Below are 55,297 nucleotides of genomic sequence, written 5' to 3' on the forward strand. Positions count from 1 at the left end.
CCTTCCCATCGCCTTGGGACTTTAATTCGCGATCGGAGCGTTCGTCGAGGCAAAGTGCAAGCAACCGAAAAAACACCGCAGGCGGAACGTCGGGCACTCGCTCGGCGCCTCCGAAAGTCCTGATGCACACTACTCTGCGGAAGACCGCATCGCATCAGGCCCAAGGGTGCAACGGGCACCCGGCGTTCCGCACGCCCTCTCACAAGAGGGTGGGAATGCAAAGGACGACGGCGCCCCCGCGCCGCAAACAATGGGGGTGATGACGCATGTCTGAAGAGCCGTGGCTGTTTGACAGTTGAATGCGATGACGTGGCGCGCGAACGCTCAAAACAAACTCCGTCATGCCCGGCGTCTGCCGGGTATCCACGCCTTGGCGGACAAAGGAAGACGTGGATGGCCGGAACAAGTCCGGCCATGACGGTGGAGAGTGATGAGTATCGTAGGATGGGTAGAGCGCAGACGCGCTTGCGCCGGAGCGAAACCCATCAATTGCAAGCCAGGAAAGCGATGGGTTTCGCGGAGTTTATCATCGGGCGCGCTTTGCGCGACCCGTTGGCGCTACCCATCCTACGAGTTGCGCGGGGTGTTATCCGCGATAGTCCCGCACCCGCTTCACCATCTGCTCCACATGGGCGATCGGCGTTTCCGGCTGGATGCCGTGGCCGAGATTGAAGATGAAGCGTCCGCTGGCATAATTCGCCAGCACGTCATCGACAGCGCGATCGAGCGCGGCGCCACCGGCGATCAGTACCAGCGGATCGAGATTGCCCTGCACGGCGACGTGGCTCTGCACCCGCTCGCGCACGAATGACGGCTCGGCGGCCCAGTCGATGCTCACGGCATCGACACCGGTGGCGCCGACATAACTCGGCAGCAGCGCGCCGGCGCCGCGCGGGAAGCCGATGATCTTCGCATTCGGCACCTTTGCACGCACACCTGCGATGATGCGCTTGGTCGGCTCCACCGACCAGCGTTGGAATTCCGCCGCGGGCAGTATGCCGGCCCAGGTATCGAAGATCTGCAGCACGTCGGCGCCGGCCTTGAGCTGACTGAGCAAGTAAGTGATCGAGTTCTCGACGATGGTGTCGATGATTTTTGCGAAGGCCTCCGGATGCCGATAGGCCATCATCCGCGCCGGTGCCTGATCCGGCGTGCCCTTGCCGGCAACCATATAAGTCGCAACGGTCCAGGGCGCGCCGCAGAATCCGATCAGCGTAATCTTCGGATCGAGCTGCGCGCGCACGCGGCGCAGTGCTTCGAACACCGGTTCGAGCTTGGTGAAGTCGGCCTCGGGTGAGAGCGTCGCGACCTTTTCCGGCGTGTCCAGCGGATCGAGCCGCGGGCCCTCACCGACCTCGAAACGCACCGAGCGGCCGAGCGCATAGGGGATCACCAGGATATCCGAGAAGATGATCGCGGCATCGAAGCCGAAACGCCGGATCGGCTGCAGCGTCACTTCGGTGGCGAAATCCGGATTGAAACACAGATCGAGGAAACCGCCGGCCTGCGCGCGGACCTCGCGATATTCGGGCAGATAGCGTCCGGCCTGTCGCATCATCCAGAGCGGCGGCACCGCCTGACGCTGGCCGGCGAGGACATCGAGGAACGGCTTGCGGGGCGCGGACTGGGTCAAATGCTTGGGTTCCGGAAACTGGTGCCGAAAGGCATGATTTTGCCGCCTCTGATACACCGCCGCTGCGCTCTTGGCGAGGCGCGGCAATTTCGCAAAAGCGGGCGATTCGCCTCACGCTTTTGACGCATCTCAAGGTGTCATCGCGCCGCAAGCGGCATATAGACTGTACGAACATCATGAGCGAAAAGACCATGAACATCATGACCCCGATCGTCAGTCCAGAAATCGAACAGAACCGCACCCGTGCCAAGGTCTGGTTCGAATCCCTCCGCGACCGCATCTGCGCCGAGATCGAGGCGCTGGAGCGCGAGGCGCCGCAGGCGCTGTTCCCGGGCGCGCCGGCCACCTTCACCTACAAGCCGTGGACCCGCGCGACGGGCATCGGCGGCGGCGTCGGCGGCTTCCTCTCGGGCGGCCGGCTGTTCGAGAAAATCGGCATCCATACGTCATCCGCGAACGGCAAGCTGTCGCCGGAAATGGCGCGGCAAATGCCGGGCGGCGGATCGCAGCTCGATTACGTCTCCAGCAGCATCAGCCTGATCATGCATCCGCGCAGCCCGCGCGTGCCGACCGTGCACATGAACACGCGCTTCCTGTCGACGGCCGTGGGCTGGTTCGGTGGCGGCGCGGATCTGACGCCAATGCTGCCCGAGCAGCGCAAGGTCGATGCGCCGGATACGATCACGTTTCACGACGCGATGCGCGGCGCCTGCGATGCGCATGACCCCGCTTACTACAAGAAGTTCAAGGCCTGGGCCGACGACTACTTCTTCCTGCCACATCGCAGCGTGGCGCGCGGCGTCGGCGGCATCTTCTACGATCAGCTCAACACCGGTGATTTCGAGAAGGACTTCGCATTCACGCGTGATGTCGGCTCCGCCTTCCTCGATGTCTATCCCCGCATCGTGCGTGCACGGATGCAGGAAGCCTGGACCGAGGAAGAGCGCGCGCAGCAGCTTGAAACGCGCGGCCTCTATGTCGAGTTCAATCTGCTCTACGACAAAGGCACGATGTTCGGCCTGCAGACCGGCGGCAACGTCGAGAACATTCTGAGCTCGATGCCGCCGCTGGTCAGCTGGAAGTAAGGTCGATCAGGCTACGCTCGGCGCCTGTTCGATCGCACCCTGCACGGCCCAGGACAGATCCGTGTTGAGTTGGAACGCGACCGAGCCTTCATCGATGATCGCCTGCGGATTCTTGGCAAGCTTGCCGGCTTCATCGAGCGCGGTGCGATAGTCCGACTTCAGCGCTGCCAAATCGGCATAGGCCGGGAAGTCGTAGAACGACAATTCCTCCGGCGCGAGGCCGGGCTTCTTGGCGAGCAGGCGCTTGAGAATCTGGCCGCCGGAGAGATCGCCGAGATAGCGCGTATAGGCATGGGCAATCAGCAATTCGCCGTCGCCCTTGGCGGCATCCGCGATGCGCTTGGCATAGGCTTCGCCGGCAGGCAGCATCGGCACAGCGGAGAAATCGCCATCGCACAGCACATTGAGATCGGCTTGCATCGCCGATGCGCGATCGAGCCGATACTGGGCGAGTGCGGCGAGCACAGGCGTGTCGCGATGGCTCTCAAGTCCGGCTTCCAGCGCCTGATAGGCCGCCAGCAGGTTTCGTTGCAGCAGGACATAGCCCTTGCGGCTGACGTCACCGCGCAACATGTCCTTGATGATGCCGGAGCGCTCGGCTTCGGTGTGAAGCACCTTGGTGCCGAGATAAAGGGCGGTCACGACGCTGACGGGCGCAGTGCTATCTGCCGAGGCAGCAGGCATTGAATTCTCCGATGACTGATAAAGGGATGTGTTGGCGCTCGGGCTGGTGACACCATATCACCCTCGCCGGATGCCACAAGGTGAGGCCAGGCCTGTTGCTACAGCGCGCGGCTGCGGGACTTGCGGCGTACCGGCGCAGATTTGCCGGTTTCCGTCGCAGGCAGGAACTGCGCGCCCTGTGCGGCAAGGAAGGCGCGCATCGCCTGCGCCGGCGGCAGCAGCACCTTGTCCTTGCGATTGAGCACGAACCATTGCCGGATGATCGGCAGCCCGATCACATCCAACATCACCAGTCGCCGCTGCTCCAGTTCGGTGGCCACCGTATGCGCGGAGATGAAGGCGATGCCGAGCCCGGCCATCACGGCCTGTTTGATGGTTTCGTTGCTGTCCATCTCCATGCCGATCGTGGCGCGCAAGCCTGCGCTCTCGAACAGTTGCTCCATCAACCCGCGCGTGCCCGAGCCGGGCTCGCGCGTCAGGAAAGTCTCGCCTGCGAGATCGCTCATGGAGAGGCGCGCCTTGCCCGCGAGGCGATGGTCGCTTCGCGCGATGATCGCATGCGGATGATCGCCGATCAGGTTCACATCCATGTCGATCCCGGCCGGCGGCCGGCCCATGATCGCGATATCGAGATCGTAGTTGCGCAGGCCTGCGATGGTCTCCTCGCGATTGCCGACCGTCAGCAAGATCTCGATCTTGGGATGGAGCTTCGCGAAGGCCGAGATTGCGAAGGGCACGAAGTATTTCGCGGTGCTGACGGCGCCGATGGAGATGCGCCCACCGGTCTTGCCGGCCATCATGTCCAGCGATGTTGCGCAGGCGGCCATCGCCGCCTCGATCCGTTCCGACAGCGCCAGCACCTCGCGGCCGGCATCGGTCAGAACCATCCCGTCGCCGGTGCGCTGGATCAGCGGCAGGCCAGCGAGGCCTTGCAAGTTGCGCAGTTGCAAGGTGACTGCCGGCTGTGTCAGGCGCAGCTTCAAAGCTGCCGCCGTAATGCTGCCGCTGGCGGCGACGGCGGCCAGTGCACGCAGCTGGCGGATCGAAATGTCGCGGAAGCGCTTCGTCATATAAGGAAAACTTTCGCCGCCTAATTTTTACGAAAGTTCCTTTATTTGGCCCAGCCGGTCAATATCTGTGGGCAAAATGGCCCATTTCTGCCATTCCCGGGCACTCCGGACGCGGCCATGTGCCAGAAGGAGCCCAGTATTTTGCGGAGATTGCGATGACCGACCACATGCCCCTGTCCCGATATACGGCTGACTACGCCGGACAGGACCCGCTGCGGCTGGCGGTGGCTGCTGCGGTCGATGCCTTCGCCAAGGCCTCCATTGAAATCTCCGACCTGATCGGCTGCGGTGCGCTGGCCGGGATCACCGGCGAGGCGCAGGGCGCGCAGAATGCCGACGGCGACGTGCAGAAGGATCTCGATGTCCGCGCCGACGAGATCGTTCGCGCGGCACTGAAGCCGGTGTCCTGGGCCGCGCTGGCCTCTGAGGAAGCCGAGACGGCGGATATAAGTGACAGCGGCGGGTTGCTCGACATTGCCTATGACCCGCTCGATGGTTCGTCGAATATCGAAACCAATATGACGGTCGGAACGATCTTCTCGATCATGCCGACCTCGAAGGGCGCTGTGCCGTTCACGCAAAAAGGCAGCGCGCAGATCGCTGCCGGTTTCGTTGTCTATGGCCCGCAGACCTCGCTGGTCCTCACGCTCGGCGACGGCGTCGATATCTTCACGCTCGATCGCGCCGCTGGGAGCTACAAGCGCATTCGGGTGCGTGTGCAGATCCCGGCCGAGTGTTCGGAATATGCGATCAACGCGTCCAACCATCGTCATTGGGAAGCACCGGTGCGCGATTTCGTCGAAGAGTGTCTCGCCGGCGTCGAAGGCCCGCGCGGTAAGAATTTCAACATGCGCTGGATCGCAGCCCTGGTCGCCGAGGCCTATCGCATCCTGATCCGCGGCGGCGTATTTCTCTATCCGTCCGATGCGCGCAAGGGCTATGCCGATGGCCGACTGCGTCTCGTCTACGAAGCGCATCCGATGGCTTTCATCGTCGAACAGGCCGGCGGCGGTGCGACCACGGGTCGTGTGCGTATTCTCGATCTCGCGCCGACGGCGATTCATCAGCGCGTGCCGCTGATCATGGGTTCGATCAGCAAGGTGAGACGTATCGAGGCCATGCATCTCGATGCCAGCGCGGGACAAGCGCAGGCTGCAGCTGAATAGCGGTGTGCGCACGATACATCCTGTTTTGAGCCATTCAAAACATGACAGGCTTGAGGGCTTCTAAGTCCAACCAGCCCGAAACAAGTTGAGCATGATGTGGCCGCGGCCTAGACAAACGCAGGGGTCGCAAAGGATACGCGCATGCTTCCGCAGCAGGTCAAGGTCTCTGATATCACCGACGAGAATTCGGCACAGACCTATCTCAACCAGGCCATCATGACGACATTCTGCCGCGTGCTCGACAGTTCGCGTCTGGCGCCCGATGTGGTCATGCGTCTTCTGGCAACCGCGGTCGGCGCGACCTATCGCGAAGTTGCGGCGGCCCATCAGGACGGCCAGTGCCCTTGCGGATGGCGCCCGGTCCCGGATGCCGATATCGAGGCCCTGCGATCGTCGCTTGAAGGCGCTGCTGCGCCGAAGATGGCTGACGATTTGCACAGCATGGTGATCGCCGGACGGGCGTAGCCGCCAGTCGATCTGCCCTTAAATAAGGCTGCATTTACGCGGAATTGGCCACTGCGGATCACCGCAGATGGCAATTCTGCGTCTGTTCCGCTCTCCCGATCACGTGATTGGGCCAGCGCGATCGACATATGGCAATTCCTTTAGACCTAAACTACTTTGGCCCGATCCTTGAATGTCGAGGAGATCGCGATCGGTGCAAAGTGACCTCATGACATCCTCATCCGCTGCAGTTCTCGACCACACCACTGCCAGCTCGACCGTCTGGCGCGAAGTCGCACGCGCGATCGCCGACATCGGCGCCAAGCGCTGTTTCGGCCTCGTCGGGGGCGCAAACTTCAAGGTGACGCTCGGCCTCACCGAATTCGGCGTCGAATTCGTTGCTGCACGCCATGAGGGCGGCGCGGTGAGCATGGCCGATGTGGCTGCGCGTCTGACGCGCGATCTCACGATCGTCAGTGTGACGGCGGGGCCCGGTCTCACCAATGCGATCACCGGCATCGGCGAAGCTGCCAAGAGCGACACGCCATTGCTCGTTCTCGCAGGTGACGTGGTGCTCGGCGACAAGCAGTCGGCATTTGCCTTCAATCAGTCGGAACTTGTTCACGCGGTCGGCGGCGAGTGGCGGCAGATCGCCGATGCGCAGAGCGCGTATGCCGACACCTGGAAGGCCGCGTCGTTGGCGCTGCGCGAGCGCAAGCCGGTCGTGCTCAGCCTGCCGATCAATGTGCAGGAAATGCCGGTGACGGCGACGATGGGCAAGAAGCATTTGCCGATCATGCCGCGGGTCACGATCAATCCGGCGAAGCTGGATGAACTTGTTGCGACGATCCGGACATCGAAGCGACCGCTGATTCTGGCGGGTCATGGCGCTGTCGTGGCCGATGCGCAGCCGTTACTGGTTCAACTGGCAGACAGAATCGGCGCGTTGCTGGCGACGTCGTTGCAGGCGCATGGGATGTTTTCCGGTCATCCGTGGAATCTCGGCGTTGCCGGAGGCTTCTCCTCGAAAGCAACGGCTGAGCTAATCGCGCAGAGCGACATGATCCTCGCCTTCGGCATGTCGCTGAACATGTGGACCACGAAGAAGGGCAAGCTGATTTCGGACTATGCCCAGCTCGTGCAGATCGATGTCGAGAAGGGCCGCATCGGCGTGCATCGCCCGGTCGATCTCGAACTCGAAGGCGATGCATCGGCTGTGGCCACTGCCGTGTTGCAGGCGTTTGATAAGACGCCGCCCAGCGAGGCTGGCTGGCGCACGCCCGAGGTTGCCGCGGTGATGACTGCCAGAGGCAATCATAATCTGGCCTATGACGACACCAGCACTGCCGAGCACATCGATCCGCGCACGCTGAGCAAGGCGATGGACGATATCCTGCCGAAGGATCGCACGGTCGTTGTCGACGGTGGACATTTCGTCGGCTGGGTGACGCGTTATATTTCCGCGCCCGATCATAAAGGCTGGTGCATTCCGATCGCGTTCCAGTCCATCGGCCTCGGCCTTGCCGGCGCGATCGGTGCGGCAGTGACGCAGCCGGAGCGGCTGACAGTGCTCGCGGTCGGTGACGGCGGCTTCCTGATGTCGATCGCGGAGCTTGAAACTGCCGTCCGGCTGAAGAAGCGCATCTGCATCTTCATCTATAACGACAGCGCCTATAGCGCCGAAGTGCATCACTTCGGGCCGGAAGGCTACAACGCCGGCATGGCGCAATTCCCGGTGACCGATTTTGCGGCCATCGCGCGCGGATATGGCGCCGATGGCGTTGTTGTGCGGACGCTCGCCGATCTCGATGCCGTGAAGACCTGGGTCGCCGATGGTGCGCAGGGCGTGTTCATCGTCGACGGCCGGATCAATCCAAAGCTGATCGCGGATTGGTACAGCGAGATGTTCAGCGGCGCGAACTTGTAATTGGCCTTCTTACCTCTCCCCGCTTGGCGGGGAGAGGTCGGCTGAAGCGCGCGGAGCGCGTGAAAGCCGGGTGAGGGGGAGCGCATGATACACTTAAGCGCAAACCACTAACTCCCCCTCACCCGAAGGCTCCGCTGCGCTCGCCTTCGACCTCTCCCCGCCTAGCGAAGCTTCGCTTCGCCGGGCGGGGAGAGGTTATGCCGCGGCTTGGTTCGTTGCTTCAACATTCCCCAACCATTCCTTCGCAATGGTCAGATCTGCCTGCGAGAGCTGATGGCCAACCGGCAGCGTGCGGTGCTGTACATCGGCGCCCGCCTTCGTCAGCATCACGGCAAGTCGCTGCGAATTGCTTGGCGGGATGATCGGGTCGGATTGGCCCGACACGATCAGTGCCGGCTTGCCAGCGAGATCCGTCACCGGCGCGTTACGTAGCGGCACCATCGCCCGCAACAATATGCCGCCGGCCAGCGCCTCCGGTCGCAACAACATCATCGCGGCGGCGATGTTGGCGCCGTTGGAATAGCCGAGCGCGATCGGTGCTGTGAGCCCGTAGCGCTTGCGGGCTTCGACTACGAAGTCTGCAAGGTCATTGGCGCGACGCTGAACGTCGTCCTCATCGAACACGCCTTCGGCGAGCCGGCGGAAGAAGCGCGGCATGCCGTGCTCCAGCACCTGACCGCGGGGCGACAGCAATGCTGCGCCGGGCGCAATCGCCTCGCCGAGCGGCAGCAGATCGCTTTCGTCACCGCCGGTGCCATGCAGCAGCAGGAGCGGCGTTGCCTCGCGCCGGTTGCCCGGCGCGAAGCGATGAATGTGGGACAGGTCGTTACTCATGACGTCACCTTTTCCGTGTCGAGCACCGGCAATACGCGCTCGATCTCGCCGCGATGCTTTTCGAGAAACGCGGGCAGTTTCAGATGCTCGCCGAGGGATTCGACGGGCTCGTCCACGGCGAAGCCGGGGATGTCGGTGGCGATCTCGAACAGCACGCCGCCGGGTTCGCGGAAATAGACCGAGCGGAAGTAGTTACGGTCCTTCTGCTCCGTCGGCTGCTGGCCGTGGGTCTTCACCAGCTTGTTGGCCATCACCTGTTGATCGGCGTCATCGACGGCGCGGAAAGCGATGTGATGCACCGAGCCGCGGCCCTGACGACCCGGCAGGAAACCGCCGGCCTCATAGATGTCGACAATGCCGCCTTCGACGCTGTCGGTGCTCAGGCGAATGATCGAGCCTTCACGCGCGGTTTCCTTGAAGCCGAACACGTCGGTGAGGATCGCGCTGGTCTTCTCGGCCTTCTCTAGCAGAAGCGTCACGCCATGGAAGCCGCGGATCGCGTGCTCCGCCGGAACGTCGCCATTGCTCCAGCCGGGCTCGTTCTCCGCGCCGGCAACGCCGACCAGAGCGAGGCTCATGCCGTCCGGATCGGTGAAGGGCAGCACGGCTTGGCCGAAGCGTTTTTCGAGCGCCTCATGGGCAATGCCCTTCTCGATGAAGCGATGCGTCCAGTAGCCGAGCGAGCGGGCAGGGACCCGGAACGAAGTCTGCTGGGTCTGGCCCACGCCGCCACGGCCGGGGGCCGCATGCTCCCACGGGAAGAAGGTCAGGATGGTGCCCGGCTTGCCGGTCTCATCGCCGTAGTAGAAGTGGTAGGTGCCCGGATCGTCGAAATTGACGGTCTTCTTGACGAAGCGCATGCCCAGCGCGCGGGTGTAAAAATCGAAATTCCGCAAGGCGTTACCGGCGATTGCGGTGACATGGTGGATGCCTGACATGGTCTGTCTCCTGGTTAGGAAGGCGTCTCGTCTTCCGTTGCCGGGATAATTGGGTCATCCCCGTTCAAAGACAATCTGGCCATTTGTGACATGACTGTCTATGAATTGGGGACAGTCGGGAATGCTCCATGGATAAGCTCAACAGCCTGCGCGCCTTCGTCAAAGTCGTCGAACTCGGCAGCTTCTCCGAAGCAGGGCGGCAGCTGCGGCTGTCGCGCTCGGCGATCTCGAAATATGTCGGCGAGCTCGAACAGGACCTCGGCGTGCAATTGCTCAACCGCACCACGCGCCATGCCAGCGCGACCGAGAACGGTCAGGCCTATTTCGAGCGCGCGCTGACCATCCTCGCCGATCTCGAAGCCGCCGATCAGGCGGTGGCGCAGGCGCAGTCGACGCCGCGCGGATTGCTGCGCGTCAATGCGCCGATGTCATTCGGCACGCTGCAGCTCGGGCCTGCCATTGCCGACTTCATGGCGCAGTGCCCAGAGTTGCAGATTCAACTCGTACTGTCGGACGATCAGGTCGACCCGATGCAGGGCGGTTTCGACGTGACGCTTCGCATCGCCGACCTGGAGTCTTCAAGTCTCATCGCGCGAAAAATCGTCGCCATCGATCGCGTCGTCTGCGGATCTCCTGATTACTTCAAGCAGCACGGCACGCCGAAGCTGCCGGAGGATCTGCGCAGCCACGCGCTGCTCACCTATGGCTTCCTACTCACGGGCAATCAGTGGAAGCTGACCGGCAGGGATGGCAACGATCACTGGATCCAGCCGAGCTGGACGCTCTGCGTCAACAATGCTGAAGTACTGCGCGATGCCGCGATCAAGGGCAGGGGCGTCGCGCTGCTGCCGACCTTCATTGCCGGCGATGCATTGCGCGCGGGCGCTCTGCGCAGCGTGCTCAATACCTACGAAGCACCGCCGCTGACGCTCTATGCGATCTATCCGCCCACGCGGCATCTCGCCGTAAAAGTGCGGCTGTTCATCGATTTCCTGGCGGCGCGCTTCAGCGGCGTGCCGGAGTGGGATGAGAAGCTCTAGCGCCAGATCGCGCGCATCCGCGAATTGATGTCCATGCGCACACCCTGCGCCGCCGCGCGCGCGGGATCAGCGGCGGCCACTTGCGGCCAGGTTGTGCGCTCGAACAGGCCGAGCAGCGCTTCCGGAATGAAGCGGGTGCGCGACGCATAGACGTGGCGGTCACCTTGTGCGTGCTGGCCGTGGGTGAAGAAACGCTGCGGCACCATCAGATGCAGATCGTCCTTGGCGCGCGTCATCGCCACATAAAGCAGCCGGCGCTCTTCCTCGATCTCCGCTGATGTCCCGGTGCCCAAATCCGACGGCATGCAGCCATCGACCACATTCAGCACATAGACAGACTTCCATTCCTGCCCCTTGGCGGAATGGATGGTCGAGAGGATCAGATAGTCCTCGTCGAGCAGCGGCACGCCGGACTGATCGCTGGTCGCGTCAGGCGGATCGAGCGTGAGTTCGGTGAGAAAGCGTTCGCGCGACGGATAGCCTGACGCGATCGCTTCGAGCTGGATCAGATCGGCGCGGCGCGTCAGCGAATCCTCGTGAATGCGATCGAGATGCGGCTCATACCAGCGTCGCGCCAGTTCCAGTTCGGCGGGCCAGCCCGCACGGCGTGACTTGATCTCGCTGATGACCTCGACAAAGCCGCGCCAGTCGGCTGCTGCGCGCGGCGGCGCCGGCGCGTGAGCGAGGGCGTCGATCGGATCGGGTGCCGCGATCATGTGATCCAGCGCGCGCTGTGCGGAAGCTGGCCCCACACCGGGTAGCAATTGCATCAGCCGGAAACCGGCGACCCGGTCACGTGGGTTCTCCACGAAACGCAGCAGCGCCAGTATGTCCTTCACATGCGCGGCGTCGAGAAACTTCAGGCCGCCGAATTTGACGAATGGAATGTTCCGCCGCGTCAGCTCCACTTCGAGTGATCCGCTGTGCGACGACGTCCGGAACAGCACGGCCTGTTCCTTCAGCTTCATGCCGCCTTCGCGATTGTCGAGCACGCGCGCGACGATGGCGCGGGCCTGATCGGTCTCGTCCCGGATGGTGACGAGTTGCGGCTTGGCGGAGGAGACGCGGTCGGTCCAGAGATTTTTGGTGAAGCGCTCGCGCGCAAGATCGATCACGCCATTGGCCGCTGCCAGGATCGGTTGCGTGGATCGATAGTTGCGGTCGAGCGTGATGATTTGCGCGGGTGGGCTGAACTGCCTGGGAAAATCGAGAATGTTGCGCACTGTGGCGGCGCGAAACGAATAGATCGACTGCGCGTCGTCGCCGACGACGGTGAGGCCGTGACCATGCGGCTTCAGCGCCAGCAGGATCGCCGATTGCAGGCGATTGGTGTCCTGATATTCGTCCACGAGCACGTGATCGAAGCGACCGCCGATATCGCTAGCCAGTAGCGGTTCGCTCGCCATCTGCGCCCAGTATAGAAGCAGGTCGTCGTAATCGAGCACGTTCTGCTTCTGCTTGGCTTCGACATAGCTGGCGAACAGCTCGCGCAGCTCGGCTGACCACGCCGCGCACCACGGATAGGATGCGCCGAGCACCTGATCGAGTTCGGTCTCGGAATTCACGCAGCGGGAATAGATCGCGAGGCATGTGCCTTTTGTCGGGAAGCGCGTCTCGGTTTTGGAGAAGCCGAGTTCGTGCCGGACCAGATTCATCAGGTCGGCGGAATCCTCGCGGTCGTGAATGGTGAAACCGGGATCGAGTCCGATTTGTTCGGCATAGTCCCGCAGGAGCCGCGCGCCGATGCCGTGGAATGTGCCAGCCCAGGCCAGCGCATCGGTCATGACGCCGGTATTGTCGCCCATCACTTGGCGCGCGATGCGCTCGACGCGGCGGCTCATCTCGCTGGCCGCGCGCCGTGAGAAGGTCATCAGCAGGATGCGGCGCGGATCGGCGCCGTTGACGAGCAGATGCGCCACGCGATGGGCGAGGGTGTTGGTCTTGCCGGAACCGGCACCGGCGATGACCAACAGCGGAGCTGACGTGACGCTGTTCCCATGCGGGAACACGCCATGCTCGACGGCACGGCGTTGTTCTGGATTGAGGGCGTCGAGATAAGAGGCTTGAGCGAGCAAGGCATGTATCCGAGGTGACGAATCACGCTCGCTGATTCCCGCTTTGTTCGCAATGGAAGAGCGGCACTTCCCTTTCGGCTGTCATCCCCGCGAAAGCGGGGATCCATACACACCGAGTTTCGGTGATGCGCAGGTGGAGAGGTCTGTTTCCCTGACGACGTCGGAGGTTATGGGTCCCCGCCCCGCGCACGCCTTCGGCGTGCTAGGCGGGGACGACATATGAGCGTGTTGCAGACGATTACGCCGCCCGCACTTCGCGGAGGAACACATCGACCTGCGTGCGGAGGTCTTCGCCGTTGCGTGACAGGTCCGCGGCCGACTCCACCACGCGCGACGCGGCGAGGCCGGTCTCGCGGGCGGCGTCATTGACGCCGGCAATGTTTTGCGAGACCTCGCCGGTGCCGCGGGCGGCTTCGGCGACGTTGCGGGCGATTTCGAGCGTGGCTGCGCCCTGTTCCTCGACGGCGGCGGCGATGGCGCTTGCGATCTCGCTGACGCGGCCGATGGTCGAGGTAATGCTCTGGATCGAACCCACCGAGAGCTTCGTGGCACTCTGAATCGCGCCGACCTGTGCCGAGATTTCGTCCGTTGCCTTCGACGTCTGGGTGGCCAGTGCCTTCACTTCGGAAGCGACGACGGCGAAGCCGCGGCCGGCTTCACCTGCGCGGGCCGCTTCGATGGTGGCATTGAGTGCGAGCAGGTTGGTCTGCGCAGCGATCTCACTAATCAGCTTGACGACGTCGCCGATCTTCTGCGCGGCCTCCGCAAGGCTCTGCACTTCGCTATTGGTGACGTTGGCCTGCGATACTGCATCGCCGGAGACGCGGGCAGATTCGTTGACCTGCTGTGCGATCTCGCTGATCGAGGCATTGAGCTCCTCGATAGCAGCGGCGACTGCCTGAGCGCTCTGCGTGGCCTCCTCGGATGCTGCCGCGACAGCTGCGGTCTGCCGGGTCGATTCCTCGGCGGTGGCCGCCATCGATTGCGCGGTTGTGCGGAGTTCGCCGGCAGCCGAACCAACGGCGGTGACTACGGTACCAACGCTGCCCTCGAAGCGCGAGGCGAGAGCACTCATGGTGTCGCGGCGATCAAGCTGGGCGCGCTCGCGCTGCTCTTCCTGGGCGGCGCGCAGCTGCTCGGTTTCAATCAGCCCGGTCTTGAAGATTTCGACGGCGCCGGCCATCGAGCCGATCTCGTCCTTGCGGCCTGCACCCGGCACCGCGATCGTGTGATTACCGCCCGCAATGGTCCGCATCGCAGTTTCGAGTGCGCGGATCGGCTTCGCCATCGAGCGGCCCATGAAGGTTGCGATGGCACCGGCGAGCAGCAGCACGCAGGCAGAAATGATGGCCAGCCAATTCAGCGAGGATCGCATCAGGCTATGATATCCGCTGGTATCACGGGTGATTTCGAAGACGGCGATGTTGTCGCCCGAAAAGCTCTTGATTGCGCCGAAGGTCGTGGCAACGGGCTTGTTGTCGAGTTCGCCATATTGGGTCACAACTTCGCCGGCAAGCGCGCGACGCAGCATATCGACACCCGGAGCAGCCGACTTCAGGGTGGACGCCAGCGTCTTGCCGGCCTGGCCGTCGATCTGGTGAATGCCGACATCGACACCGAAACGCGACTTCATGGTGTCGACGAAAGTCTTGCCGAACGGAGCGCCGACATCGATCGTGCCGAGAATGGTATCACCATCCATCGCCGGTGCTACGCCAAAGACGTTGAGCGCATCACGGCCGGGCTCGATGCCGCCGACCGACTTCTTGCTGGTCATCGCCTGCACCACCATCTTGCGGCGCTCGGAAACGTTGTCTCCGAAGGTGCCGGGATTGTGGATGCGGGCGAAGCTGATGGCCGGCGGTGTTTGAATGGTGATCAGTTCGAGGCCGCGCGGCTTGATACGCTGATGGGCCTCCTTCAGATTCGCGAGCGCACTGGCACGATCGTTCGCCTTGATGGCGTCCTTGATCGGCTGTGACGACGCGATCGACTCGGCAACTGCGAGCAGCGTGCGCGTTTCGGCATTCAGCGCTGCCGTGAGATTGGCGTAGTCATCATGCGCTTCGCGACTAAGGGCTGTGTCGATGATCGCCTGTTGCTGCCACATGCTGAAGGCTGCGAGCGCGCCGCACGATCCGGCAGCGACGAGCGTGATGGCGACAATCATACGTGCTGAAATAGAATTGAGTGCTTGCATCGACATGCCCCTTGGACCGCGGCAAGCAATTTTGCTGCGGCACTGAAATTCCACGTGAAAATAGGGAAGCCGAGTGAAGGAGCCCTTAATTACCTCTGATGTGTAGGTATCCTGGTATCATGATTCCATTATGCCGCAGCAGATTTGGCTTCGGGCGATGCCAGCATCAGTCGTGATCGAATGTGCGAGGATACTAGTGGAGCCGAGACGAGCCATTCCCCGGCGCAAGGCACCGGTCCACGTGCGAGAGAAGAACCGCCGATTTGAGGGGCTTCTGGAGGCGACAGACGGCGCCGAGCTCGGTGGACATCGCGAGAAAATCGGGCGCGGACACGCCTGCCGGTGAGGCCGCGTGACCTGACATGACGATGATCGGGATCTCCGGGCGGCACCGATGCGCCAGCTTCATCGTCTCCAGCCCGTTCATCCCGGGCATGAAGATATCGATGATGAGCAGATCGAAATCGGCGTTGCGGAGAATGTGGCGCGCGCGCGGGCCGTCGCTCGCGCAGGTGACGCGGTGGCCTTCGCGCTCAAGCATCAATTTGGTGAAGATCTGAACGACCTTGTCATCGTCGACGATCAGGATGCTTGCCATCTGCCGGTCCCCCGGATGCCGTCGCGCCAGTGCGGAGCATGGTTGTCTGGTTACGCACGCATCGCTACATGCCACGTTGCAAATGTGGCTTCTCGTTAAACGCCGCATCGAGCAGCGACCTGTGGACCTGAATATGTCCGTCATAGCTGACGAAGCCGAGCTTACGAAACTTGTTCATGAAGAAGCTGACGCGCGACCGCGTGGTGCCGATCATCTCCGCCAGCATTTCCTGACTGATGTCGATATCGATGGGATGGCTGGCGCCTCCCTCGCCATAGTGAGCGAGGATCAGCAACAGGCGCGCGAGGCGCTTCTCGCTTGAATTGAACAACTGATCGATCAGATCTTCTTCGATGCGGTTGTTGCGCGACAGAAGATAGGCGACGAAGAATTCTGCGAAAGCCGGCTCGTCGCGCAGATGGGCGAGCATCACCGACTTGTTAATGGTAACAATCGTGCAGTCTTCCATCGCCGTCGTTGTGACGGTACGCAGCGGATGACCATTCAGGCAACCCTCACCCAGGAACTGTCCGGGTTCGAGCAGGCCGACGACGGCTTCCTTGCCTTGTTCAGACAGGACCGTGAGCTTGATACGTCCGCTCAGGATGTAGCAAACAGAATCTGCCGTCTCACCCTGACAAAAGATGTTCTGGTTTTTCTTGTAGTCGGTCGTAACCCTTCCGATGCCGGGACAGGTCAGAAAATACGGCGCATCGAACTCGGCTACAGCAGGAACCTTCAAGGCAGCTAGCCGTGTCATCGCGAATCTCCGGAGATCGATCTTTGCAGGTCAGCGTAAATCTATTCAGGGTTGTATTGTTCCCGCCAGATCTAGTTAAATTGCCGGCATAAGAGATCAAAACGCACATGCGTGAGTGGGAGGATTGATGGGGTCATCAATCCCGATGTGCATATAGATACCACCAGGCGCGTGAGGCGGCGTAGTTACGTCATCGGATTCACTGCCTTGAAATAACTTCCCTCCATGTTGCTACGCAACTTAACGCGCAGATCGTCTGTCATGTCCGCAACACACGCTGCCCTCGAATTGCGAGGGTTAACGAAACGTTTCGATCGGCCAGCTGTCGACGGACTCGATCTCACGGTTCGTGCTGGCGAGTTCTATGCGCTGCTGGGTGCCAACGGAGCCGGCAAGACGACGACATTGCGCATGGTCGCGGGATTGCTGCGTCCCGATGCCGGATCGGTGTCGATACTTGGTATCGACGCGCTCGCCGATCCCGTTGCAGCGAAACAGATCATGGCCTGGGTCTCCGACGAGCCGATGATCTATGACAAGCTGACGCCGCTCGAATATCTCGAATTCGTTGCCGGTCTATGGGGCTGCGATGCTGAAACGGCCGAGCGCACGTCGCATGAATTGTTGGCATCGCTAGGTCTTGGTCCACATCTGCATGAGCGATGCGAAGGCTTCTCCAAGGGGATGCGCCAGAAGGTAGCGCTGGCCGGCGCGCTGGTGCATGAGCCCCGGCTGATCATTCTCGACGAACCTTTGACCGGGCTCGATGCCGTGTCGGCGCGTCATGTCAAAGGCCTGTTGCAGGATCGCGTGCGCTCCGGCTGCACGGTGATCATGACCACGCATATTCTCGAAGTCGCCGAACGCATGGCCGACCGGATCGGTGTGATCGCCGCAGGCAGGCTGATCGCCGAAGGTACGCTTGCCGAATTGCGTCAGCAGAACGGACAGGGCGACACCAGCCTCGAGGACATGTTCGTGGCGCTGGTGGACGGCGCGCCGGTTGCCGCATGACGCCATCCGCCAGCGTGATGTGGTTTGCCGGCCATGAAGTCCGGCTGGCGTGGCGAGAGATGCTGGGCATGCTCACGGCGGGCCGTCGCTGGCGTCCGCGCAGCGTTTCGCTTCTGCTGATTGTCTTCGTGATCTTCCTGCATCTGCCGGCCTATGCGGTGGTCGGCCGCTTTGCAGATGTACAGACGCCGCTCGACCAATCAACGGCGATTGTCATCACTGCAAGTATCTTCCTCGCCTGGGCGCTCGTTTTGTCGCAGGCGATTGAGTCCGTCACCCGCGTGTTCTATGCGCGCGCCGATCTCGATCTCATCATGTCGTCGCCGGCGCCGCTCACCAACCTGTTCTCGGTCCGAATCGCAGCTATCGCGTTGACGGTGACCCTGATGGCGATGTTGCTGGCGACGCCTTTTGTCAACGTACTGGTGATCGGCGGCGGTGCACGCTGGTTCTCCGCCTATGCCGTCGTCATCGCGATGGGCCTGTCCGCATCTGCGTGCGCCATCGCCATCACGGTCGGACTGTTTCAGCTCTGCGGCCCCGCCAAGACGCGGCTGGTTGCGCAGATCATTTCTGCAGTCACGGGCGCAGGCTTTGTCATCGCATTGCAGGTTGCGGCGATTCTCTCTTACGGCACGCTGTCGCGTTTCGCCGTGCTGACCTCCGATGCCGCAGCTGCCTTTGCGCCTGAAGCAAACAGCATCGTGTGGTGGCCCGCGCGCGCGATGCTTGGCGATATCGCAGCACTGGTGCCGCTGCTGGCGGCCGGGTTGATCCTGCTGGGAAGCGCCATGGCGATCTTCTCGCCACGATTCAGCAACTACGTGGCCAGTGCCGCACCATTGGCGCAAGTTCGACGCAAGAAAGTCGCAAGACGGTTTCGACCGGGCTCTCGACGTAACGCCTTGCGCCGCAAGGAGTTTATCCTCTTGTGGCGCGATCCGTGGCTGGTCTCGCAAACCCTGATGCAGCTGCTGTATCTGTTGCCACCAGCCCTGATGCTGTGGCGCAGTTTCGGCGATGGCGCGGGTGCCTTCATCGTGCTGGCGCCAGTGATCGTGATGGCCGCGGGTCAGCTCGCCGGCGGCCTGGCCTGGCTGACGATCTCCGGCGAAGACGCTGCGGATCTGGTCACAACCGCGCCGCTTCCGGCAAACACGATCATCGCGGCCAAGATCGAAGTCGTGCTGGTCATCATAGCTGTCGTGTTCACGCCGATGGTCGTGGGTCTCGCGCTGGTCTCGCCGCGGCTGGCTGCGGTAACCGCATTGGCAACTGTCGTGGCCGCGGGATCGGCTACCGCCATCCAGCTCTGGTTCAGGGTGCAGGCGCGGCGCAGCCAGTTCAGGCGACGTCAGACGTCATCGCGCATTGCGACCTTCGCCGAAGCTTTCTCGTCGATCGGCTGGGCTGCGACGGCGGCGCTGGCACTGGTGCTGCCAATCGCCTCAGTGATCGCAGGCGCCATGACCGCGGGCTTGATGGCGCTGACGTGGAAGATCAGTCCTGTCAGGACCTGAAACGACAAAGCCACCCGCGGACACGGATGGCTTTGAAATCAACGATTGGCTCGAAACAACGATCAGGCCACCATCGACATCGGCGCGATGGCGGGGGTGGCTTCGCTAAAAACCTCTTCCGTGACCACGATAAAACGCACCAGCGGCGTCGGGCCGAAATTGGTGGAGATCGCTACGTCAGCAGCGTCGCGACCGCGGGCCATCACGATGCGCCCGATGCGCGGATGATTGTGACGCGCATCGAAGGTGTACCACTTGCTTCCGAGGTAGACTTCGAACCAGGCGCTGAAGTCCATCGGCGCGGGATCGATGGGCACGCCGATATCGCCGAGATAGCCGGTACAATAGCGTGCTGGAATGTTCATGCAGCGGCACAGCGTGACAGCGAGATGCGCGAAGTCGCGGCACACGCCGATACGCTCTTCATGACCTTCAAAGGCTGTACGATCGTTGCGAGCATGGTGATAGCCGAACTCGATGCGTTGATGCACGTAATCGACAATGGCCTGGACGCGCGCCGCGCCGTCTTCGATATGGCCGAACAGCGACCAGGCCAGATCGGATAGCTTCTGCGTGTCGCAATAGCGGCTGCCGAGCAGGAAGACCATGACATCGTCAGGCAGTTCGCCGACCGCCTGCAACGGCCCTGATGGCGGAGCCGCATCCGGCAGCCCGCTATCGGAGATGAGAAAGTCATTCTTGATTTCGATCAGTCCGAGCGGTGCGACGATGCGCGTGCAGGTATTGCCGAACATGTCGAGATAGTCATGCGCCTGTACGTCGTGGGAAAACTGGATGCGGTGTGGGCTCTGCAAATCCTTCGCGCGCGAAGGATGAATGCTGAGCATCAGGATCATAGGTGTTTCCTGCAAACACTGGAAAGCGATGTCGTAGCCCGCGCGAATCTTCACTTTTACGTCTCCACTAGCTCGGCAAATCAGGAATTCATCGTTGCCAGACAAGTGTAGTCACCAAACATCGTTCCGAGGTTCAGTGACAGGAATGTGCAGAAAATGTGAGCAGCGAGGCCGCGCCGGCCCCGCTGCGCCATAAGCTATTTCTTCAGGGACAACAGCAGCAGCGAGCGGGCGGTCACCTGATACATATGGCCGAACGGGAAATCCTCGCCACCTTTCGTGTCCGGGATATTGGTATCCACCAGAAGTTCCCAGGCTTGTCCGCCAAACGCCTCGGGCATCGTGAAGTCGACCAGTCCTTCGAAGCCGTTGAGAATCATCAGCATGGTCTGATCCTCCGCCGGCTTGTGGATGCCGGTCTTCTGTGCACGGCCGTCCAGCAGCATGCCGAAACATTTCATGTTGCCATCTTTCCAATGTGCGTCTTCCATCGGGCCGCCATTGGCGTTGATCCATGTCACGTCGCGGACGTCGAGATCGGGATCGTGTTCGCCAGTCAGGAAGCGGCTGCGACGCAGGACCGAGCAGCCGCCGAGCAGTTTGATGAGCCGCTTGGTGAAAGCGAGCAGATCCTTGCCCTCGGTCGTCAGGCTCCAGTTGAACCAGGAAATCTCGCTGTCCTGGCAATAGGCATTGTTGTTGCCGTTCTGCGTGCGGCCGAATTCGTCGCCGCCGAGCAGCATCGGCGTGCCCTGCGAGAACAGCAGCGTCGCCAGCATATTGCGCTTCTGGCGCTCGCGCAGGGCGATGATGGCCTTGTCGTCGGTCGGGCCCTCGACGCCGCAATTCCATGAGGCGTTGTTGGAGGAGCCGTCCTTGTTGTTCTCGCCATTGGCCTCGTTGTGTTTCTCGTTGTAGCTCGCCCAGTCGTTCAGCGTGAAGCCGTCGTGAGCGGTGACGAAATTGACGCTGGCCCAGGCGCGGCGACCCTGATGGTTGAACATGTCCGCAGACGCGACGAGACGCGGTGCCAGTGCCGCGACCGGCGCTTTGCCGCGCCAGAAGTCACGCGCAGTATCGCGAAACTTGTCGTTCCATTCCGCCCAGCCGGGCGGGAAACCGCCGACCTGATAACCACCGGGGCCGATGTCCCAGGGTTCGGCGATCAACTTCACTGTCGTCAGCAATGGGTCCTGATCGACGGCTTTCAGGAAGCCGCTTTGTTCGGTGAAGCCATAGACTTCGCGCGCCAGGATGGTGCCGAGATCGAAGCGGAAGCCGTCGATATGCATCTCCCGCACCCAGTAGCGCAGGCTGTCCGCCACCATCTGGATGACGCGGGCATTGGACAGGTTCACTGTGTTTCCGGTGCCGGTGTCGTTGATGTAATAGCGTGGCTTGTCCGGAAGCAGCCGATAATAACTGGCATTGTCGATGCCCTTGAAGGACAGGGTCGGGCCAAGCTCGTTGCCTTCGGCGGTGTGATTATAGACGACATCGAGGATGACCTCGAGCCCGCCGGCATGCAGCGCTGACACCATCTCCTTGAACTCGCGCAGCGAGTTCGGCACGTCCGATGCGTAGCGCGGATCGGGCGCAAAGAAGCCGATGGAATTGTAGCCCCAGTAGTTCACCAGCTTCTTGTTCAGCAGATAGTCGTCATTGATGAAAGTATGGATTGGCAACAGCTCGACCGAGGTGATGCCGAGGCCGCAGAGATAATCCACCACAGGCCTGCTGCCGAAGCCGGCATAGGTGCCGCGCAATTTTTCCGGCACGTCGGGATGCAGCTTGGTGAAGCCCTTGACGTGGGTCTCGTAGATGATGGTCTGGTCCCATGGCACCGGCTGCCGGCCGGCCTCGCCAGCCCAGTCGAAGTCGCGATCGACAATCACGCATTTCGGCATGAACGGGGCGGAGTCGCGTTCGTCGAAGGTGGTGTCGTCGCCGGTTTCCATCTTGTAGCCGAACACGGCCGGATTCCATTCGAGCTGACCGGCATGGGCACGGGCATAGGGATCGAGCAGCAGCTTATTCGGATTGAAGCGATGGCCCTTTTCCGGCTCATAGGGGCCATGGACGCGGTAGCCATAGAAAGTGCCGGGGCTGACGTCGGGGATGTAGCCGTGAAACACCTCGTCGGTATATTCCGGCAGCTCGATTCGCGTTTCCTCGTCGCCGTCGAACAGGCAGACCTCGACCTTGGTGGCGTTGGCGGAGAAGAGCGCGAAGTTGGTGCCCTTTCCGTCCCAATGCGCGCCAAAGGGATAGGGGAGACCTTCTTCGACTACTCTGTGCGTCACGATTGCCCCACTGTCTGGTGATGAAAATGCGCGGGATAACTGCGCCGCCGCATTTCCGTTGCAATGCAAACAGGCTGTTTCGGAATATATCTTGGCCTGCGAGGGTCGCTAGCCCGGAGTTTTGCTTATGACCGACGTCTCCCATCACAAACGCATCGCATTGCTGGGCGCGCCAGTCGAAGTCGGGGCCTCGCAGCGCGGGACCTTGATGGGGCCGGCGGCCATGCGGACGGCAGGCCTGGGGCCGCTGCTGGAAGAGCTTGGCTTCGAGGTGGAAGACCACGGTGACCTCATGCCACCGTCTGTGCCTCTGTCGACCGATGCGCCGCCGGAGAATGCCAAGCATTACCGTGTGATCCAGAGCTGGATCCAGGCGCTGAGTGCGCGTGCCTACACGCTTGCCAAATCGGGCGCGCTTCCGATCTTCGTGGGCGGTGATCACAGCCTGTCCATGGGATCGGTCAATGGCGTGGCAAGGCACTGGCACGAGCAGGGGCGCGAATTGTTCGTGCTGTGGCTCGATGCGCATGCCGATTACAATACGCCGCACACGACCATCACCGGCAATATGCATGGCATGTCCGCGGCCTTTCTGTGCGGCGAGTCCGGTCTCGACGGCCTGCTCGGTGCGGAGCCTCGGGCCTCGATCAAGCCGGACAATCTCGATCTGTTCGGCATTCGCTCCATCGACAAGCTCGAGAAAGAGCTGGTGCATGCACGCAAGGTGGCCATTGCAGACATGCGGCAGATCGACGAGTTCGGTGTTGGCGTCCTGATCCGCCGCGTCATCGAGCGGGTCAAGGCGCGCAACGGCGTGTTGCATGTGTCCTTCGATGTGGACTTCCTCGATCCCGCGGCAGCGCCCGGCGTTGGCACCATGGTGCCCGGCGGCGCCACCTATCGCGAGGCGCATCTGATCATGGAGCTGCTGCATGATTCCGGGCTGATGTGCTCGCTGGATGTCGTCGAGCTCAATCCGTTTCTCGACGAGCGCGGGCGTACCGCACGGGTGATGGTCGAGCTGGTCGGCAGCCTGTTCGGGCAGCAGATCACCGATCGGCCGACACCGAGCAACGCAATTATACCGCCCGGCTAGTTTACGGTCGGCAAAACCTCGATTGGTTCCGGGTCTTTGCGCGCGTTACGCATGATCGTTTTGTTATCGTCTCGGAACTAACCCTGCAGCGCGGGATTGCTCCCTCATGGTTCACATACGAGGAGCACGTCATGATTAAGCATCTTGCCATCATCGCCGTTGCTGCGGCGGGCATCAGCAGCGCAATTCCAGCCAAGGCCCAGGAGTTCGGCGTCGGCGTCGGTCCGGGAGGCGTTACGGTCGGCGCCGTCGGCCGCGACCGCTATCGCGACGATTATGACCGCGGTTACTACCGCGATCGCCGTGATCGCAACGAGACCGTGATCATCAAGCGCAGCCGTGATCGTGACCGTGGCTATTACGATGGCGGCGTCGAACGTCGTACTGTCATCGAACGCTACTAATATTGCGTCGAACGAGAGGCGGCCCTTCCTCGGAAGGGCCGTTTTTTCGTGCGTGATGGAAGCCTCAGAACATTGAGTGACAGGACCATGGCAACTGCAGCGACAGTCTGGTGGCAGGCCGGCACCATCTATCAGATCTATCCGCGATCGTTTCAGGACTCCAATGGAGACGGTATCGGCGATCTCGCGGGCATCGTCGGCCGGCTTCCTTATCTGCGGCGGCTCGGCATCGACGCGATCTGGCTGTCGCCGATCTTCCCGTCTCCGATGGCAGACTTCGGCTATGACATATCAGACTATATCGGCGTCGATCCGATCTTCGGTACATCGGCCGATTTCGACGTGCTGGTGGCTGCGGCTCACGGTCATGGTCTGAAGATTATTCTCGATCTGGTGCCGAACCACACCTCGGATCAGCATCCGTGGTTTGTCGAAAGCCGGTCGTCACGCGATAATCCCAAACGCGATTGGTATATCTGGCACGATCCGAAGCCGGACGGCAGCGCGCCAACCAACTGGATGTCCGAATTCGGCGGCAGCTCCTGGCAGTATGACGAGGCCACAGGGCAATATTACTATCACGCCTTTCTCGACAAACAGCCGGACCTGAATTGGCGCAATCCTGCTGTTCGCAACGCCATCTATGAGGTGATGCGGTTCTGGATGCGACGCGGCGTCGACGGCTTCCGCGTCGACGTGATCTGGCATCTGATCAAGGACGAGGAGTTTCGCGACAACCCGACAAATCCGAGTTTCACGGCCGGGCGCCCGCCACACGAGGCTTTCCTGCCGCTCTATTCGACCGATCGGCCGGAGACGCTGGACGTGGTCGTCGAAATGCGCCGCGTCGTCGATGAATTCGACGATCGCGTGCTGATAGGCGAGATTTATCTCCCCTTCGATCGGCTGGTCGCCTATTACGGAAGTGACCTGTCGGGTGCGCATCTGCCGTTCAATTTTGCGCTGCTCTCTGCGCCGTGGAATGCTTTTGCCATCAGCGAATTGATCGCGCGCTACGAGGCGGCACTTCCGCTTGGCGCCTGGCCGAATTGGGTGCTCGGTAATCACGACCGGCCGCGCGTCGCCAGCCGGGTTGGCATGGCTCAGGCGCGCGTCGCCGCGATGTTGCTGCTGACGCTGCGCGGGACGCCGACGCTATACTACGGCGACGAAATCGGCATGAAGCAGGTGCCTATTGCGCCGGATCAGGTTCAGGATCCGTTCGAAAAGAACGTGCCTGGGATTGGTCTCGGCCGCGACGGATGCCGCACGCCGATGCAATGGGGTGCCACCGAGCATGCGGGTTTCACGACCGGCGAGCCCTGGCTGCCGCTGGACACGGACTACCACCATCAGAATGCGGCTGCTCTCGCGGCCGATCCCCATTCGATCCTCAGCCTCTATGTGAAGTTGATCGAGTTGCGCAAGCACATGCCTGAACTGGTGTTCGGTGGCTATGAGCCTGTGGACGCTGAGGGCGATGTGCTGGCCTATCGGCGCGTCTATGACGCGCAGACGGTTCTGATCGCCCTCAATCTCAGCGGTGAGCCCGCATCATTGCATGTGGGGGGCGGCGAAATATTGCTGGCGACGGGACTGGATCGCCATGGCGAGAATGTTTCGGGCGCGCTGGAATTATCGGGCAATGAAGGCGTGATCGTCAGGCTGCGGTGAGTAAATTGCACCGCCGTCATGCCTGGGACAAGCCCGGGCATGACGCGAATTTAGTGCAAGGCGTATAAAAGCAGAAGGCGCCGCCGATGTCTCGGCGGCGCCTTGATGCTTGCGAGGCTGCGTAGAGCCGGGCGCTCAGTCCAGACCGATCGTGGTCAGGTCCTGGAACCAGTGCTGGGCCTGCACGAACTTCTTCACCTTCGGCGACAGCGCATGCGGGTTGGTGTCGTGGACGACCCAGACCAGCACCGCATCGTCGACGATCTGCGCATGGGCTTCGGCCAGCAACTCGTCCTGCTTCTTCGGATCGAAGGTGTTCTTGGCTTCGTCGATCAGCGCATCGACCTTCGGGTTCTTGTAGCCGCCCCAGTTCACGCCGACCGGTGCGATCTGGCCGGAGTGGAAGAAGCGCACGATAGCGTACAAGGGATCGGAGGTGACGTAAGCGATGTTGTTGGACGTGATGCCCTTCATGCTGTCGTCGGCCGCACCCTTGCGCCATGCGGTGTAGAGCACTTCGAGTTCGACGACCTTGAACTCGACCTCGACGCCGATTTCCTTGAAGCTCTGCTGCAGGAATTCGTTGATCGGCAGCGACAGCATCTGGCCGGTGCCGCCATTGGCGATGATGAAGGTCGCCTTCAGCGGCTTGTCCGGGCCGTAGCCCGCTTCCTTCACGAGCTTCTTGGCTTCGGCAAGATCATACTTGATCTTGAAGGTCGGCTTGCCGAACCACGGGCTCGACGGATCGACCTGGCCGATGGCGGGCTTGGCGAGGCCGTTCATCAGCGCGACGACTGCATCGCGATCGATGGCGAGGTTGAGTGCCTTGCGCAGGCGGACGTCGGTCCAGGGCGAACCCGGCAGCACGCTGAGGTGATAATTCCAGACATGCGGCGTGACGTTATCGACGATCTTCATGCCGGCGCCCTTGAGCTGCGGCACAGCGTCGGGAGCAGGGGTCTCGATCAGATCGACCTGACCGGCGAGCAGCGCGTTGGTGCGGGTGAGGGCTTCCGGCATCGGCACAAGTACGAGCTTGTCGGCTTTCGGAATGCGCTTCTTGTCCCAGTAATCCGGATTCTTGCTGAGCTCGGCGAGCTCGCGCGGAACGAGCTTGGTGAGCTTGAACGGGCCGGTGCCCGAGGGCTGCGATGCGAACTTGTCCCAGTCCTTGCCGACCTTCTCATATTGAGCCGGGCTGGAGACCAGGAACCAGAGCATCTGATAGGGGAAGAAGCTGTCGACGCTCTTGGTGGTGATCTCGACGGTGCCGTCATCGATCTTGGCGTAGCTGGCGACCGAGGGCAGGCGGGTCTTTACCTGCGCGCTCTGGCGCTTGTCGAATTGCGGCGCCTTCTCGTTCAGCACCTTGTCGAGATTCCAGATCACCGCATCGGCGTTGAAGTCGCTGCCATCATGAAACTTGACGCCCTTGCGCAAGGTGAAGCGCCACTTGGTCTTGTCGGTGTCGTCGACCTTCCATTCGGTGGCGAGGCCGGGAATGAGTTTGCCGGGACGATCGGCGACATCCATTTCCCAGGCGACGAGCGGATCGTAGATCGTGTAGCCGGTGAACTGGTAGCCTCCGGCGCCGCGATCAGGCTGGCCTGTGGTCAGCGGCACGTCCGCCATCGAGATGCCATAGCGCACCACCGTTTCGGCTTGCGCCGGCGCGGCTGCACCTATGGCGGCGGCGATGGCCGCAACAAATAACGAGCTTCGAACGCGCATAAACCAGACTCCGTATGGTGGGATATTGTCTGCCAGATACCTGCAATCCTGATGCCAGATTGGGCAGGCGGAACGGTCGGTGTGTGCTGGTGTGCTGCAGTGCCGCAGTTTGAGTCATTGCGCTGCAAGGTTGCAGGCCTTGGCACAAGCGTTGCATAAGAATTAGCCAGTTTAGAACAAACCAACACTGGCCAAAGCCAACGTGTCATCCAAAGCCAAGAGGGACTGATTACGATGCGTATCGAAAAGCCGACAAAGAGCCGTCTCGCGGCAGCAATCACGTTGCTGACGCTCGCCACGGCCCTGACCTTGCCACAGGTGGCGCGCGCCGAGACGGTGCTGCGCATCGGCATGACCGCTGCCGATATTCCGCGCACGCTTGGCCAGCCCGATCAGGGCTTCGAAGGCAATCGTTTCACCGGCAATACGATGTATGACGGCCTGACCGGCTGGGATCTGTCGTCCGCGACCAAAGCGAGTGTTGTTATCCCGGCGCTCGCCACTGAGTGGGCAGTGGACGACGCCGACAAGAAGAAGTGGACCTTCAAACTGCGTCCCGGCGTCACTTTCCACGATGGTTCGGCCTTCAATGCGGATGCTGTGGTCTGGAATGTGGACAAGGTGCTCAAACAAGATGCAGTCCAGTTCGACGCCAGCCAGGTCGGTGTGACCGCCTCGCGCATGCCGACCCTGGTGTCGGCCAAGAAGATCGACGACATGACCGTCGAGTTGACCACGAAGGAGCCGGACTCCTTCCTGCCGATCAATCTCACCAACCTCTTTATGGCGAGCCCGACGAAGTGGCAGGCGCTGTTCGACAAGGCCGAAGGCGCCGATGCCAAGGCCAAGTCGCAGGCCGCATGGGCGGCCTTCGCGCGCGAAGCCTCCGGCACCGGCCCGTGGAAGATGTCGAAGTTCACACCGCGCGAGCGTCTCGAACTGGTGAAGAACGACGCCTACTGGAACAAGGACCGCGTTCCGAAGACCGACAAGATGGTGCTGCTGCCGATGCCGGAAGCCAACGCCCGCACTGCGGCGTTGCTGTCCGGTCAGGTCGACTGGGTCGAAGCGCCTGCGCCCGACGCCGTCAAGGAAATCACCGCGCGTGGCTTCAAGATCGAGAAGAACGAGCAGCCGCATGTCTGGCCGTGGCAGTTCTCCCGTGCCGAAGGCTCGCCGTGGAACGACATCCGCGTCCGCAAGGCCGCGAATCTCTGCATCGATCGCGAAGGCCTGAAGGATGGTCTGCTCGCCGGCCTGATGGTGCCGGCAAGCGGCACTTTCGAGCCGGGCCACCCCTGGCGCGGCAAGCCGACCTTCGAGATCAAGTATGACCTGAAGGCTGCACAAGCGCTGATGAAGGAAGCCGGTTACGGCCCTGCCAAGAAGCTCGAAGTGAAGACCCAGACCTCGGCGTCCGGCTCCGGCCAGATGCTGCCGCTGCCGATGAACGAATATCTGCAGCAGGCGCTGGCGGAGTGCTACTTCGACGTCAAGCTCGATGTGATCGAATGGAACACGCTGTTCACCAACTGGCGCCGCGGCGTCAAGGATCCCTCGGCCAACGGCTCCAACGCCACCAACGTCACCTATGCGGCGATGGATCCGTTCTTCGCTCTGGTTCGCTTCCTGCAGTCGTCGATGGCACCGCCGGTCTCGAACAATTGGGGCTTCATCAACAATCCGAAGTTCGATGAACTGGTGACCAAGGCACGCACCACCTTCGACGCAACGGCACGTGACGCGGCGCTGGCCGAGCTTCATGCTGCTTCGGTCGATGACGCAGCCTTCCTCTATGTGGCCCATGACGTCGGTCCACGTGCGCTGAGCCCGAAGATCAAGGGCTTTGTGCAGCCGAAGAGCTGGTTCGTCGACTTCTCGCCGGTGTCGATCACGCCGTAAGGCGAAGCGCTTCTTTCTTCCCTCTCCCCCGCGCGAAGCGAAGCTTCGCTAGGTGGGAGAGGGTGGCTGAGCGAAGCGAAGACGGGAGAGGGGGAGCAGCAGAGCTCCGTCTCACCCCTCTCCCGTCTCGAACGCGCTTCGCGCGCCACCCTCTCCCACAAGGGGAGAGAGGAAGAAGAGTTCGGCTCGGCTCTCTGAATTTAGAACTGAAGGTGCCCCTTGTTCGTCTACATCGCGCGACGCGTCGTCTATGTGATTCCTATCGTCCTCAGCGTGGCGCTGGTGTGTTTCCTGCTGGTGCACATTACGCCCGGGGATCCTCTCGTTGCCATTCTTCCCGCTGACGCATCGCAGGAGCTGGCGCAGCAATTGCGCGTCGCCTACGGCTTCGATCGTCCGCTGCCGGTGCAGTTCGGCCTTTGGCTGTGGCGCGCGCTACACGGCGATCTCGGCAGCTCCATCGCCACCGGACGTCCTGTTCTGGCAGAGGTGATGAAAGCCGTCGGCAATACCGTGACGCTGGCCATCGCCGCGGCCGCCATCGGTTTCACGCTCGGTTTGTTTTTCGGGCTGATCGCCGGCTATTTCCGCGATACCTGGGTCGACAAGGTTGCGACCTCGATCGCCATCGCCGGCGTCTCCGTGCCGCATTACTGGCTCGGTATGGTGCTGGTCATCATCTTCTCGGTGCAGCTCAACTGGCTGCCTGCGGTTGGCGCAGGTCCGGGCGGTTCGGGTTCATGGGCCTGGGACTGGGAGCACATCAAATATCTCGTGCTGCCGGCGATTACGACCTCGGTCATTCCGATGGGCATCGTGACCCGCACGGTGCGCGCGCTGACCGGCGATATCCTGTCGCAGGATTTCGTCGAAGCGTTGCGCGCCAAGGGCCTGCAGGAAACCAAGGTATTTCGTCACGTCATCAAGAATGCTGCGCCGACGGCGCTGGCCGTGATGGGCCTGCAGCTTGGCTACATGCTCGGCGGCTCGATCCTGATCGAAACTGTGTTCTCCTGGCCTGGTTCGGGGCTTCTTTTGAACTCCGCGATCTTCCAGCGTGACCTGCCGCTGCTGCAGGGCACGATCCTCGTGCTGGCGCTGTTCTTCGTGTTCCTCAATCTTCTGGTCGATATCGCGCAGGCGTCGATCGATCCGCGCATCAAGCGGAGCTGACCATGCTGGATATCCTCTCATGACCGCGATGACCGACACCGCATTGCAGGCGGCGCCTGCCACCAAGGCCCGCGGCTATTGGGCCACCGTGGGCCGCCGCATCGTGCGCGACAAGGTCAGCATGGCCTGCGCGTTCATTCTGCTGCTGATCTTCCTGGCAGCGATCTTTGCGCCCTATCTGCATCTCGCAGATCCCTATCAGGGCTCCATGATCCGCCGTTTGCGTTTCATCGGCACACCCAACTATCCGCTCGGCACCGACGAACTCGGTCGCGACATGCTGGCCAGGTTGATCTATGGCGGGCGACTGTCGCTGCTGATCGGCATCCTGCCGGTGATCCTTGCCTTCTTCATCGGGACGGGGCTTGGCGTTGTGGCCGGCTATGTCGGAGGGAAGCTCAATACCGCGATCATGCGCACCGTCGACGTGTTCTACGCGTTCCCCTCGGTTCTGCTGGCCATTGCGATTTCCGGTGCGCTGGGCGCCGGCATCGTCAATTCGATCGTGTCGCTGACCATCGTGTTCGTGCCGCAGATCACGCGCGTCGCCGAGAGCGTCACCACTGGCGTGCGCAACATGGACTATGTGGAAGCGGCACGTGCCTCCGGCGCGAACGCCTTCACCATCATGCGGGTGCACATGCTCGGCAACGTGCTGGGCTCCATCTTCGTCTACGCGACCGGCCTGATCTCGGTGTCGATGATCCTCGCCGCCGGTCTGTCGTTCCTCGGCCTCGGCACCAAGCCGCCGGAGCCGGAATGGGGTCTGATGCTGAACACGCTGCGCACCGCGATCTACGTCAACCCATGGGTAGCAGCACTCCCCGGCGCGATGATCTTCGCCGTGTCGATCTGTTTCAACCTGCTGAGCGACGGCATGCGCAGTGCCATGGACATCCGGAACTGATGGCATGAGTGATATTGTAGAAGAAATCGACAAGCTGGAACCGCTCGAAGATATCGGCGGTGTTGCACAGCCGCTGTTACAGGTGGTCAGTCTGACCAAGCACTTCCCCGTGCGCGGCGGATTGTTCGCGCCGAGCAAGACCGTGCGCGCGGTGGACGATGTGTCCTTCGCCATCGCCAAGGGCGAAACCGTTGGCATCGTCGGCGAGTCCGGCTGCGGCAAGTCGACAACGGCGCGGTTGCTGATGCATCTGATGCCGCGCAATTCCGGCGATATCATCTATGACGGCCGCACTGTCGGGCGCGAACTTTCGCTGCGCGAGCTGCGCCGCGGCATGCAGATGGTGTTTCAGGACAGCTATGCCTCGCTCAATCCGCGCCTGACGATCGAGGAATCGATCGCGTTCGGACCAAAGGTCCACGGCATGGCCGATAAAGCCGCGCGGCTGCTGGCGCGCGAGCTGCTCGGCAAGGTCGGTCTGCGGCCCGAGACGTTCGCCAACCGCTATCCGCATGAGGTCTCCGGGGGGCAGCGTCAGCGTGTCAACATCGCGCGTGCGCTTGCGCTGTCGCCGCGTCTCGTCATTCTCGATGAAGCGGTCTCGGCGCTCGATAAATCGGTCGAGGCGCAGGTGCTCAACCTGCTGGTCGATCTCAAGCGCGAATTCGGCTTGACCTATCTGTTCATCAGCCACGATCTCAACGTGGTGCGCTACATCTCCGACCGCGTGCTGGTGATGTATCTCGGCGAAGTCGTCGAACTCGGCCCGGTGGACGAAGTCTGGGACGGGCCGGCGCATCCCTATACGCGCGCGCTGCTTGCGGCGATGCCGTCGTCCGATCCCGACAACCGTACCGAAACGCCGCCGATCACCGGCGATCCGCCGAATCCGATCGATCCACCGTCCGGCTGTCGCTTCCACACACGCTGCCCCTTTGCCGAAGCGATGTGCGGCGAGGCCACGCCGAAGCTGACTGAAATCACTGTGACCGGCCATCAGGCCGCCTGTTACATGGCGATCCCGGGTTCGGGCCACAGCAAAGCACCTGCTGCAGGAGCGCACTGACATGACCAAACCGACTGCCAGGCAGATCAAAGCGCTGACCGAGGTCAGCGGCCTCCCGGCCTCCGACGAGGTTGCGGAGCGCATCGCCAATTCGATCGGGCCGGCCTTCGAAGGATTCGCGGCCGTCGCCGGCACGCTGCCATTTGACCTCGAGCCTGCGACCTTTCTCGCCGTTCAGAATACGAAGGCTGCCAAATGAGTGTCACCGAACCCGCATTGCTGTCGCTGACGGAAGTTGTTGACGCTATCGCCACGAAGAAGGTTTCGTCGCGCGAAGCCACGCAGTCTTGCCTCGATCGCGCCGTGAAATCGCAGCCGAGCCTCAATGCCTACATGTCGATCGAGGCCGATGCCGCGCTGGCGGCAGCCGATGCGGCAGATGCCGCGCTCGCCAGGGGGCAAAGCCGCGGCGTACTGCACGGCGTGCCGCTGGCGCACAAGGACATGTATTACGACGAAGGGCACGTCGTGACATGCGGCTCGCATATTCGCCGCGACTGGGTTGCGACCACGACGGCAACGTCGCTGCAGCGCTTGAAGGATGCCGGCACGGTGCGGCTCGGTTCGCTGCAGATGGTCGAATTCGCCTATGGTCCGCTCGGTCACAACGTGCATTACGGCGCCGTGCATAATCCGTGGCATGTCGATCACGTCACCGGCGGTTCATCGTCGGGTTCGGGCTCCGCTGTGGCGGCGCGTTTGACTTTTGCAGCGCTGGGCTCCGACACCGGCGGGTCGATCCGTCTGCCAGCGCATTTCTGCGGCGTCTCCGGCTTGAAGACGACCGTCGGTCTGGTCAGCCGCGCCGGCGCAATGCCGCTGTCGCAATCGCTCGACACGGTCGGTCCGCTGGCCCGCACCGTCGAGGATTGCGCGCTGCTGACCGGCCTGATGGCTGGCGCCGATCCGCTCGATCCAACCACAAGCATGCGCCCTGTGCCGGACTACATGGCGGCGACGCGTGCGTCCGCCAAAGGCATGACCGTCGGCATTCCCAAGGCGTTCTATGTCGACGATCTCGACGCCGATACCGCTGCCATTCTGCAGAACACCATCGCGACGCTGAAGGATGAAGGCGTCAAGATCGTCGAAGTCGATCTGCCCAATCAGGGCCAACTCACGGCGGCCTGCCAGTTCGTGCTCGCGACGGAAGCTGCGGCGATGCATAAGCGCTGGATGATCGAGCGTCCGCAGGACTATGGCGCGCAGGTGCTGATGCGGCTGCAGAACGGTCTCGCGATCACCGGCGTCTCCTATATCGAGGCGCTACGCTGGCGTGGTCCTGCACTTGCAGCCTATCTGGCTGCAGTCACCGGTACTGACGCCGTGCTCGCACCGGTCTCGCCCGGGGCGGCTCCGACCATTGCCGAGACCGATGTCGGCAACAGCTCTGGCGCCGAAGCGATGATCCAGCGCCTGACGCGCTTCACGCGCCCGATCAACTATCTCGGTCTGCCCGGTCTCTCGATCCCGGCGGGTTTCACCAAGTCGAAACTTCCGGTGGGCATGCAGCTGATCGGTCGCCCGTTCGATGAAGCGACGTTGCTGACCATCGGTGCGGCCTTCCAGCGCGCCACGGACTTCCACAAACAGTGCCCGGAGTTGGCATGAGTAATCTCGTCGAGGTTCGCAATCTCAACGTCCGGTTCGGCGGCGAACGCACCGTCTATGCGGTGAACGATCTCAACCTCACGCTCGGCGAAGGCGAGGTGCTCGGGCTGCTCGGCGAGTCCGGCTCAGGCAAGAGCGTCACCTTGCGCGCGCTGATGCGGCTGCTGCCGAAGAAGCGCACGCAGATCACTGGCACGGTCAATGTGCTCGGCAAGGACGTGCTGGCGCTCGATGACGACGAGCTTTCGGCGTTTCGTGGCCAGACGGTGTCGATGATCTTCCAGGAGCCGGCGCTGGCGCTGGACCCCGTCTATACGATCGGCCAGCAGATCGCCGAAAGCGTGATGCGGCACGAGGGCAAGAGCCAGGCCGAGGGCGTGAAGCGCGCGCTCGAAATGCTCGAAGTCGTGCGTATCCCCTCCGCCAAGCGTCGCCTCGATGCCTATCCGCATGAGATGTCCGGTGGCATGCGGCAGCGCGCAATGATCGCGCTGGCGCTGGCCTGCAAGCCCAAGATTCTGCTCGCGGACGAGCCGACCACTGCGCTCGATGCCACCGTGCAGATCCAGATCCTGCTGCTGCTGCGCGAGCTGCAGCGCGAATTCGGCATGTCGATCATCTTCGTCACGCACGATATCGGCGTGGCCATCGAAATCTGCGACCGCGTCGCGGTGATGTATGCAGGCCAGATCGTCGAACAGGGCACGCTGAGCCAGATCGTACGCTCGGCCGTGCATCCCTATCCGCAGGGGCTGCTGGCCTCCACCGTGCACGGCGCTAAGCGCGGGGCACGGCTTGAGACCATTCCCGGCACGCCGCCGTCGCTCGACAAGCCGCCGGTGAATTGCTCCTTCGCGCCGCGCTGCAAATTCGCCCAGCCGCGTTGCGTCGAGGCGCCGCCGCCGAATGTCGAACTCGCCGACAATCGTGTGGTGCGGTGTATTCTGGCGGAGCAGGCGGCAGCGGCAGTGCCGGCCTGACGCCTTCCTACCCCGCCAAATTCTTCAGCAGGAACGTCAGTGCCGTCTGCGCGAAACTGTGCATGTTGCCAGACCGGTCATTACTTCCGGTCTCCAGCGTCATGACCTCGTTTCGCGGGCCGGCGACGGCCATGCAGCTATGGCCGGCGGCGTCGCCATAACGATTGCCGGAGGGGCCGGTGGCTCCGGTCTCCGACAGTCCCCAGTCGCAGCCGAGGCGGGTGCGGATCTGCGTCGCCAGCAGTTGTGCGTAGGGCTCTGAAGACGAGCGCATGCCGGGTATCCGAAACGCGTCATCGGAAATATCCATCAATACGCGCCGTGCATCGCGCGTATAGATCACGCCGCCGCCGATGAAATAGGCGGAGGCACCGGGCACTGCGAGCAGTGCAGCGGAGATCAACCCGCCGGTTGAGGATTCAGCTATGCCGATGGTCTGTTTGCGCGCGATCAGCTCAATCGCGATCTTCTCGGCGAGGGGAATGAGACCTCTCATGACTTCTTTCCCCAAGATTTTGACCAGGGCCTGATCCACGGCTTCTTCGCCATTGATCCATAGACAGCGCGAATGAAATTCTTGCTGGCGGTCTCGTTCGGCGCCCATTTGGCGTCGAGATCGGCAAATGGCTTGGCCGCCAGAACCTCGTCCTCGGTCTTGCCCTCCTTGATCAGTTTGGCCATACGATCGCGCGCCGTCACCAGCATGTTGCGATAGTCGACCAGCGCAGCCTTGTTCGCCAGCGGACCGTGGCCGGGGACGATCTTGGTGTTGTCGTTCGCCAGTTTCAGATAGGCGTCGGTCGCTGCAATTATGCCCTTGATATTGCCGCCGTTGAGAACGTCGATATTGGGATAACGGCCGTTGGTGAATGTATCACCGGTCGCAATGACATTGGCGCTCTTGAAGTAGACATAGGTGTCGCCATCGGTATGTGCGTTGTCGGGATGGCGCAGTTCGGCGATGCGGCCGCGCAGGCTGAGCTTGAGCTGATGCGTGTAAGTGTTGGTCGGGAGCGCCGCCTTCGGCGCAGGCGGATTCTGTGCACCGGTCAGGAAATTCGTGGTGCCTTTTTTCAGGCGGGTTCTGACCTTGACGTTGGCGACGATGGTCGCGCCTTCGTTGGCAAAGGCCTCGTTGCCGCCGGTGTGGTCGCCGTGGAAATGCGTGTTGACGAGATACTTGACCGGCTGCGGTGTCACCGCGGCGATGGCCGCCTTGATCTTGTCGTGCAGCGGGGCAAACTGGCTGTCGACGAGGATGGCGCCCGATTTGGCCGTGGCCAGCGTCATGTTGCCGCCCTGGCCTTCGAGCATGTAGACGCCGTCACCGAGATCCGTGGTCTTGATCTCGACCTTTGAGAAGTCGGGCGGCGGCGGTGCTGCCGGCGGTGTGGACGCCTGCTGTGCGAGCGCAGGTGCCAGCGCCAGAAGGGTGAAAACCGCAGCCAGTGTCGTCCGATTCATCGCAAGCTCCATTCCGAAACAGGCCAGACTTCTAGCATGTTTCGGATGGCGATCTGCTCGCGAACACGTGATGTCGACAATGCCGATCAGCGGCCAGAACGGTCACGTTCCGGCGGGACCTGCGAGAGCAGCCAGTCGCGAAAGGCCTTCAGCTTCCGCGAGTCGGAAGAGGCTTCGGGGGACACCAGATAGAAGCCGGCGTCGGCGGGCATGCGCATGTCGAAGGGCACCACCAGCCGGCCCTTGGCGAGATCGCCCTCCACATAGGTGGTGCGGCCGATGGCGACGCCGAGCCCGTCGATCGCCGCCTGCAACGTCATGAAAATCATGTCGAAGGTCAGGCCCGGCTGTTTCGAAATATCGGCCGGCAATCCAGCTGCGGTGAGCCAGAGTCGCCAATCATCGTCATAGCCGCCGCTCGAATGCAGCAGCGTATAGTCCGCGAGATCCTGCGGCTTCAGCAGCGCCTTCTTTCCGGTGCGAAGCGCCGGGCTGCAGACCGGAAACAGATCATCCGCCGTCAGCCAGTCGGCGCGGAGGCCAAGCCATTGGCCGCGGCCGTAGCGGATCGCGGCGTCGACATCGCCGCTCTTGAAATCGACCATGCTTGTCGATGTGGTGATGCGCACATCGATATCGGGATGGGCTTTCTGGAACGCTGAGATGCGCGGCAGGAGCCATTTCGATGCCATCGATGCGAGCGTGCTCACCGTCAGCACGTGGTCATTATCGCGGCGCTTGAGCCGGTCTGTGGCAAGACGCAGATCGTTGAAGGCCGCGCGTACGCCCGGCAGATAGTCGTGTCCTTGCGGGGTGAGCGCGAGGGCGCGATTCTGCCGAATGAACAGTTTGAGACCGAGCTCTTCTTCCAGCCGCTTGATCTGATGGCTGATCGCCGTCTGCGTGACGTTCAGCTCGCTTGCCGCATTGGTGAAGCTCAGATGGCGTGCGGCGGCTTCGAAGGCGCGCAGTCCGTTGAGTGACGGCAACCGGGTGCTCATCCACGCTCTCTCCCTGGCCACTCACTCCTCGGCCTATCCATGAGTTTGTCTCATGTGACGCGGTGCACAATGTCGTTTGTGCAATGTGAGAATGAAGCCGATATTTCCTAAATAAATTTAGCTTCAGGAGAGCAAAATGTCTACTTGCACCCATGAATCGATGACAAATCATCATGCTCCGCTCAGTGTGGCGGCCATCGCCGAGACGTTCCACGTCTGGCGGGAGCGCGCCCATCAACGCCGCGAACTGGCCCATTGGAGCGAGCGTGACATCCACGACGCCGGCCTTTCGGTGGGCGACGTGATGGCCGAGGCCAGCAAGCCGTTCTGGCGCGCGTAAGGACGGTCCGATCGTCCGGGAGCAACTGTCATGCAACATCTCAACCTCGATGACCTCGGTCAGTATTCCGATGTGGTGTTGTCACGCAGCGGCGCTGCGGTGACGGTTCGGTTTGTCGAGCTTCACGATGCGGACGCGTTGCAGGCCTATTTCCGAGGCCTGTCGGTGCGGTCGCGCTACAATCGCCTGATGGGCGCCGCCAGCGAATTGCCGGCCGGGCAACTCGACAAGTTCATCCATGTCGGCGAAGCCGACAGTTTCTCGGTCGTCGCGACGATCTCGCGCGATGGCTCGGAGACCATTGTCGGTGAGGCCCGCTACGCGTTCGATGAAGCGACGTCCCGTTTCGAACTGGGCCTGTCCGTTGCCGATTCCATGCAAGGGCAGGGCATCGGCGCGGCCCTTTTATCTAACCTGGAATGCCGTGCTGCTGCGCTCGGAGCCGACCAGCTCTTCGGAGATACATTGCGCTCAAACGAGGCAATGCTCGCACTGGCCCGCAAGGCCGGCTTCACATTCGCGCCGACGCCGGGCGATTGGAAGCAGGTGCGCTTCGTAAAGCAGATCGATACGGTGCCAACCGCAAACCCATGCGTGGTCTGGCGCCTCGCAGCGCAATCCCTGCAGCCGATACTTGCCTAAGCGCGGCAACGCTCGCCACGGTCAGGCAAGGTATGATGCGACGAAGCAATTCAATCCCTCTCTAGCTCAGGATTGCTTCGTCGCATCTGCGTGTCCTGAAGACGGCGCCTATGCCGTCCCTTTCGCGAAGTCTGTCGATGTGGCCACGTCGCGCCACGCAGCCAGTTCCTTTTCGACAAAGGCATGCTTGCTTTCAATCCGCGCAACCGTGTCGCTGCCGAGCGGCAAGCGGACTGGAGGGGTCCTGGCAGCCGCAAGCTGCATGAAGGCCTTTGCCAGCTTGCTGGGATCGCCGGGCTGCGCATGATTGGCGTCGGCGGCATGGCCGCGAGTCTTGCCGACGGTGGCGTGATAGTCGCTGATCTCGAGCGCGGTGCGCACCAGCGAGTTATCGTCCAGAAAGTCGGTGCGGAAGAAGCCGGGCTCGACCACGGTCACATGGATGCCGAGCGGCGCGACTTCGGCGGCCAGCGCTTCACTGATGCCTTCGACCGCGAACTTGGTCGAGCCATAGACGCCCCACCCCGGAAAGCCTGCATATCCGCCGACGGATGACACGTTCATGATGTGACCCGAGCCCTGCCGGCGCATATGCGGCAGCACGGCACGGGTGACGCCGAGCAGTCCGAATACGTTGGTGGCATAGAGACGTTCGACTTCCTTGGCACTGGCTTCCTCGATCGCGCCGAGCAGGCCATAACCGGCATTGTTGACCAGCACATCGATGCGGCCGAATTTCTTCACGGCCTGACCTGCGGCCTCGTGGGCCTCGGTCTCGCTGGTGACGTCGAGCCGTGTCGCCAGCAGGCGCTCATGGGTGCCGAGACGTGCGATGACAGCATTGGGATCGCGGGCCGTTGCAACGACGGCATCGCCCTGGGCCAAGGCCTCCGCCGCGATGAGGGCGCCGAAACCGCGGGATGCTCCTGTGATGAACCAGACACGCATGATGGTCTCTCCTGTGTTGGCCCCGCGTCTATGCCGGGCTGATGGGAGGAAACTAGCGGCTCGCCAGAACTGAAATAATCCTCTATTTGTTCCATGTGTTCATGAGCTGGATTCAACAATGAGCTTGATCGGCCCGGCCGACCTCGCCACCTTTCTGGCGATTGCCCGGCATCGTAGCTTTCGCAATGCCGCCATCGAGCTTGGCGTGTCCGCCTCCGCGCTGAGCCACGCTTTGCGCGGCATAGAGGAGCGTCTTGATGTCCGGCTGGTCAACCGCACCACCCGCAGCGTCGCGCTGACGGAAGCGGGAGAGCGGCTGTTCGCGCGGGTCAGTCCGGCGTTTCAGGACATCGATGATGCGCTGGAGGACCTCAATCATTTCCGTGGCAAGCCGGCCGGCACATTGCGCTTCAATGCCGCCCGGCAATCCGCACAGCTCGTGCTGCTGCCGATCGTCACGCGATTCTTGAAAGTCTATCCGGAGATCAATGTCGAGATTGCCGTGAATGACGGTCTTGTCGACATGGTCTCTGCCGGTTTCGATGCAGGCATCCGCTTCGGCGAAACTGTTGCGGCGGACATGATTGCCGTGCCGATCGGCCCGCGGCAGCGATCGGCCGTCGTTGCGTCACCCGGCTTCCTCAAGCAGCACAAGCTGCCGCAGACGCCGCACGAGCTGAAAGATCTGCCATGTATCCGCTATCGATTCTGGGGCGGCGCGCTCTATCGCTGGGAGTTCGAGCGCGGCGGCATCGAGGTCGAGATCGATGTCGCGGGCGCGCTCACACTGAACGATCAGGATCTAATGGTGGACGCCGCGCTGGACGGAGCCGGGCTGGCTTACGTGTTCGAAGGGCAGGTCGAGGAGTTGATCGCCAAGCGAAAGCTTGTTCGAGTCCTCGCTGACTGGTGCCCGGCCTATCCCGGCTTCTTCATGTATTATCCCAGCCGCCGACAACTGCCGGCGGCATTGCGGGCGTTTGTCGATTTCGTCAAAACGCCCGCTCCTGCAAAGCCAAAGGCCTGATGCGCTTCAGTTGCCAGAGAAGTTTGGCTTGCGCTTCTCGATGAAGGCTTGCACCGCCTCGCGGTGATCTGCCGTCATGGTCGTGCGGATCAGCCTCTCCGCCTCATGATCCCGCGCCGTCGTGAAATCGAATGCGAGCGCTTCGTCGAGATTGTCCTTCATGTAGCGCAGCGCCAGCGTCGGCCCCTGCGCCATGCCGCGCGCCAGTGTGAAAGCCTCGTCCTGCAGCCTGTCGTCTGGCACCACGCGGTTGAACAACCCGATGGCTTCGGCGCGGCTTGCCTCGACCTTATCGGCCGTGAACATCAACTCGCGCGCGCGGGCTGTGCCGACGAGCCGCGTCAGCAGCCAGGCGATGCCGTAATCGCCGCTGAGGCCGACGCGCAGATAGCCGGTGGAAACGAAAGCCGATTGCGCCGCGATGCGGATGTCGCAGGCCATGGCTATGGCAAGGCCGGCGCCTGCAGCGGGGCCGGGCAGGGCGGCAATGGTCGGCTTGCGTACGGCGACCAGCGCACCGGTCAGCAGGCGCTGGCGCTCCTGCAGGTCGGCAACGCGTTCGTCGAAGGACATATCGAGCGTGGACTGCTTGCGATGAGCGCCCATGCCCTTCACGTCCCCGCCGGAGCAGAAGGCCGTGCCGGCGCCTGTAATCAGTAGCGCGCCGACATCGGGGTTTTCGCCGCAGGTGCGGATCATCGTGCGCAATGCGGGCGTGAGATGATCCGACAGCGAGTTGCGCGCTTCCGGCCGGTTCAGGGTGATGACGGCAACGCGCTCGCGGATCTCACACAGCAGTTCACTGGTGCCGGTGTCGATGATCTTTGCGGCTTCACTCATGTATCTCGCCCCGTTCTCGCGTCAGAATTTCTCGACCCATGGACGGATTTCGAGCTCCGAACTCCAGGCACTGCGCGGCTGCTGTAGCACGTTCCAGTAATTCATGGCGATGGCATCGGGGTCGAGCATCGAATCCGGCCTGTCCGCGGGCTCGATTCGCACCGAACTGCGAATGCCGCCATCGATGACAAAGTGGGCGATGTGGATCCCTTGCGGTGCAAACTCGCGGGCCAACGACTGCGCCATGCCGCGCAAAGCGAACTTGCCCATGGCGAAGGGGGCCGATTGCGCAAAGCCCTTGATACTCGCGGAGGCACCGGTGAACAGGATGGCGCCGTGCTTGTTGGGCAACATGCGCTGCAATGCCTGTTGTGCGACCAGAAATCCGCCGAAGGCGCTAACTGCGATGGATTGTGCAACATCGGGAGGTGCGAGCTCGATGAAAGGTCCGCGGGCGCGCTGGCTGGCATTGTAAACGACGATATCGGGCGCGCCGATCTGGCGTTCGAGATCTGCAAACAATTTGGCGACATCTCCAGCCTGGGTCGCGTCGCAGGCAAAGGCCTTGGCGCCGGTCTCCTGGCACAGCGCATCCAGCTTGACGGGATTGCGGGCGGCGAGTGCGACGCGGATGCCCTGTTTGGACAGCAGCCTCGCCAGCGATGCGCTGATGCCCTCACCGACACCGACGATCAAAGCGGTTTCGTAATGCGGAATTTCCATGGATCAAATCTCCGGCTGGGCACTTTATTCGCTGGCGCGGTAGGCGCATGATGAAGATGGAAACGCAACTGCCAAACACAAGAGGCCGTCATGAACGCCCATGCCCAGATCGCCGCCAATCTGATCGCACCCGACACGTCCGGCATGAATTTCTACCGCGCCGATCCGGCGCTGACCGATCTGCTGCGCATTCATCTGCCGGAGGATCTGTTCAAGCATATCGAGCCGCATCTCGATCGGCTGGGTGGCCTTGTCGGTGGTCCGCTCGATGAAGCCGGGCGGATGGCCGACAAGCATGGGCCCGTGCTTCACCAGCGCGATAAGTTCGGCCAGGACGTCCAATGGGTGGAATATCACCCGGCCTATCGCGAACTGGAGAACGCAGCCTTCGGCGAGTTCGGCATTCACGCGCTGTCGCACCGCAAGGGCATTATGGGCTGGCCCTCGACCTATCCGGTGGCGGCCAAACACGCCTTTACGTTCCTGTTCAACCAGGCCGAGTTCGGCATGGGCTGCCCGATCAATGTCACCGACGGTGCTGCGAAGCTGCTGTCGAATTTCGGCGACGATGCGCTCAAGGCGAAATATCTCGACGGGCTGACGCAGACCGACATGAGCAAGCTGACCCAGGGCGGCCAGTTCATGACCGAGAAGGAAGGCGGCTCCGACGTCGGCAAGCTGACGACGCGGGCCGTGCAGGAGGGCGATCACTGGCGGCTGTATGGAGAAAAGTGGTTCTGCTCCAATGCCGATGCGAAGGTCGTGATGCTGCTGGCGCGGCCGGAAGGTGCGGTCGGCGGCACCAAGGGCGTCGGCCTGTTCCTGATGCCGCGGACGCTCGATGACGGCACGCCCAATCACTACCGGATCGTGCGCCTGAAGGACAAGCTCGGCACGCGGTCGATGGCATCAGGTGAGATCAAGCTTGAGGGCGCTATCGCTTATGCCGTCGGCAAGCTCGATCGCGGCTTCGTGCAGATGGCCGAGATGGTGAATTCGTCGCGCCTGTCGAATGGCGTGAAGTCGACCTCGCTGATGCGCCGCGCCTGGCACGATGCGATGGCAGTCGCGCGTGGACGTGTCGTGTTCGGCCAGCGCATTATCGACATGCCGCTGGCGCGGCGGCAGTTGATGAAGATCATGCTGGCGACCGAGCAGGCGTTGTCGATGAGCTTCCTCACCGCGGATGCGCTGGACCGTGCAGAGGCCGGCAGCCAGGACGCTGCAGCACTGCTGCGGATCCTGACGCCGACGCTGAAATTCCGTGCTACCCGTGACGCGCGCAAGGTCTGCGGCGACGCGATGGAGATGCGCGGCGGTGTCGGTTACATCGAGGAATTCGCCACCGCGCGGCTGCTGCGCGATGCGCATCTCGGCTCGATCTGGGAAGGCACCGGTAATATCGTCGCGCTCGATGCGCTGACACGTGCGGTTGGGCGGCATGGCGCGGAGGCTGCGCTTGCTGCCGACTTGCATGCGCGGCTCGATGACTCGCCAAGCGTGCCGCAGGCATGGCGGGATCGCCTGCGCGGTCTGACAGACAAGGCGATCGACTTTGCCCGTGAGGTGGCTGCACGTTCGGACAATGAGGGCGATGCCCGCCGCGCAACGAGCTCGCTGTATCATGTGGCCAGCGCCGTGGCACTCACATGGGAGGCGTACCGCATCCACGCCCGGCGCGGCGACGCCCGGCGCCTGCTGCTGTCGCGCCTCGTCATCGATCATCGCCTGATGGCGCCCGATCCGTTTGCTGTGATCGAAAGCGAAACCCAGAAGCAGATCGTCGCGCATCTGCTGGGTGAGCGCGATGTCAGCATGGAGGAGGCCAGTCGGCTGATGCTGGCCTGACCTGATCGCAGGGACTATGAGCGCGGACCGTTATCTTTCAGGAACTTGAGCAGCAAGCGGCCGACCTCTTGTGGTTGTTCCTGCTGCACCCAATGGCCTGCGCCGTCGATCAGGTGCACCGCGCGCATATTCGTGCAGGCGCTGTTTTGCATCGTCTCGATGGCGCCGGGACGCTGATAGATGCCCCAGTCCTGCTTGCCCGAAATGAAAGCTGAAGGGACGTCGATGGTGCGACCGGCAAAGGTCTCGTAGTCGGCATTGAACGCGCCTGTCGTGTTACAGCGGTACCATTGCAATCCGCCCTGGAAGCCGGTGCGGGCATATTCACCGGCATAGAAGGCCAGTTCATTGTCCGGCAACCATTTGCATGATGCGATCTGTTCAGGCGTCGGCATCTCTGCCGCGACGGTCTCGGCCATGGTCTGGTCGCGGTCCATCACATAATAGGTCGGCAGCTTCGCCAGTTCGCTTGCCGTCCAGCCCTGCAATGGAGTGGGCGTGTTGCCCGGCCAGTCCGCACTCTTGTGATGATAATAGGCGCGCAGGAAATCATGCACGCCTTGCGGTGCGTGTTGCATATCAGCGTTGGCAGCACGCGTCGCGTAGTACCACTGATAATGGATACGCGGCCGCGGCAATGCCGCGAGGTCGCGATGCACAGGGTCGTCGGCCTTTGGCGGGGCCGGCTGATCGGCGGTGCCGAATGGCAGCGGGGGAGGCCCGGCAAAGGGCGCGCTCATCAGGGCAACGGATCGGAATACATCCGGCCGCACCAGCGCGCACCAGGCTGCGACTGAGCTGCCATAGTCGTGTCCGACCACCGCATCGACATGGCGATAGCCGAAGGCGGCGACGAGGCCGACCGCATCGCGCACGAGGTTGAGCAGATTGAAGGGACGCAGATCGCCATCATAGTCTGCGCTCCAGCCGGTGGTACGACCATAGCCGCGTTGGTCCGGCGCAATCACGTGATAGCCGGCAGCGGCAAGCTGCGGCATCACCTTGCGCCAGCTGAAGGCCAGTTCGGGAAAGCCGTGCACCAGCAGGATGCAGGGCCGGCCCTTGGTTTCGAAGCCGGCCTCCAGCACATGCACGCGCAAACCGTTGATGTCCTCGACAAAGCGCGAGCGAATTCCAGCCGGCAGAATGTTGGGATCGATGGGTGTCACGTCGCCTCCATGCTGCACTTGTGCGGCAGCGTGAGTGCACTCCAGCGCAAGCACCGTGAAAAGACAACTAGCGTTTGAGGCGGGCCACCAATTCGATATGGGGCGTATGCCGGAACTGGTCCACGGGTGTGACGCTCTCGAGCTTGTAGCCGCCATCGATCAGGATCTTTGCATCGCGTGCGAAGGTCTGGACGTTGCACGACACGGCGACGACGACGGGGATCTTGCTTGCCGCGAGCCGTTCGACTTGTGCTTGCGCGCCCTGGCGCGGCGGATCGAACACGACAGCGTCGAAGTCGCGCAATTCCTGCGGCACCAGTGGACGGCGAAACAAGTCGCGCATCTCTGCCTTGATGGGCTTCAGGCCCTTGGTGTCCTTGATGGCCTGTTGCAGCGATGTGATCGCGCCACCATCGCTGTCGAGGGCGGTGACCTTGGATTTGGCTGCAAGCCGGAGCGCAAAGGGGCCGATACCGCAGAACAGATCGGCGATGTTTTTCGCGCCTTTGCAGAGCTGGAGCACAAGCGCCGCCAATGTCTCTTCACCGGCCGCGGTGGCTTGCAGGAACGAGCCCGGCGGCAACGTAACCTGCGCGCTGCCCATCGCGACCACGGGCGGCACGCGCATCAGCACGAGTTCGCCATGTCGTGTGAGACGTGCCAGTTTGTGCGCCTCAGCAATGCGCGACAGCGCTGTGATGATCGCGGTCGGCAATGGCCCGGTGCCGCGGACGTCGATATCGAGTCCGTTGCTGGCCGCTGTCACCTGAATGTCCAGCGGCTTGCTGACCGGCTTCAACACCTCGGCCAGCGCGCGTGCGGCATCGAGAGCGCCATCCAGCGCAGGATCCAGGATCGGGCACGCGTCAATGGCGATGATGGCGTGGCTCGCCGATGCCGCAAAGCCGACACGCAGTCCGCCATCGCTGCCACGGCGGGCATGCAACGTCACGCGGCGGCGGCCTGCACCATGGGCATCGACGATCGGATCGACCGGGCAGGTGATCTTCGCCTGTGCCAGCGCGTCGATCACGATCTGGCGCTTCCAGGTCTGATAGGGATCGGGCTGCCAGTGCTGGATGGCGCAGCCGCCGCAGCGCGTGAAGTAGGTGCAGAACGGATCAATTCGTTCCGGGCTGGCGGTGTCGATCTGCAGCAATCGTCGACGCTCCGGATGTTCGTCGTCGCGTTCCGTCTCGACGATCTCATGCGCCAGCGTGTAGGGCACGAACAGCGACGCGCCACTGGTGAGGCTGACGCCGTCGCCGCGCTGGCCGACATGATCGATGGTCAGGTGTTCAGCCACGCCGGGCACCCATGAAGAACTCGATATTGCCATCGCCGCCTGTGATTGACGACGGGAAGACCTCGATATCGGTGCAGCCGAGTGTCCTGGCAAAATCCGTGATGTCGTCGCAGATGGCCTGATGCACGGCAGCGTTCTTGATGATGCCGCGCTTGGATTGCTTTCGATCGGCCTCGAATTGCGGCTTGATCAGCGCCAGCAGGCTCATCGGCGCCGCGGCGAGCGATAGCGCGACAGGCAGCACCGCCTTGAGCGAGATGAAGCTGACATCGATCACAACCACATCCGGGCGGGCCGGCAGACGCTTGTTCTCATAGCTGCGGATATCCGTTTCTTCCATCGAGATGATTTTCGGATGGCCGTGCAGCGATGGATGAAGCTGGCTGTGCCCGACATCGATGGAGAAGACCATGCTGGCGCCGTTGGCGAGCAGCACTTCGGTAAAACCGCCGGTGGAGGCGCCGACGTCGAGGCAGACGTGGTCCTCGATCTCGATCGGATATAGCTCGAGCGCACCTGCGAGCTTGACCCCGCCGCGCGAGACCCAGGGATGCGCCGGTTCAGCCTCGATGGCGGCGTCGAGCAGCAGCGGTTCTGACGCTTTGGCGACCGCTTTGCCGTTGGCCTTCACAAGCCCCGCTTCGATGGCGGCTTGCGCACGCGCGCGGCTTTCGAAAATTCCGCGGTCGACGAGAAGTGTATCGGCGCGTTTGCGCGGCGCGGCAGCAGTGTTCTGAGATTTCGTCATGGTCAGTACGATGCAGCAAGTTTCAAACAGGCTTCGAAGCTCGTTAGATCCTGCCAGAGATCTTCGGGTGCTTCGCGGGGGAAGATCATGGGTGCGCCGTAGAGATCGAGCGCATGGATCATCATCAGATTGTCGGCGAGGCCGAAATTTTCGACGGTGAGCCCATCCGCATCCACCAGATGTCCGTCCCGATCGGTGACCTCGGTCATGCGGCGCACGCGGTCGATATAGAGCGTCGGGTCATTGCAATAGCCAAAGCAGAGCTTGCCGTGGCCCGCCATATAGCCGAGCTCGAACACCGTACCGGCATCGGCGCTTGGACCGCGGAACGGCGTGAGATTGGCGATGATGATGTCGCAGTGATTCATCATCGCCTCGTTACCGTGAAAAATCTGGCGCGAAGCGTCGCCGGCATTGATGTCGATGGCGTTATCGAGCGGGAAGAACCCGTGCGCGCCGTAGCGCTTGCAGAGCGCGACCTTCTGCCGGCCGATCTCGGCGGCATTGGGCAGGAACACGTCGGGGCCTGCGAGATAGATATTCATGAAGTCCCCGTCTCATGGTGAGCCGCGCCGACATTGACGAGCCAATTCAGACGAGAACGAGGCAATCCGGCGGTTCCTGCCGAATTGCCTCGTCGTATTCTCTTCGCAATTGCAAACGCGATGTCGCGTTCAACGACAGATCAAGCGAGCTTGACGGTCTCGGCCTTGAAATCCTTGCCGAGGGTCTCGAACACCTTCTTGACGATCCCCTTAGAGTCGAGACCCGCCTGGGCATACATCGCTGCCGGTGTGTCGTGATCCTGGAACATGTCGGGCAGCACCAGCGAACGCATGCGCAGACCGCCGTCGAGCATGCCGTTGTCGGCGAGCAGCTGCATCACATGCGAGCCGAATCCACCAATCGAACCTTCTTCGACGGTCAGAAGGATCTCGTGATCGCGGGCGAGCTTGAGGATCATGTCAGTGTCGAGCGGCTTCATGAAGCGCGCGTCGGCAATCGTGGTCGACAGGCCGTGGGCGGCGAGTTCGTCGGCGGCCTTCTCACATTCGGCGAGGCGCGTGCCGAACGACAGAAGAGCAACCTTGCTGCCTTCGCGGACGATGCGGCCCTTGCCGATTTCCAGGGGGATGCCGACTTCAGGCATCTCGACGCCGCGGCCTTCGCCGCGCGGGTAGCGCAGGGCGCTCGGTGAATCGTTGATGGCGACCTGGGTCGCGACCATGTGCACCAGTTCGGCTTCGTCGGAGGCGGCCATGATGACCATGTTCGGCAGACAGCCGAGATAGGCATTGTCGAATGAGCCCGCATGGGTCGCACCATCCGCACCGACCAGTCCGGCACGATCGATGGCGAAACGCACGGGCAGGTTCTGGATCGCCACGTCGTGGACAATCTGGTCGTAGCCGCGCTGCAGGAAGGTCGAGTAGATGGCGCAGAACGGCTTGTAGCCTTCGGTGGCGAGGCCAGCCGCAAAGGTCACCGCATGCTGCTCGGCGATGCCGACGTCGAAGGTGCGGTTCGGGAACGCCTTGTTGAAGATATCGACGCCGGTGCCCGATGGCATGGCCGCGGTGATGGCGACGATCTTGTCGTCCTTCTCGGCTTCCTTGACGAGGCTCTGGCCGAACACGTTCTGATAGGCCGGGGCGTTGGGCTTGGACTTCGATTGGGTGCCGGTCGCGACGTCGAATTTGACGACCGCATGATATTTGTCGGCGGCGGCTTCGGCCGGACCGTAGCCCTTGCCCTTCTGGGTCACGACGTGAAGCAGGATTGGGCCGGTCTCCATGTCACGGACGTTCTGCAGAACGGGCAGCAGGTGATCGAGGTTGTGGCCGTCGATCGGGCCGACATAGTAAAAGCCGAGCTCTTCGAACAGCGTGCCGCCATTGACCATGAAGCCGCGCGAATATTCTTCGACGCGCTCGGCACGATCGGCGATCAGCTTCGGCAGGTGTTTGCCGAGCTGCTTGGCGGCATCGCGCAGCGAGCGATAGGTCTTGCCCGAATACATGCGCGACAGATAGGCCGACATGGCGCCGACCGGCGGCGCGATCGACATGTCGTTGTCGTTGAGGATGACGATCAGGCGGGAATTCATCGCGCCTGCGTTGTTCATGGCTTCATAAGCCATGCCGGCCGACATCGAACCGTCACCGATCACGGCGATAACGTTGTTCTTGCCGCCGGAGAGGTCGCGGGCGACCGCCATGCCGAGACCAGCGGAAATCGAGGTCGAGGAATGCGCGGCGCCGAACGGATCGTATTCGCTCTCGCTGCGCTTGGTGAAGCCCGACAGGCCACCGGCGGTGCGCAGGGTGCGGATACGGTCGCGGCGACCGGTGAGGATCTTGTGCGGATAGGCCTGATGGCCGACGTCCCAGATGATGCGGTCGCGCGGCGTATCGAAGACGTAGTGGAGGGCGGTGGTCAGTTCGACAACGCCAAGACCGGCGCCGAAGTGGCCGCCGGTGACGGACACCGCATCGATGGTTTCCTGACGAAGCTCGTCGGCAACCTGACGAACCCGCTCGATCTTCAGCTTCCGGAGATCTTCCGGAGTCTTGATGGTATCGAGCAACGGTGTCTTACTAAAATCGGTCACGGCACTATTCCAATTTTACATGTCCGGGACTGCGTCTGGCTTCGGGGCCGTCGCGTTTCCGCGCGCCCACCGGACAACCGCAGCCTCCAGAACCGGGAAGCCTGTTTCGAGGCCTTATAATGGGCTTCGATTTTTCAGTGTGATATCTAACATGCTTGGCGGCGACTTCATCTGATCATTTTTGCCAGATGAATGAAGCGCTTATCTACGTTAACGGCCGGCGTTTCAGCCTGCTCGTCAGCGCATAGTCCTAGTCCCTTTACACCAAAGCGATGGCCAAAGCCAACCGCCGTGCCTGCGGGGGTGGCAGCACAATGGCGCTATGGACATTCGCGCGGTGTGCCTAGCCGATGCGCCGGGCGACCGGTTCCGTCTCATGGGAACCCGTGTGGGTAGGGCTCTTCACGCCCAAATCGAGCTTTTTCCATGCGTTTTCGCGGGTAGTGGGGGGGCCATCGACCAACGCCAAAGTTGTAGCCGGCTGACTGACACGCCCCCTGAGAGGCACAGGCCCGCAAACGATCATGAAGAAATCGTAGGCATGCGGCCGCTCATTGGCCATGACGAACTGGAAGTGCACCCGGAAGAACTTCCAGCGGAACCGGTTGTAATGTTCCGGGCGGATGATTTCGCGGAACCGGACGGGGACGATGGTTGGATTCCGCCGGGCCGCGCCGGCGTCGATCCCGTGACCGGCGATGGGATCGAACGGGAAGAAGTTCATCACGTCCTTGCGGGATTGGCAGTCGATCCAATCGACGGAAGGCTCCACGGCCAGCAGCCGCAAATTGTCGCGAAAGCCTTGCGCGACTCTATGGAAGCCGACGATCGGCATATTGCCGCCGAGCGTCAGCAGCACGACGCGAGGGCCGTGGCTGCCGAGTTCCGGATCGAGCTTCAGCGCGCGGGCGAGGATTTCGGAGCCAAGGAACGACCCGGAGCTGTGCCCGACCAGCACGATTTCCTGCGCTTTGGTAGACTTGGCGACCTGGACCAGATGCTGCGCGAAACGGTCGATCCGGGCGTCCCAGTCCGGCCGGTTGCCGTGGGAAAACTGCCAGGTGAAGATGGTGTCGGCCATCAGATAGAGCAGATAAGTGTGCTTTTCGGTGTATTTCAGCAGCGAGCCGAGGACGGCCACGAACACTGCCACAGCGCCGCAGCCCACCAGAAATCCGTGTATTCCAAGCGCCTGCAGCCCTAACGCGAACAGCCAGGCGATGCCCGCCGACCAGATCGCTCCGTTGAGCAGCAGGACGTGGGGCCAGCTGATGAAGGTGGCGAAGCGCCAATGCGCCTTCCAGAACCGGCCCATCGTGCCGGAGAAGACAAGGCCCCAATAGATGGCGATGGCGTGGATCAGCGTGCGCCAGATCGGCACGGCCAGATCGCGCTGGATCATGTCTTCCCAGCGCAGGAAATCGTAATCGGTTGTGGTCTGCCAGCCGTCGCCGGAGGTTTCGATGCGCCAGGAGGCGGATTCATGCGCGAATTCGCCGTCCGTATGACCTTTCGGCCGGCTGACCGAGGTGGTCAGACCATAGAGCCGGCCGAACTTGCGCAGTTCGGTCCGAAACATGCGGTAATACTGCGAGAGTCCCCGCGGATCGTATCCCTGCACATAGATGACATGACGGTGCTGGACGCGCACGCTGGTTCCCCGGACTGACGGCGGACTATAAACAGGCCGCGCCATGCGCCAAGCGCTAATTCGGCCGCGGGGTGGTGCGAGGTCTCAGCCCGCGCGATTTCCTACTGGACGTCGAGCGGTTCGGTGCCGACCGCTTTGCCGTTCGAGTCCGTGGTGATCTTGTCCACGCGGGCTTCAGCCTGACGCAGCAACTCGTCGCAGCGCCGTTTCAGCGCCTCGCCGCGCTCATAGATGGCAACCGACTCTTCCAGCGGCACCTTGCCGTCTTCGAGGCGCTTCACGATCGATTCCAGTTCTTCGATCGCGGTCTCAAACGTCAGCTTCTTGACGTCAGCATGGGTGTTCTCGGCCATTCGGTTTCCCGTGTGCGCATTTTGGAAGGACGGAGTCAAAGATATGTTTGAGGGCGTATTGTGGCGGGTACGTTTTGCGACCTGCCCCCTTTCAGCGCGATGCCCCCATCAGCGCAGAAACATGGGCTGCGGCCGATTCTTTCAAGCCCTGCAGATCATAACCACCCTCGAGTACCGAGACAATGCGGCCACCGGCGGTGCTGTCGGCGAGATCCATCAGCTTGCGCGTCACCCAGCCGAAATCCTCGGCGTCCAGATTAAGCGACGCGAGCGGATCGCGACGATGCGCATCGAAGCCGGCGGAGATGATCAGCAGTTCCGGTGCGAATTTCTGCAGTTGCGGCAGGATGAGATTGTCGAAGGCAGAGCGAAATTTTGCACTGCCGTCGCCGTCATGCAGCGGGGCATTGACGACCGTGTCGTGCTCGCCGCGCTCCTGGGATGCACCGGTACCGGGAAACAGCGGCATCTGATGTGTCGAGCAATACATCACGGTGGGGTCGGCCCAGAAAATGTCCTGCGTGCCATTGCCATGGTGGACGTCGAAATCCACGACGGCCGCGCGGGTAATGCCGTAGGTGCGCTGCGCATACCGCGCTGCAATCGCGGCCTGATCGAAGAAGCAGAAGCCCATCGGTTTGTTGTGCTCGGCATGATGGCCGGGCGGGCGGGTCGCGACGAAGGCATTGCTGTGCTCGCCTTTCATCACCGCGTCGGTCGCCGCGATTGCGCCGCCGACGCCGCGCATCACCGCTTCCCAGGTGCCGGGGGACATCGACGTGTCGCCGTCGAGATAGACGAGGCCGCTGCTCGGCGCGACATGGCGCAGCTCATCGATGTAATGATTGTCATGACAGAGGCTGACGACGTCGAGATTGCCCTCCGGCGCTTCGCCCCGCACCAGCGCGTTGAAGCGGTCTTCGCTGAGTGCCTGCGCCACCGCGCGCATACGGTCGGGGCGTTCGGGATGACCGGGCGGCGTGAGGTGATCGAGCGAGGCCGGATGGCTCAGAAGAAGTGTCGTCATGCAAATGGTCCGCAAGCGCAGGGTGCGCTGGTATGATGAGACGATAACCTAGCCGGTCAGGTCAGGTTCCGATAGGGGGCATCGCTGGTGCGGTCGTCCCCTAACAAAGCTACCGATCAGAATTATGGATCGCTTTCTTCACATTCGATTCATGTCGTTTCATCGACACCGCCTGACGCCGCGGAATTGAAATGCGCGTTAAGTCGCGGCTGCTATCGGTGGAGGCCGCGGCATTCTGCGGAGAAGGTGCGCATATTCCATCGTCGGACTCCGCAGTTGCGCTCGCGTCTGGGGTGGGTTCGTACGCGATGAGTGAATCGAGATATCCAAGGCGCGTACCCCATCTCTTGCGTTCGGTGTGGCCGTTCGTTGCCATCGTCTTGCTGCAGGCATTTCTCGCCGGCACCAGCATCCACATCCTGTCGTCGGTCCGCGCCTATGTCACCGGCGAAAGCCGATGGTCGAAGGGGCAGATGGAGGCGGTGCATGCACTCAGCCTCTATGCCGAGACCGGCGACGACAGATATTATCGCCGTTATCAGGCGAGCATCGCCGTGCCGCTCGGAGATCTCATCGCGCGCCGCGCGCTCGAACAGGCGGTGCCGGATCTGCGGGCTGCCTATGACGGATTCCTGCAAGGCGGCAACGATGCCGCAGACATCCCCGGCATGATCTCGCTGTTTCGCAATTTCAGCAAGGTCGTCTATCTCGCCCGAGCCATCGAGACCTGGCACGCCACCGATCCCGTGATCCAGAATTTGGTCGATACGGCCGACGCCATTCACGCCAGCGTCATCGATGGCAAGGTGGGATCGATGCGCCTCGCCGCCCTGAAGGCGCAGATCGACCAGATCAATGAACAGACCTCGCCGCTGGCAGTGGAGTTCTCCCGGCGCCTCGGCATCGGCTCCCGCGCCATTCAAGGCATTCTGCTGGTCGCCAATGTGTTCACCGCGGCGCTGTTGATCCTGCTCGGCATCTGGCGGACACGTAATCTGCTGATCCAGCGTCAGCGCTTCGAGACGGCGCTGAAGATCGAGAAGGAGCGTGAGCAGAAATACATCTCACGTCTCGCGTTCCAGGCCTCGCATGATGCACTGACGGGGCTGGCGAACCGCCGCGAATTCGAGCGGCGGGTCCAATACGCATTGCCGCGGATCGACGCCGATGCGCGGCCGCATGCACTGATGTTCCTCGATCTCGATCAATTCAAGATCGTCAACGACACCTGTGGCCATGCTGCCGGCGATCATCTGCTGCGGCAGGTCTCGGGCATACTGAAAAAACATCTGCGCCCGGACAATCTGTTGGCCCGCCTTGGCGGCGATGAATTCGCCGTGCTGCTGGAGCGTTGCGAGCCGGATCGTGCGGCGGCGACCGCCGAGCGATTGCGGCGGACGGTCGAAGAGCTGAACTTCGTCTGGAACGGACGTTCGTTCAACGTCACCGTCAGTATCGGACTCGTCTGTATCGCGCAGCCCGAGGTGACGCTGGAAGAAGCGCTACGCGCGGCCGATGCGGCTTGCTACATGGCCAAGGAGAAAGGCCGCAATCGCGTTACACTGCATCAGCCCAGCGATTCCGAATTGCTGCAGCGGTTCGGCGAAATGAACTGGGTACAGCGCATTCACGATGCGCTGGAACAGGATCGCTTCTGTCTCTATGCCCAGAAGATCATTCCGCTCAGCGAGCGCGAGGATGGCACTCTGCATGTCGAACTGTTGTTGCGGCTGCGCGACGAGGCGGGGCAACTGGTTGCGCCCGGCCATTTCATTCCCGCGGCAGAACGTTATGGTTTGATGACGCTGATCGATCGCTGGGTGGTCAGGAATGCGTTCATCATTCTCGCCGCGCGATTGGTCGAAGGTGCGACGCCGGTCTCGACCTGCGCCATCAACCTGTCCGGCGCGACATTCAAAGATGAAAGCTTTCTGGACTATGTCCGCGAGCAGTTCCGCATCTATCGGATACCGCCGACCATCATCTGCTTCGAGATCACCGAGACAAGCGCCATCGCCAATCTCGCCGACGCCAATAAATTCATCCAGGCGCTGCAGCAGATCGGTTGCCGCTTCTCGCTGGACGATTTTGGCAGCGGCATGTCGTCCTTCGCCTATCTCAAGCACCTGCCTGTGGACTATCTCAAGATCGATGGCTCCTTCGTCAAGGACATGCTCACCGATCCGATCGACCGCGCCATGGTCGAGATGATCAGCCATATCGGCAAGATCATGGGCAAGCGCACGGTGGCCGAATTCGTCGAGAGCGCCGAGATCATCACGGCGCTCACCGAGATCGGCGTGGACTTTGCGCAGGGCTATGCGGTGGGCAGGCCGGAGCCGTTCGATGTCCATAGCGAGATCGACCGGAGGAACGTGGCGTAGAAGGTGGAGCGGTTGAATTTCATGATCGTCATGGCCAGATGGCGCGAAGCGAGCTTCGCAATAATCCCAGGCCTCTCCCCACGTCATGGCCGGGCTTGACCCGGCCATCCATCTTTCTTGTGCGACGGTGTGCGGGCCAAGCTGGATCCCCGGGTCAAGCCCGGGGGTGACACCTGTGGTGCGGCGCCTTCATCGCGCCGTCGTAGATTCAACTGTCAAACAGCCACTGCTCTTCAGACATGCGTCATTACCCCCGTTGTTTGCGGCGCGGGGGCGCCGTCGTCTTTTGCATTCCCGCCCCCTGTGAGAGGGCGTGCGGAACGCCGGGTGCCCGTTGCACCCTTGGGCCTGATGCGAATGCGGTCTTCCGCAGGTTAGTGTGCATCAGGACTTTCGGAGGCGCCGAGCGATTGCCCGGCGTTCCGCATGCGGTGTTTTTTCGGTTGCTTGCACATCTGCCATGGCGAACGGTCCCATCACCAAAATTAATGTCCCAGGGCGGAGGGACAGGGTAGCCGCA

Annotated in this window: 48 protein-coding genes; 22 read left to right on the forward strand and 26 right to left on the reverse strand. The window is 62.1% G+C overall.

Annotated elements, in window-relative coordinates:
• Positions 1–586 precede the first annotated feature (586 nt).
• Positions 587–1,633, reverse strand: coding sequence for a uroporphyrinogen decarboxylase (gene hemE, locus HP556_RS01210; RefSeq protein ID WP_175365606.1), 1,047 nt, complete (start codon positions 1,631–1,633; stop codon positions 587–589).
• Positions 1,634–1,824: 191 nt separating this feature from the next.
• On the opposite strand from hemE, the gene hemF reads away from it, so the two are divergent.
• Complete coding sequence (gene hemF, locus HP556_RS01215; RefSeq protein WP_246297301.1) at positions 1,825–2,718, forward strand: oxygen-dependent coproporphyrinogen oxidase; 894 nt, start codon at positions 1,825–1,827, stop codon at positions 2,716–2,718.
• Between the two features lie 6 nt (positions 2,719–2,724).
• Here hemF and HP556_RS01220 read toward each other — a convergent pair whose 3' ends face one another.
• Positions 2,725–3,402, reverse strand: a complete 678-nt coding sequence (locus tag HP556_RS01220) for a biliverdin-producing heme oxygenase (RefSeq protein WP_175365607.1) — start codon at positions 3,400–3,402, stop codon at positions 2,725–2,727.
• Between the two features lie 98 nt (positions 3,403–3,500).
• Positions 3,501–4,472, reverse strand: coding sequence for a LysR family transcriptional regulator (locus HP556_RS01225; RefSeq protein ID WP_175365608.1), 972 nt, complete (start codon positions 4,470–4,472; stop codon positions 3,501–3,503).
• Between the two features lie 155 nt (positions 4,473–4,627).
• On the opposite strand from HP556_RS01225, the gene HP556_RS01230 reads away from it, so the two are divergent.
• From HP556_RS01230 to HP556_RS01240, 3 genes are all read left to right on the forward strand, one after another.
• Complete coding sequence (locus tag HP556_RS01230) at positions 4,628–5,638, forward strand: class 1 fructose-bisphosphatase (RefSeq protein ID WP_175365609.1); 1,011 nt, start codon at positions 4,628–4,630, stop codon at positions 5,636–5,638.
• 141 nt (positions 5,639–5,779) lie between these two features.
• Positions 5,780–6,103, forward strand: coding sequence for a hypothetical protein (locus HP556_RS01235; protein WP_175365610.1), 324 nt, complete (start codon positions 5,780–5,782; stop codon positions 6,101–6,103).
• Between the two features lie 208 nt (positions 6,104–6,311).
• Positions 6,312–8,009 carry a thiamine pyrophosphate-binding protein gene (locus tag HP556_RS01240; RefSeq protein ID WP_175365611.1) on the forward strand — a complete coding sequence of 566 codons (1,698 nt, stop codon included), beginning with the start codon at positions 6,312–6,314 and terminating at the stop codon, positions 8,007–8,009.
• A gap of 195 nt (positions 8,010–8,204) precedes the next feature.
• Here HP556_RS01240 and HP556_RS01245 read toward each other — a convergent pair whose 3' ends face one another.
• Together HP556_RS01245 and HP556_RS01250 are read right to left on the reverse strand one after the other, a co-directional pair.
• On the reverse strand, positions 8,205–8,843 hold the full coding sequence (locus tag HP556_RS01245) for an alpha/beta hydrolase (protein ID WP_175365612.1): 639 nt from the start codon (positions 8,841–8,843) through the stop codon (positions 8,205–8,207).
• Positions 8,840–9,781 (reverse strand): ring-cleaving dioxygenase, encoded by a 942-nt coding sequence (locus HP556_RS01250; RefSeq protein WP_175365613.1) that lies wholly within the window; start codon positions 9,779–9,781, stop codon positions 8,840–8,842. The genes HP556_RS01245 and HP556_RS01250 overlap by 4 nt, the downstream gene beginning before the upstream one ends.
• Before the next feature lie 128 nt (positions 9,782–9,909).
• Here HP556_RS01250 and HP556_RS01255 point away from each other — a divergent pair, with 128 nt between their 5' ends.
• Positions 9,910–10,821 (forward strand): LysR family transcriptional regulator, encoded by a 912-nt coding sequence (locus tag HP556_RS01255; RefSeq protein ID WP_175365614.1) that lies wholly within the window; start codon positions 9,910–9,912, stop codon positions 10,819–10,821.
• On the opposite strand, the gene HP556_RS01260 is transcribed toward HP556_RS01255, so the two are convergent.
• From HP556_RS01260 to HP556_RS01275, 4 genes are all read right to left on the reverse strand, one after another.
• A complete protein-coding gene (locus tag HP556_RS01260; protein WP_175365615.1) occupies positions 10,818–12,896 on the reverse strand; it encodes an ATP-dependent helicase in 2,079 nt (692 codons plus the stop codon). The genes HP556_RS01255 and HP556_RS01260 overlap by 4 nt on opposite strands.
• 238 nt (positions 12,897–13,134) lie before the next feature.
• Entirely contained in the window at positions 13,135–15,096 is a 1,962-nt protein-coding gene (locus HP556_RS01265) for a methyl-accepting chemotaxis protein (RefSeq protein ID WP_175365616.1), read from the reverse strand.
• Positions 15,097–15,289: 193 nt separating this feature from the next.
• Positions 15,290–15,694, reverse strand: a complete 405-nt coding sequence (locus tag HP556_RS01270; protein ID WP_175365617.1) for a response regulator — start codon at positions 15,692–15,694, stop codon at positions 15,290–15,292.
• A gap of 64 nt (positions 15,695–15,758) precedes the next feature.
• Positions 15,759–16,454: a Crp/Fnr family transcriptional regulator gene (locus tag HP556_RS01275; protein ID WP_120287070.1), complete on the reverse strand. Its 696-nt coding sequence runs from the start codon at positions 16,452–16,454 to the stop codon at positions 15,759–15,761.
• Positions 16,455–16,715: 261 nt separating this feature from the next.
• On the opposite strand from HP556_RS01275, the gene HP556_RS01280 reads away from it, so the two are divergent.
• Both HP556_RS01280 and HP556_RS01285 read left to right on the forward strand, forming a co-directional pair.
• The gene (locus tag HP556_RS01280; protein WP_175365618.1) at positions 16,716–17,468 is read left to right on the forward strand and encodes an ABC transporter ATP-binding protein; all 753 of its coding nucleotides are present in this window, start codon (positions 16,716–16,718) and stop codon (positions 17,466–17,468) included.
• On the forward strand, positions 17,465–18,988 hold the full coding sequence (locus tag HP556_RS01285) for a permease (RefSeq protein ID WP_175365619.1): 1,524 nt from the start codon (positions 17,465–17,467) through the stop codon (positions 18,986–18,988). Before HP556_RS01280 ends, HP556_RS01285 begins: the two co-directional genes overlap by 4 nt.
• Positions 18,989–19,050: 62 nt before the next feature.
• Here the strand turns inward: HP556_RS01285 and HP556_RS01290 are convergent, their stop codons facing one another.
• Entirely contained in the window at positions 19,051–19,899 is an 849-nt protein-coding gene (locus HP556_RS01290) for a transglutaminase domain-containing protein (protein WP_175365620.1), read from the reverse strand.
• A 143-nt stretch (positions 19,900–20,042) separates the two neighbouring features.
• A complete protein-coding gene (gene glgX, locus HP556_RS01295; RefSeq protein ID WP_175365621.1) occupies positions 20,043–22,148 on the reverse strand; it encodes a glycogen debranching protein GlgX in 2,106 nt (701 codons plus the stop codon).
• Between the two features lie 127 nt (positions 22,149–22,275).
• On the opposite strand from glgX, the gene rocF reads away from it, so the two are divergent.
• The 3 genes from rocF to HP556_RS01310 all read left to right on the forward strand — a co-directional run bounded on the left by rocF (position 22,276) and on the right by HP556_RS01310 (position 25,322).
• Positions 22,276–23,244: an arginase gene (gene rocF, locus HP556_RS01300; protein WP_175365622.1), complete on the forward strand. Its 969-nt coding sequence runs from the start codon at positions 22,276–22,278 to the stop codon at positions 23,242–23,244.
• Between the two features lie 131 nt (positions 23,245–23,375).
• Positions 23,376–23,648, forward strand: coding sequence for a hypothetical protein (locus HP556_RS01305; protein WP_120287064.1), 273 nt, complete (start codon positions 23,376–23,378; stop codon positions 23,646–23,648).
• Positions 23,649–23,735: 87 nt separating this feature from the next.
• Positions 23,736–25,322: an alpha-amylase family glycosyl hydrolase gene (locus tag HP556_RS01310; protein WP_175365623.1), complete on the forward strand. Its 1,587-nt coding sequence runs from the start codon at positions 23,736–23,738 to the stop codon at positions 25,320–25,322.
• A 135-nt stretch (positions 25,323–25,457) separates the two neighbouring features.
• Here HP556_RS01310 and HP556_RS01315 read toward each other — a convergent pair whose 3' ends face one another.
• A complete protein-coding gene (locus tag HP556_RS01315; RefSeq protein WP_175365624.1) occupies positions 25,458–27,056 on the reverse strand; it encodes an ABC transporter substrate-binding protein in 1,599 nt (532 codons plus the stop codon).
• 234 nt (positions 27,057–27,290) lie between these two features.
• Here HP556_RS01315 and HP556_RS01320 point away from each other — a divergent pair, with 234 nt between their 5' ends.
• The 7 genes from HP556_RS01320 (at position 27,291) to HP556_RS01350 (ending at position 34,695) form a co-directional block, all read left to right on the forward strand.
• On the forward strand, positions 27,291–28,958 hold the full coding sequence (locus tag HP556_RS01320; RefSeq protein ID WP_175365625.1) for an ABC transporter substrate-binding protein: 1,668 nt from the start codon (positions 27,291–27,293) through the stop codon (positions 28,956–28,958).
• Between the two features lie 219 nt (positions 28,959–29,177).
• On the forward strand, positions 29,178–30,131 hold the full coding sequence (locus HP556_RS01325) for an ABC transporter permease (protein WP_175365626.1): 954 nt from the start codon (positions 29,178–29,180) through the stop codon (positions 30,129–30,131).
• Between the two features lie 28 nt (positions 30,132–30,159).
• Positions 30,160–31,038: an ABC transporter permease gene (locus HP556_RS01330; protein WP_170849596.1), complete on the forward strand. Its 879-nt coding sequence runs from the start codon at positions 30,160–30,162 to the stop codon at positions 31,036–31,038.
• 4 nt (positions 31,039–31,042) lie between these two features.
• Entirely contained in the window at positions 31,043–32,104 is a 1,062-nt protein-coding gene (locus HP556_RS01335) for an ABC transporter ATP-binding protein (protein ID WP_175365627.1), read from the forward strand.
• A gap of 1 nt (position 32,105) precedes the next feature.
• On the forward strand, positions 32,106–32,303 hold the full coding sequence (locus HP556_RS01340) for a hypothetical protein (protein WP_175365628.1): 198 nt from the start codon (positions 32,106–32,108) through the stop codon (positions 32,301–32,303).
• Positions 32,300–33,715 carry an amidase gene (locus HP556_RS01345; protein ID WP_175365629.1) on the forward strand — a complete coding sequence of 472 codons (1,416 nt, stop codon included), beginning with the start codon at positions 32,300–32,302 and terminating at the stop codon, positions 33,713–33,715. Before HP556_RS01340 ends, HP556_RS01345 begins: the two co-directional genes overlap by 4 nt.
• Positions 33,712–34,695, forward strand: a complete 984-nt coding sequence (locus tag HP556_RS01350; protein WP_093757055.1) for an ABC transporter ATP-binding protein — start codon at positions 33,712–33,714, stop codon at positions 34,693–34,695. The genes HP556_RS01345 and HP556_RS01350 overlap by 4 nt, the downstream gene beginning before the upstream one ends.
• 7 nt (positions 34,696–34,702) lie before the next feature.
• Here the strand turns inward: HP556_RS01350 and HP556_RS01355 are convergent, their stop codons facing one another.
• The 3 genes from HP556_RS01355 to HP556_RS01365 all read right to left on the reverse strand — a co-directional run bounded on the left by HP556_RS01355 (position 34,703) and on the right by HP556_RS01365 (position 37,160).
• Positions 34,703–35,191, reverse strand: a complete 489-nt coding sequence (locus HP556_RS01355; RefSeq protein ID WP_175365630.1) for a CinA family protein — start codon at positions 35,189–35,191, stop codon at positions 34,703–34,705.
• The gene (locus HP556_RS01360; protein WP_175365631.1) at positions 35,188–36,159 is read right to left on the reverse strand and encodes an MBL fold metallo-hydrolase; all 972 of its coding nucleotides are present in this window, start codon (positions 36,157–36,159) and stop codon (positions 35,188–35,190) included. Before HP556_RS01360 ends, HP556_RS01355 begins: the two co-directional genes overlap by 4 nt.
• Before the next feature lie 86 nt (positions 36,160–36,245).
• Positions 36,246–37,160: a transcriptional regulator GcvA gene (locus HP556_RS01365; RefSeq protein WP_175365632.1), complete on the reverse strand. Its 915-nt coding sequence runs from the start codon at positions 37,158–37,160 to the stop codon at positions 36,246–36,248.
• 136 nt (positions 37,161–37,296) lie between these two features.
• Here HP556_RS01365 and HP556_RS01370 point away from each other — a divergent pair, with 136 nt between their 5' ends.
• Positions 37,297–37,500 carry a DUF1127 domain-containing protein gene (locus HP556_RS01370; protein WP_120287053.1) on the forward strand — a complete coding sequence of 68 codons (204 nt, stop codon included), beginning with the start codon at positions 37,297–37,299 and terminating at the stop codon, positions 37,498–37,500.
• Positions 37,501–37,530: 30 nt separating this feature from the next.
• Entirely contained in the window at positions 37,531–38,142 is a 612-nt protein-coding gene (locus HP556_RS01375; protein WP_175365633.1) for a GNAT family N-acetyltransferase, read from the forward strand.
• 108 nt (positions 38,143–38,250) lie between these two features.
• Here HP556_RS01375 and HP556_RS01380 read toward each other — a convergent pair whose 3' ends face one another.
• Positions 38,251–39,090, reverse strand: a complete 840-nt coding sequence (locus HP556_RS01380; RefSeq protein WP_175365634.1) for an oxidoreductase — start codon at positions 39,088–39,090, stop codon at positions 38,251–38,253.
• Positions 39,091–39,208: 118 nt separating this feature from the next.
• Between HP556_RS01380 and HP556_RS01385 the strand changes: the two genes are divergently transcribed.
• Positions 39,209–40,117 (forward strand): LysR family transcriptional regulator, encoded by a 909-nt coding sequence (locus HP556_RS01385; RefSeq protein WP_175365635.1) that lies wholly within the window; start codon positions 39,209–39,211, stop codon positions 40,115–40,117.
• A gap of 6 nt (positions 40,118–40,123) precedes the next feature.
• On the opposite strand, the gene HP556_RS01390 is transcribed toward HP556_RS01385, so the two are convergent.
• Positions 40,124–40,957: an enoyl-CoA hydratase gene (locus HP556_RS01390; RefSeq protein ID WP_175365636.1), complete on the reverse strand. Its 834-nt coding sequence runs from the start codon at positions 40,955–40,957 to the stop codon at positions 40,124–40,126.
• A 21-nt stretch (positions 40,958–40,978) separates the two neighbouring features.
• Entirely contained in the window at positions 40,979–41,680 is a 702-nt protein-coding gene (locus HP556_RS01395; RefSeq protein ID WP_175365637.1) for an SDR family NAD(P)-dependent oxidoreductase, read from the reverse strand.
• Between the two features lie 90 nt (positions 41,681–41,770).
• Between HP556_RS01395 and HP556_RS01400 the strand changes: the two genes are divergently transcribed.
• Complete coding sequence (locus HP556_RS01400) at positions 41,771–43,528, forward strand: acyl-CoA dehydrogenase family protein (RefSeq protein WP_175365638.1); 1,758 nt, start codon at positions 41,771–41,773, stop codon at positions 43,526–43,528.
• Between the two features lie 14 nt (positions 43,529–43,542).
• Here HP556_RS01400 and HP556_RS01405 read toward each other — a convergent pair whose 3' ends face one another.
• From HP556_RS01405 to HP556_RS01440, 8 genes are all read right to left on the reverse strand, one after another.
• The gene (locus HP556_RS01405) at positions 43,543–44,688 is read right to left on the reverse strand and encodes an alpha/beta fold hydrolase (protein ID WP_338117515.1); all 1,146 of its coding nucleotides are present in this window, start codon (positions 44,686–44,688) and stop codon (positions 43,543–43,545) included.
• A gap of 76 nt (positions 44,689–44,764) precedes the next feature.
• Positions 44,765–46,003 carry a methyltransferase gene (locus HP556_RS01410; protein ID WP_175365640.1) on the reverse strand — a complete coding sequence of 413 codons (1,239 nt, stop codon included), beginning with the start codon at positions 46,001–46,003 and terminating at the stop codon, positions 44,765–44,767.
• Positions 45,996–46,751 (reverse strand): TlyA family RNA methyltransferase, encoded by a 756-nt coding sequence (locus HP556_RS01415; protein ID WP_093757044.1) that lies wholly within the window; start codon positions 46,749–46,751, stop codon positions 45,996–45,998. The genes HP556_RS01410 and HP556_RS01415 overlap by 8 nt, the downstream gene beginning before the upstream one ends.
• Before the next feature lie 2 nt (positions 46,752–46,753).
• Positions 46,754–47,296 (reverse strand): nucleoside 2-deoxyribosyltransferase, encoded by a 543-nt coding sequence (locus HP556_RS01420; protein WP_175365641.1) that lies wholly within the window; start codon positions 47,294–47,296, stop codon positions 46,754–46,756.
• A gap of 140 nt (positions 47,297–47,436) precedes the next feature.
• The gene (dxs, locus tag HP556_RS01425; protein WP_089265987.1) at positions 47,437–49,362 is read right to left on the reverse strand and encodes a 1-deoxy-D-xylulose-5-phosphate synthase; all 1,926 of its coding nucleotides are present in this window, start codon (positions 49,360–49,362) and stop codon (positions 47,437–47,439) included.
• A 343-nt stretch (positions 49,363–49,705) separates the two neighbouring features.
• Positions 49,706–51,013: an alpha/beta hydrolase gene (locus tag HP556_RS01430; RefSeq protein WP_175365642.1), complete on the reverse strand. Its 1,308-nt coding sequence runs from the start codon at positions 51,011–51,013 to the stop codon at positions 49,706–49,708.
• Between the two features lie 101 nt (positions 51,014–51,114).
• Positions 51,115–51,366, reverse strand: coding sequence for an exodeoxyribonuclease VII small subunit (locus tag HP556_RS01435; RefSeq protein WP_089265989.1), 252 nt, complete (start codon positions 51,364–51,366; stop codon positions 51,115–51,117).
• Positions 51,367–51,457: 91 nt separating this feature from the next.
• Positions 51,458–52,393 (reverse strand): histone deacetylase family protein, encoded by a 936-nt coding sequence (locus HP556_RS01440; RefSeq protein WP_089265990.1) that lies wholly within the window; start codon positions 52,391–52,393, stop codon positions 51,458–51,460.
• Positions 52,394–52,701: 308 nt separating this feature from the next.
• On the opposite strand from HP556_RS01440, the gene HP556_RS01445 reads away from it, so the two are divergent.
• A complete protein-coding gene (locus HP556_RS01445) occupies positions 52,702–54,777 on the forward strand; it encodes a putative bifunctional diguanylate cyclase/phosphodiesterase (RefSeq protein WP_175365643.1) in 2,076 nt (691 codons plus the stop codon).
• Positions 54,778–55,297: the final 520 nt, after the last annotated feature.

Origin of the sequence: Tardiphaga robiniae (assembly GCF_013359755.1) — a bacterium.
Lineage (GTDB): Bacteria > Pseudomonadota > Alphaproteobacteria > Rhizobiales > Xanthobacteraceae > Tardiphaga > Tardiphaga robiniae.

Excerpts from the sequence above, each read along its gene's own strand:
- HP556_RS01355 (WP_175365630.1), bottom strand. The coding sequence starts at position 35,191 with ATGAGAGGTCTCATTCCCCTCGCCGAGAAGATCGCGATTGAGCTGATC.
- HP556_RS01320 (WP_175365625.1), top strand. The coding sequence starts at position 27,291 with ATGCGTATCGAAAAGCCGACAAAGAGCCGTCTCGCGGCAGCAATCACG.
- rocF (WP_175365622.1), top strand. The coding sequence starts at position 22,276 with ATGACCGACGTCTCCCATCACAAACGCATCGCATTGCTGGGCGCGCCA.
- HP556_RS01335 (WP_175365627.1), top strand. The coding sequence starts at position 31,043 with ATGAGTGATATTGTAGAAGAAATCGACAAGCTGGAACCGCTCGAAGAT.
- HP556_RS01340 (WP_175365628.1), top strand. The coding sequence starts at position 32,106 with ATGACCAAACCGACTGCCAGGCAGATCAAAGCGCTGACCGAGGTCAGC.
- HP556_RS01220 (WP_175365607.1), bottom strand. The coding sequence starts at position 3,402 with ATGCCTGCTGCCTCGGCAGATAGCACTGCGCCCGTCAGCGTCGTGACC.
- HP556_RS01440 (WP_089265990.1), bottom strand. The coding sequence starts at position 52,393 with ATGACGACACTTCTTCTGAGCCATCCGGCCTCGCTCGATCACCTCACG.
- HP556_RS01285 (WP_175365619.1), top strand. The coding sequence starts at position 17,465 with ATGACGCCATCCGCCAGCGTGATGTGGTTTGCCGGCCATGAAGTCCGG.
- HP556_RS01280 (WP_175365618.1), top strand. The coding sequence starts at position 16,716 with ATGTCCGCAACACACGCTGCCCTCGAATTGCGAGGGTTAACGAAACGT.
- HP556_RS01415 (WP_093757044.1), bottom strand. The coding sequence starts at position 46,751 with ATGACGAAATCTCAGAACACTGCTGCCGCGCCGCGCAAACGCGCCGAT.
- HP556_RS01400 (WP_175365638.1), top strand. The coding sequence starts at position 41,771 with ATGAACGCCCATGCCCAGATCGCCGCCAATCTGATCGCACCCGACACG.
- HP556_RS01265 (WP_175365616.1), bottom strand. The coding sequence starts at position 15,096 with ATGCAAGCACTCAATTCTATTTCAGCACGTATGATTGTCGCCATCACG.
- HP556_RS01305 (WP_120287064.1), top strand. The coding sequence starts at position 23,376 with ATGATTAAGCATCTTGCCATCATCGCCGTTGCTGCGGCGGGCATCAGC.
- HP556_RS01230 (WP_175365609.1), top strand. The coding sequence starts at position 4,628 with ATGACCGACCACATGCCCCTGTCCCGATATACGGCTGACTACGCCGGA.
- hemF (WP_246297301.1), top strand. The coding sequence starts at position 1,825 with ATGAACATCATGACCCCGATCGTCAGTCCAGAAATCGAACAGAACCGC.
- HP556_RS01370 (WP_120287053.1), top strand. The coding sequence starts at position 37,297 with ATGTCTACTTGCACCCATGAATCGATGACAAATCATCATGCTCCGCTC.
- HP556_RS01390 (WP_175365636.1), bottom strand. The coding sequence starts at position 40,957 with ATGAGTGAAGCCGCAAAGATCATCGACACCGGCACCAGTGAACTGCTG.
- HP556_RS01375 (WP_175365633.1), top strand. The coding sequence starts at position 37,531 with ATGCAACATCTCAACCTCGATGACCTCGGTCAGTATTCCGATGTGGTG.
- HP556_RS01245 (WP_175365612.1), bottom strand. The coding sequence starts at position 8,843 with ATGAGTAACGACCTGTCCCACATTCATCGCTTCGCGCCGGGCAACCGG.
- HP556_RS01250 (WP_175365613.1), bottom strand. The coding sequence starts at position 9,781 with ATGTCAGGCATCCACCATGTCACCGCAATCGCCGGTAACGCCTTGCGG.
- HP556_RS01380 (WP_175365634.1), bottom strand. The coding sequence starts at position 39,090 with ATGCGTGTCTGGTTCATCACAGGAGCATCCCGCGGTTTCGGCGCCCTC.
- HP556_RS01310 (WP_175365623.1), top strand. The coding sequence starts at position 23,736 with ATGGCAACTGCAGCGACAGTCTGGTGGCAGGCCGGCACCATCTATCAG.
- HP556_RS01235 (WP_175365610.1), top strand. The coding sequence starts at position 5,780 with ATGCTTCCGCAGCAGGTCAAGGTCTCTGATATCACCGACGAGAATTCG.
- HP556_RS01240 (WP_175365611.1), top strand. The coding sequence starts at position 6,312 with ATGACATCCTCATCCGCTGCAGTTCTCGACCACACCACTGCCAGCTCG.
- HP556_RS01360 (WP_175365631.1), bottom strand. The coding sequence starts at position 36,159 with ATGAATCGGACGACACTGGCTGCGGTTTTCACCCTTCTGGCGCTGGCA.
- HP556_RS01275 (WP_120287070.1), bottom strand. The coding sequence starts at position 16,454 with ATGACACGGCTAGCTGCCTTGAAGGTTCCTGCTGTAGCCGAGTTCGAT.
- HP556_RS01445 (WP_175365643.1), top strand. The coding sequence starts at position 52,702 with ATGAGTGAATCGAGATATCCAAGGCGCGTACCCCATCTCTTGCGTTCG.
- HP556_RS01345 (WP_175365629.1), top strand. The coding sequence starts at position 32,300 with ATGAGTGTCACCGAACCCGCATTGCTGTCGCTGACGGAAGTTGTTGAC.
- HP556_RS01365 (WP_175365632.1), bottom strand. The coding sequence starts at position 37,160 with ATGAGCACCCGGTTGCCGTCACTCAACGGACTGCGCGCCTTCGAAGCC.
- HP556_RS01350 (WP_093757055.1), top strand. The coding sequence starts at position 33,712 with ATGAGTAATCTCGTCGAGGTTCGCAATCTCAACGTCCGGTTCGGCGGC.
- HP556_RS01420 (WP_175365641.1), bottom strand. The coding sequence starts at position 47,296 with ATGAATATCTATCTCGCAGGCCCCGACGTGTTCCTGCCCAATGCCGCC.
- HP556_RS01330 (WP_170849596.1), top strand. The coding sequence starts at position 30,160 with ATGACCGACACCGCATTGCAGGCGGCGCCTGCCACCAAGGCCCGCGGC.
- HP556_RS01270 (WP_175365617.1), bottom strand. The coding sequence starts at position 15,694 with ATGGCAAGCATCCTGATCGTCGACGATGACAAGGTCGTTCAGATCTTC.
- HP556_RS01385 (WP_175365635.1), top strand. The coding sequence starts at position 39,209 with ATGAGCTTGATCGGCCCGGCCGACCTCGCCACCTTTCTGGCGATTGCC.
- HP556_RS01255 (WP_175365614.1), top strand. The coding sequence starts at position 9,910 with ATGGATAAGCTCAACAGCCTGCGCGCCTTCGTCAAAGTCGTCGAACTC.
- HP556_RS01435 (WP_089265989.1), bottom strand. The coding sequence starts at position 51,366 with ATGGCCGAGAACACCCATGCTGACGTCAAGAAGCTGACGTTTGAGACC.
- HP556_RS01225 (WP_175365608.1), bottom strand. The coding sequence starts at position 4,472 with ATGACGAAGCGCTTCCGCGACATTTCGATCCGCCAGCTGCGTGCACTG.
- HP556_RS01395 (WP_175365637.1), bottom strand. The coding sequence starts at position 41,680 with ATGGAAATTCCGCATTACGAAACCGCTTTGATCGTCGGTGTCGGTGAG.
- HP556_RS01315 (WP_175365624.1), bottom strand. The coding sequence starts at position 27,056 with ATGCGCGTTCGAAGCTCGTTATTTGTTGCGGCCATCGCCGCCGCCATA.